38 protein-coding genes, 1 tRNA gene and 1 riboswitch (1 of these 40 only partly in view) are annotated in these 40,406 nt (G+C 58.7%); of the genes, 20 read left to right on the top strand and 19 right to left on the bottom strand.

Annotated elements, in window-relative coordinates; genetic code table 11:
• A protein-coding gene (locus tag AACQ95_RS18205) for an OmpA family protein (RefSeq protein ID WP_241279260.1) crosses the window boundary here: on the bottom strand, positions 1-920 show its 5' portion. Its footprint begins 103 nt before the window's first position; the window shows 920 of its 1,023 coding nt (coding positions 1-920); it begins with the start codon at positions 918-920; its stop codon lies beyond the left edge, outside the window.
• Between the two features lie 309 nt (positions 921-1,229).
• A complete protein-coding gene (locus tag AACQ95_RS18210) occupies positions 1,230-1,826 on the bottom strand; it encodes a hypothetical protein (RefSeq protein WP_043134611.1) in 597 nt (198 codons plus the stop codon).
• 259 nt (positions 1,827-2,085) lie between these two features.
• Here AACQ95_RS18210 and AACQ95_RS18215 point away from each other — a divergent pair, with 259 nt between their 5' ends.
• Together AACQ95_RS18215 and AACQ95_RS18220 are read left to right on the top strand one after the other, a co-directional pair.
• A complete protein-coding gene (locus tag AACQ95_RS18215) occupies positions 2,086-2,352 on the top strand; it encodes a helix-turn-helix domain-containing protein (RefSeq protein WP_005298604.1) in 267 nt (88 codons plus the stop codon).
• 204 nt (positions 2,353-2,556) lie between these two features.
• Complete coding sequence (locus AACQ95_RS18220; RefSeq protein WP_043134613.1) at positions 2,557-3,918, top strand: sodium-dependent transporter; 1,362 nt, start codon at positions 2,557-2,559, stop codon at positions 3,916-3,918.
• A gap of 79 nt (positions 3,919-3,997) precedes the next feature.
• On the opposite strand, the gene rssA is transcribed toward AACQ95_RS18220, so the two are convergent.
• Together rssA and AACQ95_RS18230 are read right to left on the bottom strand one after the other, a co-directional pair.
• Positions 3,998-4,864, bottom strand: coding sequence for a patatin-like phospholipase RssA (gene rssA, locus AACQ95_RS18225; RefSeq protein ID WP_043134615.1), 867 nt, complete (start codon positions 4,862-4,864; stop codon positions 3,998-4,000).
• Between the two features lie 33 nt (positions 4,865-4,897).
• Positions 4,898-6,454, bottom strand: coding sequence for a sensor domain-containing diguanylate cyclase (locus AACQ95_RS18230; protein WP_241279261.1), 1,557 nt, complete (start codon positions 6,452-6,454; stop codon positions 4,898-4,900).
• 209 nt (positions 6,455-6,663) lie between these two features.
• Between AACQ95_RS18230 and AACQ95_RS18235 the strand changes: the two genes are divergently transcribed.
• From AACQ95_RS18235 to AACQ95_RS18255, 5 genes are all read left to right on the top strand, one after another.
• The gene (locus AACQ95_RS18235; protein ID WP_241279262.1) at positions 6,664-7,713 is read left to right on the top strand and encodes an efflux RND transporter periplasmic adaptor subunit; all 1,050 of its coding nucleotides are present in this window, start codon (positions 6,664-6,666) and stop codon (positions 7,711-7,713) included.
• Entirely contained in the window at positions 7,713-10,832 is a 3,120-nt protein-coding gene (locus AACQ95_RS18240) for an efflux RND transporter permease subunit (protein WP_241279263.1), read from the top strand. Before AACQ95_RS18235 ends, AACQ95_RS18240 begins: the two co-directional genes overlap by 1 nt.
• A 94-nt stretch (positions 10,833-10,926) precedes the next feature.
• Positions 10,927-11,295 carry a hypothetical protein gene (locus AACQ95_RS18245; protein WP_241279264.1) on the top strand — a complete coding sequence of 123 codons (369 nt, stop codon included), beginning with the start codon at positions 10,927-10,929 and terminating at the stop codon, positions 11,293-11,295.
• A 137-nt stretch (positions 11,296-11,432) separates the two neighbouring features.
• On the top strand, positions 11,433-13,871 hold the full coding sequence (locus tag AACQ95_RS18250) for a YgiQ family radical SAM protein (RefSeq protein WP_241279265.1): 2,439 nt from the start codon (positions 11,433-11,435) through the stop codon (positions 13,869-13,871).
• A gap of 324 nt (positions 13,872-14,195) precedes the next feature.
• Positions 14,196-16,028: a retron Ec67 family RNA-directed DNA polymerase/endonuclease gene (locus AACQ95_RS18255; RefSeq protein WP_241279266.1), complete on the top strand. Its 1,833-nt coding sequence runs from the start codon at positions 14,196-14,198 to the stop codon at positions 16,026-16,028.
• Between the two features lie 59 nt (positions 16,029-16,087).
• On the opposite strand, the gene AACQ95_RS18260 is transcribed toward AACQ95_RS18255, so the two are convergent.
• A complete protein-coding gene (locus tag AACQ95_RS18260) occupies positions 16,088-16,654 on the bottom strand; it encodes a YkgJ family cysteine cluster protein (protein ID WP_241279267.1) in 567 nt (188 codons plus the stop codon).
• 327 nt (positions 16,655-16,981) lie between these two features.
• On the opposite strand from AACQ95_RS18260, the gene AACQ95_RS18265 reads away from it, so the two are divergent.
• Complete coding sequence (locus tag AACQ95_RS18265; RefSeq protein ID WP_042873670.1) at positions 16,982-17,197, top strand: hypothetical protein; 216 nt, start codon at positions 16,982-16,984, stop codon at positions 17,195-17,197.
• Between the two features lie 76 nt (positions 17,198-17,273).
• Here AACQ95_RS18265 and AACQ95_RS18270 read toward each other — a convergent pair whose 3' ends face one another.
• Together AACQ95_RS18270 and AACQ95_RS18275 are read right to left on the bottom strand one after the other, a co-directional pair.
• Positions 17,274-17,708, bottom strand: a complete 435-nt coding sequence (locus AACQ95_RS18270) for a hypothetical protein (protein WP_241279268.1) — start codon at positions 17,706-17,708, stop codon at positions 17,274-17,276.
• On the bottom strand, positions 17,705-18,238 hold the full coding sequence (locus AACQ95_RS18275) for a DinB family protein (protein WP_241279269.1): 534 nt from the start codon (positions 18,236-18,238) through the stop codon (positions 17,705-17,707). Before AACQ95_RS18275 ends, AACQ95_RS18270 begins: the two co-directional genes overlap by 4 nt.
• Positions 18,239-18,519: 281 nt before the next feature.
• On the opposite strand from AACQ95_RS18275, the gene AACQ95_RS18280 reads away from it, so the two are divergent.
• From AACQ95_RS18280 to aqpZ, 3 genes are all read left to right on the top strand, one after another.
• On the top strand, positions 18,520-19,443 hold the full coding sequence (locus AACQ95_RS18280) for a Gfo/Idh/MocA family protein (RefSeq protein WP_241279270.1): 924 nt from the start codon (positions 18,520-18,522) through the stop codon (positions 19,441-19,443).
• Positions 19,444-19,714: 271 nt separating this feature from the next.
• Positions 19,715-20,236: a crossover junction endodeoxyribonuclease RuvC gene (ruvC, locus tag AACQ95_RS18285; RefSeq protein ID WP_043134627.1), complete on the top strand. Its 522-nt coding sequence runs from the start codon at positions 19,715-19,717 to the stop codon at positions 20,234-20,236.
• Between the two features lie 338 nt (positions 20,237-20,574).
• Positions 20,575-21,261, top strand: a complete 687-nt coding sequence (gene aqpZ / locus AACQ95_RS18290; protein ID WP_098985203.1) for an aquaporin Z — start codon at positions 20,575-20,577, stop codon at positions 21,259-21,261.
• Between the two features lie 119 nt (positions 21,262-21,380).
• Here the strand turns inward: aqpZ and AACQ95_RS18295 are convergent, their stop codons facing one another.
• The 3 genes from AACQ95_RS18295 to AACQ95_RS18305 all read right to left on the bottom strand — a co-directional run bounded on the left by AACQ95_RS18295 (position 21,381) and on the right by AACQ95_RS18305 (position 25,047).
• The gene (locus tag AACQ95_RS18295) at positions 21,381-22,136 is read right to left on the bottom strand and encodes a lytic transglycosylase domain-containing protein (protein ID WP_241279285.1); all 756 of its coding nucleotides are present in this window, start codon (positions 22,134-22,136) and stop codon (positions 21,381-21,383) included.
• A gap of 156 nt (positions 22,137-22,292) precedes the next feature.
• The gene (locus AACQ95_RS18300) at positions 22,293-23,690 is read right to left on the bottom strand and encodes an alpha-amylase family protein (protein ID WP_241279271.1); all 1,398 of its coding nucleotides are present in this window, start codon (positions 23,688-23,690) and stop codon (positions 22,293-22,295) included.
• Between the two features lie 193 nt (positions 23,691-23,883).
• Positions 23,884-25,047, bottom strand: coding sequence for a M23 family metallopeptidase (locus AACQ95_RS18305; RefSeq protein ID WP_241279272.1), 1,164 nt, complete (start codon positions 25,045-25,047; stop codon positions 23,884-23,886).
• 476 nt (positions 25,048-25,523) lie between these two features.
• Between AACQ95_RS18305 and AACQ95_RS18310 the strand changes: the two genes are divergently transcribed.
• On the top strand, positions 25,524-25,964 hold the full coding sequence (locus AACQ95_RS18310) for a GNAT family N-acetyltransferase (RefSeq protein ID WP_052449139.1): 441 nt from the start codon (positions 25,524-25,526) through the stop codon (positions 25,962-25,964).
• 4 nt (positions 25,965-25,968) lie between these two features.
• Here AACQ95_RS18310 and AACQ95_RS18315 read toward each other — a convergent pair whose 3' ends face one another.
• Positions 25,969-26,511 carry a DUF1439 domain-containing protein gene (locus AACQ95_RS18315; RefSeq protein ID WP_241279273.1) on the bottom strand — a complete coding sequence of 181 codons (543 nt, stop codon included), beginning with the start codon at positions 26,509-26,511 and terminating at the stop codon, positions 25,969-25,971.
• Positions 26,512-26,608: 97 nt separating this feature from the next.
• On the opposite strand from AACQ95_RS18315, the gene cls reads away from it, so the two are divergent.
• Entirely contained in the window at positions 26,609-28,090 is a 1,482-nt protein-coding gene (gene cls / locus AACQ95_RS18320; RefSeq protein WP_098984681.1) for a cardiolipin synthase, read from the top strand.
• 95 nt (positions 28,091-28,185) lie between these two features.
• Entirely contained in the window at positions 28,186-29,448 is a 1,263-nt protein-coding gene (locus AACQ95_RS18325; protein ID WP_241279274.1) for a DUF945 family protein, read from the top strand.
• Positions 29,449-29,532: 84 nt separating this feature from the next.
• Here AACQ95_RS18325 and purU read toward each other — a convergent pair whose 3' ends face one another.
• Entirely contained in the window at positions 29,533-30,369 is an 837-nt protein-coding gene (purU, locus tag AACQ95_RS18330; protein WP_043134635.1) for a formyltetrahydrofolate deformylase, read from the bottom strand.
• A 209-nt stretch (positions 30,370-30,578) separates the two neighbouring features.
• Positions 30,579-30,732: riboswitch (FMN riboswitch) on the top strand.
• A 105-nt stretch (positions 30,733-30,837) separates the two neighbouring features.
• Between purU and ribB the strand changes: the two genes are divergently transcribed.
• Together ribB and AACQ95_RS18340 are read left to right on the top strand one after the other, a co-directional pair.
• Positions 30,838-31,491 (top strand): 3,4-dihydroxy-2-butanone-4-phosphate synthase, encoded by a 654-nt coding sequence (gene ribB / locus AACQ95_RS18335; protein WP_241279275.1) that lies wholly within the window; start codon positions 30,838-30,840, stop codon positions 31,489-31,491.
• A 225-nt stretch (positions 31,492-31,716) separates the two neighbouring features.
• The gene (locus AACQ95_RS18340; RefSeq protein ID WP_005334342.1) at positions 31,717-31,959 is read left to right on the top strand and encodes an Lpp/OprI family alanine-zipper lipoprotein; all 243 of its coding nucleotides are present in this window, start codon (positions 31,717-31,719) and stop codon (positions 31,957-31,959) included.
• Positions 31,960-32,100: 141 nt separating this feature from the next.
• Here the strand turns inward: AACQ95_RS18340 and AACQ95_RS18345 are convergent, their stop codons facing one another.
• Together AACQ95_RS18345 and AACQ95_RS18350 are read right to left on the bottom strand one after the other, a co-directional pair.
• Positions 32,101-32,949 (bottom strand): tetratricopeptide repeat protein, encoded by an 849-nt coding sequence (locus AACQ95_RS18345; protein ID WP_241279276.1) that lies wholly within the window; start codon positions 32,947-32,949, stop codon positions 32,101-32,103.
• Positions 32,946-33,668 (bottom strand): 4'-phosphopantetheinyl transferase family protein, encoded by a 723-nt coding sequence (locus AACQ95_RS18350; RefSeq protein WP_241279277.1) that lies wholly within the window; start codon positions 33,666-33,668, stop codon positions 32,946-32,948. The genes AACQ95_RS18345 and AACQ95_RS18350 overlap by 4 nt, the downstream gene beginning before the upstream one ends.
• Positions 33,669-33,943: 275 nt before the next feature.
• On the opposite strand from AACQ95_RS18350, the gene AACQ95_RS18355 reads away from it, so the two are divergent.
• The 3 genes from AACQ95_RS18355 to AACQ95_RS18365 all read left to right on the top strand — a co-directional run bounded on the left by AACQ95_RS18355 (position 33,944) and on the right by AACQ95_RS18365 (position 36,526).
• Positions 33,944-34,432 carry a C40 family peptidase gene (locus AACQ95_RS18355; protein ID WP_043554066.1) on the top strand — a complete coding sequence of 163 codons (489 nt, stop codon included), beginning with the start codon at positions 33,944-33,946 and terminating at the stop codon, positions 34,430-34,432.
• A gap of 150 nt (positions 34,433-34,582) precedes the next feature.
• A complete protein-coding gene (gene rlmF, locus AACQ95_RS18360; protein ID WP_241279278.1) occupies positions 34,583-35,539 on the top strand; it encodes a 23S rRNA (adenine(1618)-N(6))-methyltransferase RlmF in 957 nt (318 codons plus the stop codon).
• A 267-nt stretch (positions 35,540-35,806) separates the two neighbouring features.
• Positions 35,807-36,526, top strand: coding sequence for a MaoC family dehydratase (locus AACQ95_RS18365; RefSeq protein WP_241279279.1), 720 nt, complete (start codon positions 35,807-35,809; stop codon positions 36,524-36,526).
• A 138-nt stretch (positions 36,527-36,664) separates the two neighbouring features.
• Here the strand turns inward: AACQ95_RS18365 and AACQ95_RS18370 are convergent, their stop codons facing one another.
• Together AACQ95_RS18370 and AACQ95_RS18375 are read right to left on the bottom strand one after the other, a co-directional pair.
• Positions 36,665-37,663 carry a DUF481 domain-containing protein gene (locus tag AACQ95_RS18370; RefSeq protein WP_241279280.1) on the bottom strand — a complete coding sequence of 333 codons (999 nt, stop codon included), beginning with the start codon at positions 37,661-37,663 and terminating at the stop codon, positions 36,665-36,667.
• Positions 37,664-37,693: 30 nt separating this feature from the next.
• Complete coding sequence (locus AACQ95_RS18375; RefSeq protein ID WP_241279281.1) at positions 37,694-38,611, bottom strand: L,D-transpeptidase family protein; 918 nt, start codon at positions 38,609-38,611, stop codon at positions 37,694-37,696.
• A 429-nt stretch (positions 38,612-39,040) separates the two neighbouring features.
• On the opposite strand from AACQ95_RS18375, the gene AACQ95_RS18380 reads away from it, so the two are divergent.
• Positions 39,041-39,130: transfer RNA gene (locus AACQ95_RS18380), tRNA-Ser, on the top strand.
• 198 nt (positions 39,131-39,328) lie between these two features.
• Here AACQ95_RS18380 and AACQ95_RS22625 read toward each other — a convergent pair.
• The 3 genes from AACQ95_RS22625 to AACQ95_RS18390 all read right to left on the bottom strand — a co-directional run.
• Positions 39,329-39,397, bottom strand: coding sequence for an SEC-C metal-binding domain-containing protein (locus AACQ95_RS22625; protein WP_445290540.1), 69 nt, complete (start codon positions 39,395-39,397; stop codon positions 39,329-39,331).
• 33 nt (positions 39,398-39,430) lie between these two features.
• Complete coding sequence (locus AACQ95_RS18385; protein WP_339357914.1) at positions 39,431-40,066, bottom strand: hypothetical protein; 636 nt, start codon at positions 40,064-40,066, stop codon at positions 39,431-39,433.
• Positions 40,039-40,406, bottom strand: a 368-nt coding sequence (locus AACQ95_RS18390; protein ID WP_241279282.1) for an IS3 family transposase, incomplete at its 5' end; no start/stop codon positions are given. The genes AACQ95_RS18385 and AACQ95_RS18390, both read right to left, overlap by 28 nt.

Consider the following 40,406-nt stretch of genomic DNA (forward strand, 5'->3'; position numbering starts at 1 on the left):
GTGCCAGTAACCGGGTTGGCTTCGCCACGACCTTCTACTGCAACCTTGCTGGCAGCCATACCCTTGCTCACCAGGAAGTTGGCAACGGTACGGGCACGAGCTTCGGACAGCTTCTGGTTGTAAGCGTCGGAACCGATGCGGTCGGTGTAACCAACGACAACAGCGTTGCCATCTTTCGGCTGGAATTCAACGATTTGCTGATACAGACCGTTCAGGGCTGCAACGCCTTCCGGCTTCAGGCTGTCTTTGCCAAAGGCAAACAGCACGTCGGAGTTCAGCGCGAAGTTCTTCTCAACAACCTGCGGGGCAGGAGCCGGAGCTTCTTCAACAACAGGAGCCGGAGCCGGCGCTACGTAGGAAGAACGGAACGGGTGGTATACGGCTTCCAGGGTCGCAACGCTCTGGTTGGACTTGTAGCGGTCACCGTTGTCGGCGTGCAGGTCAGCCACGTCCCACATGTAGCGGTAGCGAGCTTGCAGATCCAGCGCGTCGTTGACCTTGTAGGTCACGCCCAGGCCAGCCAGCGGGGAAACTTTGGTGTCACTTACACCCAGACCGTCGGTGTGAGCCCAGTAGGCGCCGCCTTCAGCGAAGGCAGAGAAGTCGCCGCCCAGCGGCAGACGAGCGATACCGGACAGGGTGGCACCCTGGTTCTCGTAACGGTTGCCATCGGTGTTGCCACGGCCAGCGTACTGGTAACCGAATTCGGTACCGAAGTTCTCGGTGAAGTTGTAACCAACGAAGGCGTTGGCAGCAGCCGCGTCTTCTTCGCCAGTGTTCACGCTTTCGATCTTGTTCAGACCGTTGAAGTGGGCAGCACCGACACCGGCACCGAAGTAGATGTCGTCAGCGGCGTGAGCTGCAGTTGCACCCATGGCAGCCATAGCGATGGCGATCAGGGAAGGAGCCATTTTCATCATAAAAAAATCCTCGTTGAGATGGCACGTTGTTCACGTGCTTCGCACTTTTTAATTTATGTAAGCTGCAGGCTCTGCCGAACAACAGCGTTGAGTCTGGCAGGGATCCCGGTTCCATCCGGGAGGCACACATTCCTGGTGCACAAAGCGAGCGGGTGGCAGCGTAAGCAATGCCTTCAACCCTTCACGAACAGCCGATGTCATTCCGATGACGTGGCGCACTCTATGCCGATTTCAAAACATGATCAAGCTCACACATAAGCCATATGGCAAATTGTGTCGTGTGGATAACTGGCTGTTTATCCAAATTAATTAGTGATCCAAATAGGCTCTGTGCAGCTTCTTTTCGAGTTTCATATAGGCCTGAACCCAGTCAGATTGCGCCATGGAGGGAGATTCCCTCGTCTGGAACACCGCCAGATAATCGGCCTGGGTTGCTTCGCACAGTAAGGGTGTGAAGCTGAGCAAAAAATGACGGGCAAGGTAGGGATCGAGGGGCCAGATGTTGAGGATGGCCCGTGCCACAGGCTGAACCGCAGCTGAACAGCGAAAATGGCGGTGACCCGCTTCCAGCCAGAGTGCCATCTCGGCGAGCCCGCTTTCGGGTACCAGACCGCCGTCGCCCTGCTCGTTGGCAAGGGCAAGGCGGTGGCCATTGCCGAGCAGCAGATGTCCGTCTTGTTGCAAGACGCCATCGTGACTGCGCAGGGTCAGCCCTGCCACTGGCTGTTCGAGAAACAGGCTGCTTTTGTCATCGAGCGCAGTCAAAACCGCTGCCGCCTGCTCATGCATGGCGGCAGGCAACCAGAAGGCTTCGGCGCGTGTTTGCTGGCCTTGCATCAACTGGCGGGTGAGTTCTGCAGGTGTTGAAACTGGGTGTAAACAGGAGATTATGCCGGGGAGCGCCATGAGTTCCTACTCTTTAGGGATAGCTGGCGGATTATACGAGTTATTCCTGCAGCAACAATAAAGGTTTCTTTTCGAGACTGTTTACCTGAGGCGGTTGAGCGATTACCATCCCCGATGTTTGCAAGGGTTGTCGTCGAAAGACGCTGATTAAAGATAGAGGCTCGACCATAACGAGTCCGTTCAAAACTGATACACTTGACTACGAGTCGTCGCGAAAAATAAAGGTGGAGTCAATCCGCCGTACGGAGTATGGAACAATATGAATTCAAATATCGTAACTGTTGGTAAGAAGATCCGTCAGATCCGTGAAGCGGTCGGTTTGAGCCGTCCCAAGTTTGCCGATCTGCTGGGCGTTCCCCCGACCACCCTGAAGAACTATGAACTGGGTTATCGTGAAGTAGGTGGCGCCTTCCTGGTGGCACTGGCGCATCACCCTGAGCTGCACAAGTTCACCCTCTGGCTGCTGGCTGACAAGAAAGTCGCCGAAATTGGCCAGATCGGTCCGGACGATATTGCCAAGGCTTGATTTAATTGGGCTTTGATAAAAATGCCGCCATTGAGGCGGCATTTTTTTATCCATCAAATAACCACTTCATTTAATTAAATTTGGCTAAGTGTGCTCTCACCAAGGCTTTTCACGAAAATACCTTGGCAAGTCGGATTAATCCTCAGAAAATTCCTGCCCTAAAATCAGGGTTATCCTTCGCATGATGCGCACAGTGAGACAAGCATGAGTCAAATCCTTCCCCAGGCCAGAGATGGCTTTACCAGTAAATTCGGTGTCCTTGCCGCCACCCTGGGTTCAGCCGTCGGGCTGGGCAATATCTGGAAATTTCCCTACCTGACGGGTGAAAACGGCGGCGCCGGTTTTCTGCTGGTCTATGTGATTGCCACCCTGCTGGTGGGGCTGCCGGTGATGATTTCCGAGATCATGCTGGGTCGCAAGGGCAAGGCGGATGCGGTGACCACCCTGAGCAAGCTGGGTCCCAAGGGACAGCCCTGGTGGCTGATCGCCCTGATGGGAGTGGTCGCGGCCTTCCTCATCATGTCCTTCTATTCCGAAGTGGCGGCCTGGGTGTTCGCCTATATCTTCAAGGCCATCAGCGGCGAGATATTGTCGACCGACCCTGCGGTCACGGGCGCGGCCTTCAATGCGCTCATCACCAATCCGCTGCAGAGCCTGCTCTGGCAATGGCTGGTGCTGGCGCTGATGGGAGGCATACTGCTGATGGGGGTCTCCAAGGGGATCGAAGCGGTCACCAAGAAGCTGATGCCGGTGCTCTTCATCCTGCTGCTGGTGATCGGCATTCGCAGTCTGACCCTGCCGGGCGCTAGCCAGGGTCTGCATTTTCTGTTCTCGCCGGACTTTTCCAAGATCACCGCCGGTGTGGTGCTGACCGCCATGGGGCTGGCCTTCTTCAAGCTCTCCATCGGCATGGGTTGCATGATGACCTATGGCAGCTACTTCCGGGATGATCAGAACATTCCGCTTACCACCTTCCGGGTGATGTGCGCCGATCTGTTCGTCTCCATGCTGGCGGGGATCGCCATATTCCCAGCCGTGTTCGCCTTCGGGTTCGAGCCCTCCGCCGGCCCCTCCCTGCTGTTCATCACCATTCCGGCTGTGTTTGCCAGCATACCGTTCGGTCACCTGTTCATGGTGCTGTTCTTCGTGCTCTCCGCCATCGCGGCGACGGGTGCCATGCTCTCCATTCTGGAAGTGCCTGTCTCTGTGGTGTCCGAGCGTTTCCACATGAGCCGTCCCAAGGCGACCCTGCTCAACCTGCTGGTGCTGGGCGCGGTGGGTTCGACCTGTGCGCTCTCCAACAGCTCGCTGGCGGAGGTTCAGATCGCCGGCAAGACCTTCTTCGACCTGTTCGACTTCGTCTCCTCCAACGTATTGATGCCTCTTGGCGGTATCTTCCTCTGCCTGTTCGTGGGCTGGGTGTGGGGCTTCGAGCGGATGAAGGAGGCGCTGACCAACGGCGGTGAACTGGAGCTGGCCATCCTCAAGCCGCTGTTCTTCATCATTCGTTATGTGTCGCCGCTGCTGATCCTGATCGTCATGCTCAAGGGGCTGGGGCTGTTCTGATGGCTTGCCTGCCGCAAGAACGCAAAAAGAGCGCCGTTGGCGCTCTTTTTTTATGGGCTCGTCAGAGTGGCACCCGGCGTCAGATCAAGCCGAGGCGGGAGAGCTCCTCCTTGAGCTGCTCCACGTTGCGCTCGACGCAGGCCTCCCCCTCGTTGATGGCATCGCCCGCCCGGTGAAAGTCCATGATGGAGAAGCTGCCAAGGCGCGGGCAGAGCTGGATCTCGGGGGGATCCCCCGCCATCCGGGCGCGGGTGATGCGCTCCTGCATTATGTTGATGGAGCCGGTCATCACGCTCCACATGCCGGGGGTGTTGGGGCCCTCACCCCGGTTGAACCACTGGCTGAAGCGGTTGCCGCTGACGGGCTCGTCCGGCTCGTCGGTCCAGGGCTGGTGCATGTCGGCGTTGAGGTTGACGGCGATCACCACCTCGGCCCCCATGGCGCGGGCCAGCGAGATGGGCACAGGGTTGACCACGGCGCCATCCACCAGCCAGCGATCCTCGACCAGGGTGGGGGTCAGTATGCCGGGCATGCCACAGGAGGCGCGCACGCACTGGCGCAGCGGCCCCTGTTGCAGCCAGATCTCGCGACCGGTATCCAGCTCGGTGGCGACGCAGGCGAAGGGCAGCGGCAGGCTCTCGATGGCGGGATCGCCTAAGTGATTGGCGGCGATGCCGAACACCTTTTCACCGCGAAACAGACCGCCGGAGAGGGCGGGATCGAGCAGGCCGACCACCTGCAGCCGGCTGAAGCCGCGCACCCAGGACTCCAGTTTGTCCAGCTCGCCCGCAGCATAGGCGGCGCCGACGAAGCTGCCGATGGAGCAGCCTGCCACCAGATCCGGTTTGACGCCGAGCCGCTCCAGTGCCCGTATGATGCCGATGTGCGCCCATCCCCGGGCAGCGCCACTGCCCAGAGCCAATCCCACGCGGGGTTTTCGTGACACTTTGTCTCTCCTGAGGTGAGTGAGGCGTTCAGCTTACCCGGTGTTTTTTGCGCCGTCATCCTGCCAGCGTTCACTGCGATTGCGACCGTTGGCCTTGGCCCGATAGAGGGCCACGTCCGCCCGGCGGATCGCCTCCTGCAGCTGTGTCTCGGGGGCGCAGTGGTGATAACCCAGGCTGACGGTGACCGCCAGGGTGGGTGCAATATCGCCCCACGGATGGCGGGCTATCTGCAGGCGCAACCGCTCGGCCAGCTGATCCAGTGGCTCGGATCCCTTGGCAACCAGCAGCAAAAATTCCTCGCCACCCCAGCGGATCAGGGCATCCTCTTTTCTGGTCTGGCCCTGGCAGAGCCTGACCAGCTGGATAAGCACCCGATCGCCGACCTCGTGACCAAAGCGGTCGTTGACCAGCTTGAAGTGATCGCAATCGAACATGATCACCCCGACGCCGCGCGCCCTGGCATGGGCTCGGGCCTGTTCAACCTCGTCGAAGTAGTGGCGGTTGAAGGCGCCGGTCAGGGCATCGTGGTTGGAGAGATAGTCCAGCTGCCGGTTCAGGCGGTGGGACTTGAGGCTGGAGAGCGCCGCCAGCACCATGAAGAGGATGGCGATCAGGGTCGGGGCCGATTGCCAGAGCAGGGCCTGCAACAGGGAGAGCAGCGGGATGCGATGGATCAGGGTGAGCCCGGTATCGGGAATGGCGTGGACCAGTTGGAAGGCGCCCTGGCGCCATTGGTAGCTATCCCGTTCGGCCTGGAACTTTGGGACAAAGTCAGCTCCCTGATGGTTGCTGGCCAGGATCTGCTGATGCCGATTGACCAGAAACAGGCTGCCTATGCCGGGTGTGGACTCATCCAGCAGCTGTTCGAGCCGCGAGAGCAGCACATCTATGCTGATGACGCCCACCAGCACCTGATCCTTCACTATGGGTTGCGACAGTGAGATCATCTGTCCCTCCCCGGCAAAGTCCTCGTAGGGGCGCGATACGATGGCGCGCTGGCTGGGATTTTGCTGTTTCAGGGCATCCTGCCAGTAGGATTTCAGATAGATGGCGCGATGAAAGCGAAACTGGCTGGAGGGGACCCAGGGGTAGAGGTAGATGAAGTCATCCACCCCGGTGAAGTAGATCCAGGCAACCTTGTCCCCCAGCAGCTTGTTGGTGGTGGAGAGCAGGGGGGAGAGGCTCAGCGCCAGGTGCAGTCTGGCTTCCCGCTCGCTGCCCCGGGCGGGCAGCTGGCCCAGCCCGGTCAGATTGCCGCTGAGCCCCTCGGGCAGGTTGCCGGGCACCTTGTCCAGCGAGAACCCCCTCTCCGGCGAGGCTTGCAGGGCGCCATAGAGCTGGCGGGTCAGTGCCGACTGCGGATTGCTGCGCAGTCGCTCCTCGGCCTGGCCGCGCATGGCTTCGAGAAAGGTCTCCATCTGCTGAAACTGGGATCGCAAGCGGGCGGCCGTGTTGAGGGTGTCGCGCTCATAGAGTTCGGTGACATGTTTCAGGGTCTGATGAATCGTGAGGGTCAGCAGCAGTGTGACGACGGCGCCAAGCAGCCATTGCAGTTTGTGTGTGACGAGAGCGGGACTTGGTGCAGGCATAGGCGGTGGGGCTGGGTCTGGGCGGTTCGGTTCATCAGTGTAGGGCAGAACTGTCAGGAACGTCTCCTGTGGATCCGGTTTAGGTGATCTTCCACCGCTCCTGTTACGTTTTGTCACATTTATACATAGTCACGGCATAGTCAGGGGGTAACATTGTACCCATCATTGATGAAGTGCCCCCCTTTTCTCTTAATTTCATGGATTGCTTGATGAAAATGCGTATGTGGCTGTCGATAGCCTGTCTCTCCCTGCTGATGTCGGGTGTCTGGTATTACCGTAACAACGAACCTGCCAGCAAACCCCAGCCCCGCCAGGTCAATATCAGGGCGCAGACGGTCAAGCAGAGCCTGGCCGAACCCACCATCAAGCTGGTGAGCAAGCTGGCGGCCAATCGCTCCGTGGTGATAAGCCCCGAGGTGACAGGCCGCATCGTCAAGATAGCGGTGCGCTCCGGCCAGCAGGTCAAGCGGGGCGATACCCTGATCGCCCTGGATACGGGCAAGCAGCTGGCGGAGCTCGCGGAGCAGAACGCCAGCGTGCGCGACGAGGCCCGCAAGCTGCGGGACATGCGCCGGCTGGTGGCGCGCGGTGCCATCACCACCTCGGAGCTGGAAGGGCAGGAGGCCATAGTGGCCCAGGCCCAGGCCCGCGCCGATGCGGCCAAGTACGAGCTGTCGCTGCGCACCCTGCAGGCGCCGTTTGACGGCACCGTCAGCCTGATTGATCTGAGTGAAGGGGCCCTGGTCAACAGTGGCGATACCCTGCTCCATCTCGATGAGCTGGCCAAGCTGCGGCTCGATCTGGCGGTGCCAGAGCGCTATCTCTCCCTGCTGCGTCCCGGCATGGCGGTGACGGCGACCAGCTCGGCCTGGCCGGATCAAGCGTTCAGCGGCGTGTTGGAGACGCTCGACAGTCGGGTGTCCAACGATACCCAGAACATCAAGGCGCGCGTCATCATCCCCAATTCCGATGGTCAGCTGCGCCCCGGCATGCTGCTCAACGTCGAGCTCTCCCTGCCACCCCAGAAGATGACCCTGATCCCGGCCCAGTCGGTGGAGTATGCCGGTGCGCAACGCTTCGTCTATCGCCTGGAGGCGGACGGCAGGGTGACGCGGGTACCCGTGGTGCTGGGGGATACCCATGGGGAGGAGGTGTGGGTCACCGAGGGCCTGAAGGTCGGCGATCGCATCGCGGTCGAGGGGCTGGTCAATCTGCGTGACGGTGCCAGCGTGCACGATCTGGCGGAGGTAAAAGGCTGATGTGGCTCTCCGATATTTCTGTCCGCCGCCCGCTGGTGGCCGTGGTAGTGAGCGCCCTGCTGACCGTGTTCGGTCTGGTGGCCTTCAGCAAGCTGACGGTGCGGGAGATGCCGGACGTGCAGATCCCGTCCGTCTCCATCTCCACCACCTATGAGGGGGCGGCACCCGCCGTCATGGAGAGCCAGGTCACCAAGCCCATCGAGGATCAGCTCTCCGGCATCAGCGGCATCAAGAACATCAACTCTGTGACCCGCAAGGGGCGCTCCGTCATCACTGTGGAGTTCAAACTCGGCTGGAACATGGTGGAGGGCACCTCGGATGTGCGTGACGCTATCTCCCGCGCCCGCCCCAGGCTGCCGGATGACGTGGATGAACCCATGGTCACCAAGGACAACGGCAACGGCGATGTGGCTGTCTGGCTCAACTTCAGCAGCACCCAGATGGACCGTACCGCCATGACGGACTACGCCAACCGCGTGCTGGTCGATCCCCTGAGTCTGGTGGACGGGGTGAGCGAGGTAGCCCTCTCCGGCGATCTGACCCAGGTGATGTACGTGCGGCTGCGCCCCGCCGACATGGCGGCCCGTGGCATTACTGTGGCGGACGTGCAGGACGCCCTCAAGCGGGAGAACATAGAGCTGCCGGGCGGCGAAATTCGCAACAACAGCATGACGATGGCGGTGCAGATAGCCCGTCTCTACCACACGGCTGCCGATTTTCAGGCCTTGCAGGTGCGTACCGCCGACAACGGCCAGAGCATCTACCTGGCGGATATCGCCGACGTGGAGGTGGGCGCCAAGAACGAAGACAGCGCCTACCAGCGCAACGGCCGCGAGAGCCTGGGGATAGGCATAGTGGCCCAGTCCACCGCCAACCCGCTGGCGGTGGCGCAGGGGGTCGAGAAGAAGATGGCCGAGATGCAGCGCTTCCTGCCGGAGGGGGCCACCCTGGAGATTGACTACGACTCCACCATCTTCATCAAGCAGGCCATCGACGAGGTGTACGAGACGCTGGCCATCTGCGCCGTGCTGGTGGTGGCCGTGCTCTACCTGTTCCTGGGGCAGGGGCGTACCACTTTGATCCCGGCCATTACCGTGCCGGTGTCGCTCATCTCGGCCTTCATCGGGGCCTGGTATCTCGGTTTTTCCATCAACCTCATCACACTGCTCGCCCTTATTCTCGCCATCGGTCTGGTGGTGGATGACGCCATCGTCGTGGTGGAGAACATCCACCACCACCTGCAACGGGGCGAGCCACCGCTGCTGGCGGCCTGGCACGGCACCCGCGAGGTGGGTTTTGCCGTGGTGGCGACCACGGCCGTGCTGGTGATGGTGTTCGTGCCCATCGCCTTCATGGATGGCATGGTGGGGCGGCTCTTTACCGAGTTCGCCATCCTGCTCTCCCTGGCTGTGCTCTTCTCCTCCCTGGTGGCGCTGACCCTGACCCCGGCCATGGGCTCCTGGCTGATGCGCTCGGTCGACAAGCCCAACGTGCTGACGGCGGCGCTCGATCGCGGCCTCGGCTGGGTGGAGAAGCACTATCGCAATCTGCTGGGCTGGGTGCTGCGCCGCTCGGCCTGGACCCCGCTGGTGCTGCTGCTTTGCCTCGGCGGCATCGGCGCCCTGTTTGGCCAGCTGCCCACCAGTCTGACCCCGACCGAGGATCGGGGCGTGCTCTATGTGTTCGTGAAAGGGGCCGAGGGCACCAGCATAGAGCGGATGAAGCGCAACATGCAGCAGGTGGAGGCGGCCATCATGCCGCTGCTGGGCAAGGGGGTGGTGCAGGCCATGAGCTTCAGCACCCCGGCCTTCGGCCGTGGCGGCGATCAGACCGGGATGGCGATCATCCAGCTCACCGACTGGGCCGAGCGGGATGAAACCGCCACCGAGTTTGCCCAGTCCCTGAGCGGGCGGCTGGCCGGCATTCCCGACGTGATGATCCGCACCTTCCAGCCGGGCTTTCGCGGTGGCTCCACCGCCGCGGTGCAGTTCGTGCTGCAGGGCTCGGACTATGCCGAGCTCTATCAGCAGGGGCTGGCCCTGAAAGAGGCGGCGGCCCAGAGCGGCCTGATGGTGACGCCGGATCTCGACTACGCCGAGAAGACCCCCGAACTGCAGGTGACCATAGAGCGGGACAGAGCCAGCCAGCTCGGCATTCCGGTGTCGACCGTGGCCAGCTCGCTGCAGGCCCTGCTCGGTGGCGTCAGCCAGACCACCTATGTGGACAGGGGCGAGGAGTACGACGTCTATCTGCGCGCCAATCAGCGCGACTTCAACGGCGTGTCCGATCTCAGCCGCATCTATCTCAAGGCCGCCAGTGGCGAGATGGTGAGCCTCTCCACCCTGGCGACCGTCACCCAGGTGGCGAGCCCGCAGCGGCTCAACCACTACCAGCGGCAGAAGGCGGTGACCCTGACCGCCGATCTGGCGCCGGATCGCACCCTGGGCGAGGCGCTGGACTTCCTCGACGGCTGGGCCAGCGCCAATCTGCCGAGCGGCATGACGGTGGATTATGCCGGCGAGTCCAAGGACTATCGCGACAACCAGGGCGAGATGGTGATGGTGTTCGCGCTGGCCCTGCTGGTGGTCTATCTGGTGCTGGTGGCCCAGTTCGAGAGCATGCTGACCCCGGCTGTGGTGATGGTGACGGTACCGCTCGGCATCTTCGGCGGTCTGCTCGGCCTCTGGCTGACGGGGCAGGAGATGAGCATCTACAGCCAGATCGGCATGATCATGCTGATCGGCATGGTGACCAAGAACGGCATCTTGATCGTGGAGTTCATCAACCAGCTGCGCCAGCGTGGCGAGGCCTTCGACGAGGCCATCATAGCCGGCTCGGTGCGCCGTCTGCGCCCCATACTGATGACCTCGTTGACCGCCATCATAGGGGCCGTGCCGCTGATGGTCTCCATGGGGGCGGGTTATGAGAGCCGGATGGCTGTGGGGACAGTGGTCTTCTTCGGGCTCTCCTTGGCGACCCTGGTGACCCTGGTGATGGTGCCTGCCATCTATCATCTGCTGGCCAAACGGGCGGGCATGACGGGGGCGCGGGATCTGCTGGTGGATCAGGCGCTGGCGGCCCAGTCGGCAGCCAAGAGTCAGGACAAACCGGCGGCCTGATACCTACACCCATATAGGTGAAAGACGCAGAAAGCAGATGGCATCACCCCAGCGCGCGGTTAATATGTAGCCAGTTTTAACGCTGAGGTGAGCTATGTTGCCATCTGCTATCTATGAACCGCTGCCCTTCGCTTATATGGGCAGCGGTTTGCTGTTGTTGGGGGTTGCCGATCATCCGGGCCTGCTGTTGGCCGGACTGGCATTCTATCTGGCCGGATCCCTGGCCTGGTTCAGACGCAGTGCCTACCGTCGCCCCGACAAGCTCGTGGTGCGAAAGCAGGGCTGGCCGCTGTGGCTCTACGAGAGCCGCCCGTTCGCACTGATCCTGCTGGGTTTGCTGATGCTGCGCCTCGCGACCCACCCCATCTTCCTGGCGCCGGCCCTGGTCTGGTGCCTGCTCGGTGGTTATCAGCTGCTGCAGCGCCACTACAGCCGCATAGTGCTGGCCCGCGTCCTGGCCTGATCCCGCTGAACCCGCGTTATTGAGGCGAGTCCGTCACTGGCTCGCCTTTTCCTCGTGCTCTGTGGGGGCAAAAAGCCATCGCCCCCGCTTCGCTCTGCCGGTATAATGCGCGACCCGAATTGTTCCAGGTGTTCAAAATGCAGCCGGTTACCCACCTTTTCTCCTATCCCCGCTACTGGGCCGAGTGCTACGGCACTGCGCCCTTCCTGCCCATGTCTCGCAAGGAGATGGACAAGCTCGGCTGGGACAGCTGCGACATAGTCCTGGTGACCGGTGACGCCTACGTGGATCACCCGAGTTTCGGCATGGCGGTGATAGGCCGCATGCTGGAATCCCAGGGCTTTCGGGTCGGCATCATAGCTCAGCCGGACTGGTCATCTAAGGATGACTTCATGCGCCTGGGCAAGCCGAACCTGTTTTATGGCGTCACAGCGGGCAACATGGATTCCATGATCAACCGCTACACCTCCGACAAGAAGCTGCGCCACGACGACGCCTACACCCCGGGGGATGTGGGCGGCAAGCGGCCGGATCGCGCGACCCTGGTCTACACCCAGCGCTGCAAGGAGGCCTTCAAGGAGGTCCCAGTGGTCATAGGCGGCATAGAGGCGTCGCTGCGCCGCATCGCCCACTACGACTACTGGTCCGAGACCATACGTCGCTCCATCCTGCTCGACGCCAAGGCCGACATCCTCATCTATGGCAACGCCGAGCGGCCGCTGATCGAGGTGGCACACCGCATCGCCAACGGCGAGACCATGGAGACCATGCAGGACATTCGCGGCACCGCCGTGATCCGCAAGGAGCCGCTGCCCGAGTGGCGCGGGGTGGATTCCAGCAAGCTGGATCAGATCGGCCGCATCGACCCCATCATGAACCCCTATATGGAAGGGGCGCCCTGCTCGGACGACGAGGGCACTGCGCCGGTGGAGCAAGAAGCCAAGCCGGTATTGGTGCAGCCGCCCAAGCAGAAGCCGTGGGAGAAGACCTACGTCAAGTTACCGGCGTTCGAGCGGGTGAAAGAAGACAAGGTGCTCTACGCCCATGCGTCGCGCATCCTGCACCACGAGACCAACCCGGGCTGCGCCCGCGCGCTCTCCCAGGCTCACGGCGATCGCATCGTCTGGGTCAACCCGCCCGCCTTCCCGCTGGAAACCGACGAGATGGACGGCGTGTTCGGCCTGCCTTATCAGCGGGTGCCGCACCCGGCCTATGGCAAGGAGAAGATCCCGGCCTACGAGATGATCAAGACCTCGGTCAACATCATGCGCGGCTGCTTCGGCGGCTGCTCCTTCTGTTCCATCACCGAGCACGAGGGGCGCATCATCCAGAGTCGCTCGGAAGAGTCGATCATCAAAGAGATCGAAGAGATCCGCGACAAGGTGCCGGGCTTTACCGGCGTCATCTCGGATCTCGGCGGCCCCACAGCCAACATGTACAAGCTGCGCTGCAAGAGCCCCAAGGCCGAGCAGACCTGCCGCCGCGCCTCCTGTGTCTGGCCGACCATATGCCCGCACATGGACACCGACCATACCCCGACCATCGACCTCTATCGCAAGGCACGGGATGTGAAGGGCATCAAGAAAATCCTGATCGCCTCCGGGGTGCGTTACGACATAGCGGTGGAAGATCCGCGCTACATCAAGGAGCTGGCCAAGTACCACGTCGGCGGTTACCTCAAGATCGCGCCGGAACACACCGAAGAGGGCCCGCTCTCCAAGATGATGAAGCCGGGCATGGGCAGCTACTACAGCTTCAAGGAGCTGTTCGACAAGTATTCGAAAGAGGCGGGCAAGCAGCAGTACCTGATCCCCTACTTCATCTCGGCCCACCCGGGCACCACGGATGAAGACATGGTGAACATGGCGCTCTGGGTCAAGACCAACAGCTTCAAGCTGGATCAGGTGCAGAACTTCTACCCGTCGCCGCTCGCCAACGCCACCACCATGTATTACACCGAGAAAAACCCCCTCAACAAGGTGAGCCGCCAGGGTGGGGATGTGTTCGTGGTGAAAGGGGAGCGCCGTCGCCGCCTGCACAAGGCGCTGCTGCGCTACCACGATCCGGCCGGCTGGCCCATGATCCGCGAGGCCCTGCTGGAAATGGGCAAGGGTCACCTGATCGGCAACGGCCCCAACTGCCTGGTGCCGCCGGAAGGACGCGGCGAGGCGGTGGCCTCGCGCAGCATCAACAAGGGGCTGAAACCGGCCCTGACCCGCCACAGTGCCATCACTCACCAGCGCAGCAATGGGGCTGGCAACAAGGCTGCTGGCGGTAAAGGCGCAGTGGCTGCCGCCTCACAAGGCAAGGCTCGCAACGACACCCCTGCCGCCAGCAAGGGCGGCAAGGCGGGCAATGGCAAGCCAGTAGGCTCCCAGCTCAGCAAAGGTGCTGGCGCCAACGGCAAGCCTGCCGCGCAGGGCGCAGGTCAGGGCAAGCCCGCAGGGCAGGGGAAACCCGCCCATAAGGGTAAGGCCCCGACCCGCGCCGGCTCTTCCAATCCGAGTGTCAAACCCGCTACTCAGGGTGGCAAACCTGCGGCCAAAGGGAGTGGTGCCAAGCGACCGGCTCGGTGATATTCCTGATTTGGGAAGTGTCAGAAAAAAAGGGCGACCGTATGGTCGCCTTTTTGTTGATTTATGGTCGGTTCTGAACCTGTGAACCAAAACATATAAATAAACGATATATAGCTCACATTTCGATTGTGTACTATTTGATAGATAAATTTAAAATAGGTAGGGTGAAAAAGGTTTATGGGCAGATATTGGATCGCGCTTCGCGATCAGTGAAAAAAACGTCCGAAAGGATTGCCCGAAGGTATCACGTTGTCAGACGCTCTCCGTAGTTCTTGTCACGTTTGCGTAGGAGTGCCCATAAACCACTTCTAAAGGTGATATCCTATGTCAAAGTTACAAGATCTGAAAAAAGCGACCACGAAACCTGACTTAGCTCATGTATTGGGCGTTAAGCCATCGGTTCTCACATATTGTTTATATGTATTAAAAACTGAGAATCAGTACACACAATTTAAAATACCTAAAAAAACTGGTGGTGAGCGAGTAATAAATGCACCAACGGGTAAATTAAAAACAATACAATCTTTATTATCTAACCTATTGCTTGATTGTTTAGATGAAATAAATCACAAAGCGTTTCCAAAATCGCAGTTAGCAAAGGAGACGGTAAAAAATGCTGAAGTGCTAAAAATTAAGTGTTCAACCGCATTAGTTAAGCAACCTGCTCTTTCTCATGGATTTGAAAGAAAACGCTCGATTATAACAAATGCGATGATGCACTTGGGGAAAAAGCAGGTATTTAATATTGATTTGGAAGATTTTTTTGGAAGTTTTAATTTCGGACGGGTTAGGGGGTTTTTCATAAAAAATAGAAATTTTGAACTACACCCTGAAATTGCAACCGTTATAGCTAAAATAGCTTGTCATAATGATGAATTACCTCAGGGGAGCCCTTGTTCCCCAGTAATAACTAATCTTATAACTCATGCTTTAGATATAAAACTGGCACGAATGGCATCAAAAAATTCTTGTATATACACAAGGTATGCTGATGATATGACTTTTTCTAGTAGAGAAAGTACATTATCAAAAAATATTGCTTATGAAGATGATAATATTTTTGTTGTGAGTAAAAAACTTAGAGCTGAGATAACTCGGTCTGGCTTTACTATTAATGATAAAAAAACACGAAATCAATATAAAGACTCAAGGCAAGAGGTAACTGGTTTAGTTGTAAATAAAAAGCCGAATACAAAAAATGAGTACTGGCGTACAGCCAGATCTCAATGTGATAGATTATTTAAAACAGGGGGGTTCACTGAACTAGTTAATGGTGAAGTGGTTCCAGGGAATATAAATAGACTTGAGGGGAGGCTAAATTTTATTGACCAAGTAGATCATTATAATAGGCTGCGGCAAAAGCTACCGTTGAATCCTATATACCAGACAAAAAAAGAAGTTTTAAAAAAAACTAATCAAGCTAAGTTGAGACGTTACCTCCATAGTGGAAGAGAAGATACGTTCAGTAAATTTTTGTTTTATCGCTTGTTTTATGCGAATGAGCTGCCAACTATTCTGACGGAGGGAAAGACAGACAACATATACTTAAAAGCAGCAATACAAATGCTAGCGAAAAACTTTCCTCGTCTAGCTACCGAAAAAACAGCTGTCTCACCATATAAACTATTACTACGTTTTGTCGAATATACAGAGCGAACCAAGTTTTTGTTAGAACTCCATGGTGGTGCTGACTATCTAAGAGATTTTGTTATCAATTATAAAAAACACTTTGAATACTATAAGGCCCCTAGGCCAGAAAATCCGGTGATCATTTTTGTAGATAATGATACAGGTCCAAATGATTTGATTAACTATGTAAATAAAATAGAAGGGATAACTATTTATCCCTCGTCTCAAAATGAAGTCAGAAAATCAGACTTCGTTCATGTCTTTTGCAATCTATATTTAGTTCTAACACCCAGAGATTCTAATGGTAATACAGATATAGAGCATTTCTTTACTAATAAAGATAGACTTAGGCAATATAAAGGAAGATGTTTCAATGTGGAGTCTAAAAGAGATGTCAAGAATGATTTAAGTAAGGATGCATTTGCAAACCATGTTGTACATGCTAATAAAGCCAGCATTGATTTTGATGGTTTTTCTGGAATGTTGGGGCAGATAGCGAAGGTAATAGAGCATTATGATTCGATTTAATAACTATTAAAGATGGTTAGTATTTAATATTTTTTAGTGCATCATTTCTCATTGTATTTTTATAGATTTCGGCTGAAAACTTGACGAATATCGTAGCTATCAAATGACAGGCTTTCCATTTTTATTAAATGAAATGCATTTTCGATCTCAGAGAAATTTAATAGTGGAAATGTTTCTGTATTACTTAATGTTGGTTCGCACCATTTATTTGTGCTTGTAAGTACGACATGTCGTCTACATACAAATGGTCTTGCTTCGTATATGGAGCAACAGCCATCATATAAAAAAGGACATGGTGTCCCATGAAAATTCTCTGCAGATGAAAATAATTTTTTCTTTCTTTTCTTAGTTTTTTTCTCAATGTATTCAATTTCAATATCCGATATTGAAACGGAATAATGGCAGCAAGCGGAGCATCCCTTCTTACATGGCGTATAGATTGACGCATATTCATAAATCTCCTTCATGAACATATATAGAGTTTCAAGTTTTTTTATTGGGCTTGTTTTGGCCTTATGAATTTGTTCTGCAATATTTTCTTCTTTTTTAGATAACCTACATGGTATGTTTTTAACTAATAATTTAAAATTATGCTTAGCAGCATTTTTTTCTGATTCTATGTCCATAGTTAGCCTTTTATGTGCCTGAATTTATATATCTCTAATGTGCAGAAAGTCAGCTGGACGTAGATACATACAGCTTCCAATATGCTCCCTTGACCAGTAACCCATCGCAGCTCAACAGGTTCTGGATGGCTATGGTAAGCCAAGCGAAGCAGGACCAGCGAGCACAAAACGGAGGTAACCATCAGAAAATCATCGTTTTTTGAACTGCGTCATCAAAGCGCTTAAGCAGGTGCGATAAAGGCGGGCAAGCAGGCGCGGCTTTGCTATCTTGTTTGGCCTATGGATAAGGGGGGCTGAATGGCCGGCTCCCTTGCACAGGAGCAATGAATAGCGGTGAAAGCCAAATCCAGAAGAGAGAAGGTGGGTAGCGGGCTGGGTCTGCTGCTCGGGATCCTTATTTTCAATCTGATTGCCTACCAGTTTGTTGAGACAAAAGCGCTCTCCGAGACAAACCGGATGATAGGGGCCATTGTCAGCGCCCTGCTCTGCTCAGAGCTGGGTGCCAGAGTGGGCAAGTGGCTGGATCGCAGAGAGCAATCTTAGCGGGATTTCCCGAGTCACCCGGCAAACGGCTGTCAACCTGGCCATGGGGCAGCAAAGCGTTCCGCTTTATCGCCCCTTATTGCCACACTTCCTGTCCTTTGCCATTGAGCAGGGTGTGAAACAGATAGTGATCGTCCCGGTCGTAATAGACGGTAAGGGTGTGCTGCTGGGTGTAATCCGCCGCCACGCCTGCTACCGTCATCGGTATCAGGATCAGCTCCCCCAGCCCCATTGTCACGGCGCTCGCCGTGGCCTGGCCATTGCCGTCAGCGCGCTTGTGGATCTTGCCGAGCACGGTAAAGCGATCGCAACCCTGCACATTATCCTCGGTCAGAAAGGTGGCCTGCTGGCAAAGCTGGGGCTCGCCCAGCTCGGCGCGAATGGTCGCGCGTGTCTCCCCCGGTGCCAGGGTGTTGCGAAAGCGCCCCGAGTAGTGATCGATGGCGGCGGCGCAGCCGCTTAGCAGCCCGATCAGCAGCAGCGGTGTTAGTCGTAAACAGGCGGGCATCATGGACGAGCCTCGTTATTCGCCGAGGGGGCATCACCCCGCCGCCCGGGTTCACTGCGATGCAGGAAGGTGGTCAGGGTATCGCGTGGCGGCGTGATGCCGCATTGCACCAGAATGCGCCCGATAGCCCCCCTGTGATAACCGCCGTGGGTCACCAGATGCAGCAGCATTTCCTCGCGGCTCATCTGCCCCCTGTCGCCATCGACAAAGCGAAACGAAAGCGAGGTTTCACCCTCTTGCGGGCTCAGCGCAGCGACGTAATCCACCAGCCAGTTATCCAGTGCCGTGACCGAGCTGCGCAGCGCCGCCAGGGTCGGCGTCTCCGGGGTATTGGTGGCACTGAAGCCGTGGGACTCCCCAAGCAGATTGGCCTTGAAGATGGCATCGACCACATGGATATGGTTGAAGATGCGCAGGGCCGTGTGGTGAGTCTCGCCATATTGCGCGGCATCCAGCGTGGCGATCGCATCCAGCAGCTCGCCATCGGCCCAACGCTTGTAGTGAAAGAGGGATTGCAGCGTCTTGTTGCTCATCGGTTCCTTGCCCCTATGTCTCCTTGAAGTGGGGCATGTTAGCCAAAATGGGTGCAATACGAAACCCGTTTTGCTGGCGATACATATGTGCCCACCTTGGCTATTGGCAGGGGGGAGTAAAGCCACTTCCGCCTGCTCCTCGCCCTTGCGAAAGGGGAGGCTGAGAGGGGGTGGGGCAGCCCGGGTTGCGGCAAGGCTGGATCTGCGGGGAAAATCCTGAGATGGTGCGGGCACTTAGCCGGTTATCCGCTTATCCAGTGATCGAGTGACAAGGAGTTCCCATGCGCATTGCCCTGATTGGCCTAGGTGATATCGCCCAGAAGGCCTATCTGCCGCTGCTCGCCAGCGACGAGCGGGTCACCCCGCTGCTCTGCACCCGGAGCCCATCTGTGCTGGGCAAGCTGGCCCGCCAGTACCGGATTGCCGAGTGCTTTACCGAGGTGGATGCGCTGCTCGCGAGCCGCCCGGACGCCGTGATGATCCACGCCGCCACTGCAGTGCACTTCGAACTGGCCCGCCAATGCCTGCAAGCGGGTATCCCCACCTTTGTGGACAAGCCGCTTTGCTTTGATTACGCCGAGGTGGAGGCGCTCGCCAATCTGGCCATGGCGCAGGATTGCCCGCTGTTTGTGGGCTTCAACCGCCGCTATCTGCCCGCCATGAGCGCTGCCCGGGCGCAGCCGCTTTCAGATAATCAGCCGCTTACCGAGATCCACTGGCAGAAACACAGACACGCACTGCCGGGGCTGCCGCGCCAATTCCTGTTCGACGACTGTATCCATGTGCTCGACAGCCTCTGCTTCTATGGCGGCGCTCCTACTGGGGATCTGCATGCTGTACTGAGGCGCAGTGCCCAGCAGCCTGAGCTGCTGGCCGGGGTGAGCGTCGCCTGGCAAAGCGGGCAGACGGCGGTGAGCGGCAGCATGAACCGCAGCGCCGGCATCACGGAGGAGCGCATCGACGCCTATGGCGACAACCTCTCTCTGCACCTTGAGAACTGCACCCGGGGCACGATTGCCCGAGACAAGACATTGCAGACCCTGGCACCGGACGACTGGCAGCCGGTGCTGGCCCAGCGGGGCTTCGTGGCTATGCTCGATCACTGGTTTTGGCAGATCGAGCTGGGCAAGGCCGATGGGGCACTCATCGAGAGCTATCTGCAGAGCCACCGACTGGCCGAGCGGCTGGTGGCGCTGGCGACCTGATCTTTTTCCTGCGCCTGTGGCGCCTGATTGGGCAGCCCGCACGGGTGAGGAAACAGGCAGACCACTGTACAAGATGGCGGATCCCTGCGCAGTCAGCCGGCGAGGGCGCCGCCGCGCGAGCCAAGCGGACGCTTGTTTGCTATCTTGGCGGCCATGAACTGCCTTCAGAGCAACAGAGTGTCATGAGCATTGTTTTGGGAATGGAGCCGGGCCACCGGCTCACGGGTGATGAGGCTGTGAGCCGCCCCCAGGCCAGCATGGCGAAGCGGCCATGAGCATTATTCTGGGGATAGACCCAGGTTCGCGCATCACAGGCTACGGCGTCATCCGCATAGTCGCAGGCAAGGCGGAGTATCTGGGGTCGGGCTGCATCCGCACCGATTTGGGCGAGCTGCCGTCACGCCTCAAGCAGGTGTATGACGGGGTGAGCGAGATCATCACCCAGTTCAAGCCGGACGAGTTCGCCATAGAGCGGGTCTTTATGGCGCGCAATGCCGATTCGGCCTTGAAGCTGGGTCAGGCTCGCGGCAGCGCCATAGTCGCGGCGGTCAATGCCCTGCTGCCGGTGAGCGAATACTCGGCAACCCAGATCAAGCAGGCTGTGGTGGGCACGGGCGGCGCGGCCAAGGAGCAGGTGCAGCACATGGTGACCCATCTGCTCAAGCTGTCGGCCACGCCCCAGGCGGATGCGGCGGATGCGCTTGGGGTGGCACTCTGCCACTTCCATACCCGCCAGAGCCTGATCAAGATGGCGGGGCGGGCCACCAGCTCGGTGCGCGGCCGCTATCGCTGAACCCTGCCGACGCTGACTGCGTCTGAGGAGCAGTGTGAGAGGAGGGCGCCCGGGCGCCCTCCTCGTTTATTCGTTGCGGCTGGGTCCTCAGGTGCTCGCCATCCTGTTGTTAAAAGCCTCAACAGAGTCACAAGTTGTCGTACCAGATGGCGGGACGCCATTCGGGACTGACGACAATCCTCTTGATGAATCAATCACTTGTGACCTTGATCACACTTTCCTGGCAAGACAGGTTCACTTCGCCTCGTCATGTCACGCTCCCATAATGTGGCGCCGTTTAAGAACGGCGACCTCATGAGCCCAGGCTCATGTTCCATCCATCATTGGGAGAGTTGAGAGTGAAACCTTTTGCAGCTGAGTTTATGGGCACCTTCTGGCTGGTGCTGGGGGGTTGTGGCAGCGCAGTGCTGGCCGCCGCCTTCCCGAACGTGGGAATCGGCCTGCTGGGCGTGGCGCTGGCGTTCGGTCTGACTGTGCTGACCATGGCCTATGCCATAGGCCATATTTCGGGCTGTCACCTGAACCCGGCCGTGACCGTCGGGCTTTGGGCCGGTGGCCGTTTCCCGGCGTCCGGTGTGCTGCCCTACATAGTCGCTCAGGTATTGGGCGGGATTGCGGCAGCGGCCGTGCTCTATGTGATCGCCAGCGGTCAGGCCGGGTTTGACTTAAGCGCCGGTTTTGCCTCCAACGGCTATGGCGAGCACTCGCCGGGCGGTTACAGCCTGCTGGCAGCCCTGGTGTGTGAAGTGGTGATGACCGGTTTCTTCCTGTTCGTCATCATGGGCGCCACCGACAGCCGGGCCCCGGCCGGTTTTGCCCCCATCGCCATCGGTCTGTGCCTGACGCTCATTCACCTCATCAGCATTCCGGTGACCAATACCTCGGTCAACCCGGCGCGCAGCACTGGGGTTGCCCTGTTCGTGGGTGACTGGGCCCTCGGCCAGCTGTGGCTGTTCTGGGTTGCTCCGATCGTCGGTGCCATTCTGGGTGCATTGGCCTATCGCGCGATCGCCCCTAAAGCGTGATCCGTGACGAAAAAGTGTGGTATCGACACGCCCCCGGGCGTGTTTTTTCGTTTCAGGGGGCGCAAAAACGGGCCACGAGGGCCCGGCTGGTTGCGTTGCTGGGTGAAAGAGGGAAGGTCTTACAACCCTTTGGCGCTCAACATGTCCTTGTAGCGCTGGCGCAACAGCTGCACCCGCTCCACATAGGCGCGGGTCTCGGCATAGGGGGGTATGCCCCCATGTTTTTGCACCGCACCGGCTCCGGCGTTGTAGGCCGCGGTCGCCAGCGCCACGTTGCCGCCATATTGCTTGAGCAGGCCTGCCAGGTATTTCACCCCGCCAAAGATATTCTGCTCGGCCATCAGGGCATCGCCGACCCCCAGCTCGCGCGCCGTGGCCGGCATCAGCTGGGTCAGCCCCATGGCCCCCTTGCGGGAGACCGCCAGCGGGTTGAAAGCGGATTCGGCGTGGATCAGCGCCCGGATGAGCGCGGGCTCCACCTGATAGGCCTTGGCCGCCGCCTGTATCGTGCTGGCGTAGTCGTAGAGGAAGAGGTCGGTGGTGCGCCAGTTGACCTTGGAAGCCGGGTCGCAGGCGTAGCAGTCGTTGAACAGCAGCAGCTCGTAGTGGCCCTGCTCCGGCATCATGTCGGAGTAGCGGATCACGCCGTTTTTCTGTACCGATTTGTAGACCTGGATCTGGCGCGTGCCGGGCGGCAGGCTGGCGGTCAGCCGGGTGGGTTCGGGCAGTGCGCTGGGCGCGGGCATTGGCTTGGGCGCCGCAAGAGGAACTGAGAGGGGGGCCTGCGCCTCTGTGGTCAGGATCACCACCTCGGCCGGCGGGGGAGTCTGGCTCCAGCCGGGCGGGGAAAACAGCGGGATCAATCCCATCAACATCCATGCTTTCAACGGCTTGCTCCCTTAGCCTCGTTAGCCTTGTTGAGTAAAGCATCATGGCGCTGGCAGAACAAGCTGCCGATGAGCGCAGCGCCCGAAATAAGCCGGCAAATAAAGAGGGGCCGCACTGTGGCGGCCCCGTCCGGTGTCTCTTCCTTATTCCTGCAGCCAGAGCCGGGCACTGCGGGCGGGGATGGCGACCCGTACCCACTGGCTCTGCACATTGATCAGGGCGTTGCTGTCGAGCACGTCCCGGTAGTTGCGATACCAGTTCATCTCGAATTTGGCGGTATCGAGCCAGTACTCCTGCTCGTAGTCACACTTGTTGATGCCGACCAGCCCCAGCTTGCCGCGTTTGAACAGCACGAAGCAGTCGCCGCTGCCGACCAGCTGCATCGGCTGGCCCTGCACCGTATTGTGGAAGCGGATCATCCCCTTGAGGTCGCTGCGCTGGTAATAATCCTGCCAGCGCAGCCCGTCCTTGGCCTGGGTCTCGCCGTGATCGGAATAGACCAGGGGCGAGCCGCCATCGCGGCCGAGCAGATAGGCATAGGCCAGCTTCTCGTCGGTCTGGTTCAGGATCTGGTAGCGAAAGCCGTCGTTGGTGGGAATGTCGTGGGTGATGGCGAAGGTGACAGCCCGGCTGCCCGGCAGGGCCTGACCGTAGGCACCCGGATCCGCCAGCAGGTTCATGCTGCCGCCATAACCCAACGCCCCGCGCAGGGAGGCAAACAGCGGGAAGTCATAGGCCCCCTGACCGCTGCTGTCGAGATAGGGTTTGAGGAAGCGTTCGTAATCCGTGCTGCCGGCGCCCCCCGTGGTGATCACCTCGCCAAACACCTGCACGCCCTGTTTGATCTCGGGGGTGAACACGGCATTGATCTGGTAATCGCTCATGTGCTTGACCGCATCGACCCGAAAGCCCTTGATCCCCATCCCCTTGAGCGCCTTGAGATAGGCCTGTTGCTGGCTCACCACCCAGTTGTTGGGGTCGAGATCCGGCAGCCCCTTGTCACCGGCGCCGCCGCACAGGCGCCAGTACTGGACGTGGCCCGGATCGCTCCAGTCGGTGATGCAGCCTTCGGGGTGAAAATCCGATCCCGCCAGCAAGTTCTGGCCCAGATCGCCGAACAGCTTCTGGCGCTCGAAGTAGGCGGGGTTGGCCGCATACTGGCCGAGCAGTTCGCTGCCGGGGTAGTTGAGATCGCTGCGCTTCCAGCTCTCGTTGGCCATGTGGTTGAGCACCACGTCCGCATAGACGGCTATGCCCCGCGCCTGCATGGCGGCGATCAGCTGCTCGAGATCCTGCTTGTTGCCAAGGGGGGTATCGATGAGACGCAGATCCTGCGGTTGATAGCGTGCCCACCACTCGTTGCCCGACGACTTGAGGGGCGGCGAGATGAGCACCTGTTTGTAGCCGGCGGCCTTGATGAGATCGGCCTTGGCGGTGACTTCACTGTATTTCCAGTTGAAGGCGTGCAGTATGACGTCGGCTTGCGCCAGAGGGGCGATCAGCATGCCTGCGATCACCCAGATTCCCGCTGTTTTTTTCATTATTGTCAGTCCTTGTTTGGGTGCCCATGTGGGCACCCAGAGCCTCACATCCGCCCGCCGGGCCGGCAATCTCCTTTTGACTGTTTTGTGAGCATTTTCAAAGGGGAGTATGCGGATCTGTGACGGCTTGCATAAAACCGTCTAGCCCCCGTCATTACTGACTTTTCCATCACTTCAGCGGCTGACCGGCAACTCAGTCGAGGCCGTTGTTGTAGAGCGGCTGCCAGGCACAGAAACGCTGGCCGTTGCGGCTGTTTTGCAGCCAGAAACGGTTGCAGTTGTCGTCGTAGTTGCTGGCGCCGACGTTGACGGCATAGCTGCTCAGGCGCTGCCCCTGCAGGGACTGGAACACCCCGTTGTAGAGCAGGGAGAAGTGCAGGTGCGGACCTGTGGAGGCGCCGCCCTCGCACAGCGCCTCGTTGCGGTTGCTGGCATAGGTGCCTATGGGGGTGTCGGCGGCCACGTAGTCGCCGCTGCGTACCGAGATGCCGCTCATGTGGTAGTAGTTGGTGGCCCAGCCGTTGGGGGCTGTGACTCGTACCTGGCAGCGGGAGAAGACGGTGACTGTGCCGCTGTTGGCGGCGGTGACCGTGTAGGTGGCGCCGCCCCAGCCTGGCCAGTCGTAGGAGACGTCGATGGAGGAGTAGGGGTAGCCCGAGCCGCTATGGGAGTGGGCGCCGTTCACCTTCCAGCTGTAGCCCTGGCGCCAGGGCAGCTGAAACTGGCCACCGACCAGCCGGGCTGGCGGCCTTGCAGCAGGGGGCTTGGGCGAGATCATGGCCTCCTTGCCAAACAGGGTCTGCCACTGCTCGCTCAACTGCTGCCGCTCGTGCGGGCCAAGCAGGCTGGCCAGGGCGGCCTGGTGCGCGGCAAGCGGGGGCAGGGCGGGGGCGCTGCGCTGGCTCAGCCGCAACTGGGCCTGGGCCTGATAGAAGCGCTCGGAGAGCTGGCGCGCCATCAGCTCGATCTGGTTGTCAAAGCCCCTGGCCTTGACCAGCTTGGTGAACGGCGCCGCCATGGCCTGTTCCGAGGGAGCCGAGATGAGCTGGCTGCTCGCCTCCATCAGGGCCAGCAGCAGCTGGGGGTTGAGGCTGGTGATGCCGCTCCAGTGCAGGATCACCTCCTCCTTGGGCAGCAGGTGGGGCGCCTGTTGCAGCAGGAAGTCGTGCAGATCGAACGCCATAGCCGCCTCGCCAAACACGAAGTGGGCCTCATCCAGCGGCACAGTGACGGCGTCGCTGGCGATGAGCTGCTGCCGGCTGAAGTGGTAGGGAGCAAGCGGAGTGTGGATGTCGCCGGCCCAGCTGGCGGTGGGGAGCAAGGCCAGCATCAGCAGTGAAGGTATGGGTCTGAACATGGTATCTCCTTGGCAAAGTGGTGAAGGTGTCAGCGTGGGAGTGATCCCGCTCAGGCAACGACAGCGCGATGCTATGCCAAGGTTTCACCATAGGGTGACAGGCCGGAATTGCTATTCGAATGAGGCTTTTTGTTGCAGTGGATGACCCGTGTCAATTGTTAACAAATGTTTACATAAATAATTTCTGATGCTAAATCAGCCACTTGTTAACGAGTGAGTGAGGCCTGGTCGTAAAATCCGGCGGATCGAGCAAGCAGTGCCCGTGCGGGGGATAGCGTGATAGGATTGCCCCTGGTTTCTGCGGCCGGTTGCCTGTTGAAAAGTGAACAAGCAGGGGCTGTTATTGGCTTTTTTGTTACTAAAAGGCGTGATATCTTGCTGGTTAATCTGGTCGGATCTCTTGCCGATCTGCAACTGAATATTGAGGGCTGGGCCGAGTGGCCAAGGATGGAACGGGTGTGATTAGCAAGCGGGCGATGGAGCTCACCTTCGAAGAGTACTGTGATGCGGATCTTTCCCTGATCAGGGACTACTACGAAACCACTTTCTCCCATTACGTGCCGGATCTGGCCGAGCGTATCTTCGTGGTGCGCGACGCTCACTGGCTGGTGGGCGCCGTGCGTCTACGCGACGAACAGGATTATTACCACCTGTGCGGCTTTCGCCTGCTGCCCCATTACCAGTCGCTGGGACTGGGCTCCCGTCTGTTGCAGCACGCCTGCAACGATCTGCTGGACAAGCCGGTGGTGTGCCAGGCATTGCCGTTCGAGAAGCCGTTTTACCTCAAGGCCGGTTTTGCCGACCTGCCCCTGCACGAGCTGGATGGCCCGCTCTTCTCCCTCTATGACCAGCAGCGCGAACAGGGTTACCAGATCGAGCTGCTGGTGCGTCAGACCAAGGCCCCCGTCTACAACTGACGGTTCACTGGGGCTTGGTCAGCAGGTGGATCTTGCCCGGTGACAGCTCAAGCCCCAGCAGATTTTCTTTCAGCCAGGCCTGGTTCGGATCCTTGTCGTTGAGGCGATAGATAGGCTGGGTTTCCAGCCGTTTCTCCATGCTCTGCAGCAGCATGCCGAGCATGAAGCCGAACTTCTGCTGCGCCGCTTCCGGCTCCAGCTTGTACTCAATCAATTTCATGTTGTCGAGGAAGAGGGCGCTCTGGGCCTTGTCATAGCGCGGCCTAGCCTCGTAGGTCATGTTCAGGCGCGCGTCGTATTCGGTCTGATCCGGCAGGGCGATTTTCAGCTTGCCCTTGCCATAGACGCGGGCGGTATCCGGGCTCTGGCGCCCGATCTGGACGTCGCTCTGCTCGAGCTGCACATGGGCCTTGATGATGCCGGGCAGCTCCAGCTGTTTGTTCACTTGTACCTGGGATTGCAGGTACTGGTTTATCTGTTGCTCATTGATGTCATATGAGCCTTGGCCTAGCATGGCCAGACTCAGCAGCATAGATTGCAGGATCATGCTAACGACCTGATAGAATGGGTGTGTTTTACAGCATACCATCCTGGCCCCGTGGGATCTGCCCACCGCATGTCACTCTGGTGTACAAGGAGTTCTCTTGATCAATGGCTTGGAGCACGACATCCAGCTGCTGTTTTCCCAGTTCCTCGGCTGGTTGCTGCTGCTATTTCACACCGTGATCGTGACGGGGGTCTCCCTGCGGGTGGTGATGAAACGGCGTCCCATTGGCGTCTCGCTGGCCTGGCTGGCCCTCATCTATGCCATCCCGTTTGCCGGGGTCGGTTTCTACGTGCTGTTTGGCGAGATCCGGCTCGGCCGGCGTCGCGCCGAACGGGCCCAGGCCATGTACCGCCCTTACGCCATCTGGATCCGCCAGCTGGCCCGCCTCTTCCCCCAGCACTGCTGCGAGGTGGGGGAGAAGGCCCAGCCGCTGCACGATCTGATCCAGAGCCGGCTGGCCATGCCCATGCTCTCCGGCAACCGGATGACGCTGCTGAGCAGGCCGGAATCCATCTTGCGCGAGATAGTGCGCGACATCCGCCAATCCTCCCAGTCCTGCTATCTGGAGTTCTACATCTGGCACCCGGGTGGCGATGCCGACGAGGTGTGCGAAGCGCTGATGGAGGTAGCGGCGCGCGGCGTGGATTGTCGTCTGCTGCTCGATTCCATGGGCAGCAAGGCCTTCTTCCGCTCGTCCTGGCCGAAGCAGTTGCGCAAGGCTGGGGTCAAGCTGGTGGAGGTGCTGCCGGTCGGCGCCTGGCGCATCCCGTTCCAGCGCCAGGACTTGCGCATGCACCGCAAGCTGGTGGTGATCGACGACAGGGTCGGTTACACCGGCTCCATGAACATGGTGGATCCCCGCTTCTTCAAGCAGAACGCCGGGGTCGGCCAGTGGGTCGACATCATGATCCGGGTACAGGGGCCCATGGTGCCGCTGATGTGGTCCATCTTCGTCTGGGATTGGGAGATGGAGACCGGCGAGCGGCTGCTCGACAGCCTGCAGCACGAGCCTGAGGCCTGGCCCCAGAGCAACTATCGGGCCCAGCTCATTCCGTCCGGCCCCTTCGTCGGCGGTGACTGCATCCAGCAGAGCCTGCTGCTGGCCATCTATCAGGCCCGTCACCATCTGGTGCTGACCACCCCCTATTTCGTGCCGGACGATCCGCTGGCTGCGGCGCTCTCCTCGGCGGCGGCGCGCGGGGTGCAGGTGCAACTGGTGTTGCCGGCGCGCAACGACTCCCTGATGGCCAATCATGCCTGCAACGCCTTCATGGAGGAGCTGCTGGAGGCCGGGGTCGAGGTCTACCGCTACGATGCCGGTCTGCTGCACACCAAGAGCGTGCTGGTGGATGACGACTTTGCGCTGGTGGGCACGGTGAACCTGGACAGACGCAGCCTATGGCTCAACTTCGAGGTGACCCTGCTCATCGACAACCCGGTGTTTGTCGCCGAGATGACCCAGCTGGTGCAGGGCTACATGATAGAGGCGACCCCCATGTCGCTGGCCAAGTGGCGCGCCCGCCCCTGGTACAAGAAGGTGACGGAGAACATCTTCTATCTGTTCAGCCCCTTGCTGTGACATCACTTAATTGCGGCCGACGCCGAATTGGACTTGCCTAGCCCCGATATGGCCCCGTAGAGTGCGGCAATGAGCCTTTGGAGAATCATATAAAGATGAAGAAGCGAGTAGCGCTGGCCGTCGGTGCGGCCCTGGTAGTGGGTGGACTGGGTGCCTGCTGGCACACGGGCAATACGTTCGATCGCATCATGGCCGAGCAGATTGCCAAGGTGAAGCAGGAGAGCGGCGTCGAGCTGACCTGGCTGCCGGGTGCCAGCAACCTGTTCACCCGCGATGGCGTGCTGAAGGTGGTGGTCACGCCGCAGACCCTGGCCAGCCTGGATGGTCAGCTGGAAGGGAGTGAGCCGGTCGAGGCGCAGTTCATCGTCAACAGCCGCATCCTGCCGCTCTATATCAAGAGCAACATGCTGCTCGACACCAAACAGGGTTCGCTGGCCCCTGTGTTCAGCGCGCTCAAGCTGGAGCAGTGGCAATTTGGCATAGAGTCGGTCAGCAGCCTCTGGACCGCCAGCAACAGCAGCCGCTTCTGGGCCAACGAATTCAAGGTCAACCAGGGGCTCAACGAGTTCAGCTTCCTGCCGATGAAGGGCGACTATCACGGCGATCTGGAAGGCAATGGTCACGTCACCTTCCATTGGCAGGGCATGACGCTGCACGAAGAGCAGAGCAAGATGGACATGGTGCTGGCCGAACTCAAGGGGAGCGCCGACATGGCCGAGATCAGCGGTATCTGGCTCTCGCCTCGCAGCGACATGACCCTCTCGGCGCTGTCGGTGCAACTGCCTGACAGCGTCAAGGTGTCACTGCAGGGGCTGACCACGGAAACCCAGCTGGCAGGGGACGATGCCCAGACCCTCTCCAGCAGCTATCAGATGAAGGTGAACACCCTCAATCTGGAGAACGAGACCGACAACCTGGCGCTGACCCAGAGCAAGCTGGCCCTGAATCTCAAAGGACTGGATCTGGAAGGCTATCAGGCGCTGCAGGCCGCCGGCGGGCAAGGGGTGGAAGATCAAGCCATCCAGCAGGCACTGGACAAGCTGCTCCAGCGCGGCGCGACCCTGGAGCTGGTGGACTTGAGCGCCCAGCTCAATGGCGAGCCCGTCTCCATGAAGGGAGACGTCAAGCTGGCGGCCACCTCGCTCGAGCAGCTGTTCAACAGTGAAGAGGGGATGCACGCCCTGTCCGGCCTGCTGCACGCCAACCTCAGCGGCAAGCTGGGCAAGGCAGTGCCGCAACTGGCCCCCATGCTGGAGCAGTTTGCCGCCATGGGCTACCTCAAGGCGGACAAGGCCCAGCTGACCGCCGAGCTCAAGCTCGACAAGGGTGCCATGACCATCAATGGTCTGCCGCTGTAAGCCGAGTGCAACAACAGGCAGTGCAGAAACAACAAAGGCTCCCGTGGGAGCCTTTGTTGTTTCTGGCGTGGCGCCAGAGGCAGGTTACTTGAACACCACAGTCTTGTTGCCGTAGACGAACACCCGCTCGTTGAGCACCAGCTCCAGCGCGCGGCTCAGCACGGATTTCTCCACGTCGCGACCGGCCCTGGCCATGTCGTCGGCACTGAAGGCGTGGCCGACATGGATCACGTCCTGCTCGACGATGGGGCCCTCATCCAGATCGTCGGTGACGAAGTGGGCGGTGGCGCCGATCAGCTTGACCCCGCGATCGAACGCCTGGCGGTAGGGACGGGCACCGATGAAGGCCGGCAGGAAGGAGTGGTGTATGTTGAGGATCTTGCGCGGATAGGCCTCGACGAAGCTCGGCGTCAGCACCCGCATGTACTTGGCCAGGATCACGTAGTCGGGCTGATAGCCGTCTATGATGGCGCGTACCTGCTCTTCGTGCTCGGTGCGGCTCAGATCCTCGTGGCTGACGGTGTGGAACGGGATGTCGAACTTGCCCGTCAATTCTGCGAGCGTGTCGTAGTTGCCGATCACCGCCACTATGTCCATGTCCAGCGCGCCGGCGTAGTTCTTCATCAGGATGTCGCCGAGGCAGTGAGTCTCCTTGGTCACCAGGATGACGATGCGCTTCTTGCCGGCCTTGACCAGACGGCGCTGGGCACCGGCGGGCAGGGCATCATCCAGATCCGCCAGCAGGGTCTCGTCGTTGAAACGTCCCTCCAGCTCGGTGCGCATGAAGAAGCGGCCGTTTTCGTGATCCACGAACTCGTCGTTCTTGTTGATGTTGAGCTGGTGCTTGTAGCAGATGTTGGTGATCTTGGCGATGAGGCCCTTGGCGTCCGGACAGTCCGTCAGCAGTATTTTCTTTTCCATCTCTGTCATGATTCCGTTTGTGGTGTTGGCGCCTGAGTCTGCGCAGGCTGCGCGTTTTTTCAGGCACTATGCCATAAACAAAATCAGAAAAGACAGTGCGCCGTGCGTGCGTGAGCCAAGTTGCTGGCGGCGGGTACCGGTCGGTTCCATATTCATCTTTGATGGGTTTTGGGCTGGTATCCTGCGTTTTTTTTCTTTAGGCTGTCTGCGCTTATTCTCAGGGCGGGGTGAAATTCCCCACCGGCGGTATCCCGATCTGACTCGGGGAGCCCGCGAGCGCCCGACCTTGCAACCAGGTCGGGGTCAGCAGATCCGGTGAGATGCCGGAGCCGACGGTCACAGTCCGGATGAAAGAGGATAAGACAGATATTGCAGGCATGGCCCCCCTTGGGCTGGCCGCTGCATACCTATCTCTGTCTGCCTTTCCATGCCCTGATTCTGGTCCTTGTCTTGTTTAGGAGTCTTACCATGAATCAGTCTCTACTCAGTGAATTCGGTGATCCCCTTGCGCGCGTCGAAGCGGCGTTGGCGGCCCTGCGGGCCGGTCGTGGCGTATTGGTGGCCGACGATGAAGATCGGGAAAACGAAGGCGACCTCATCTTCGCCGCCGAGTCCATGACCAATGAACAGATGGCCATGATGATCCGCGAGTGCTCCGGCATCGTCTGCCTCTGTCTGACCGACGAGCGGGTGCGCCAGCTGGCGTTGCCCATGATGGTGGAGGCGAACTCCAGCCACTATCAGACCGCCTTCACCGTCACCATAGAGGCGGCGCAAGGGGTGACCACGGGCGTGTCGGCGGCCGATCGCGTCACCACTATTCGTGCGGCCATCGCCAATGGTGCCAAACCGTCCGATCTGCATCGCCCCGGCCATGTCTTTCCGTTGCGGGCTCGTACCGGCGGTGTGCTGACGCGCCGCGGCCATACCGAAGCCACGGTCGATCTGATGCAGCTGGCTGGCCTCAAACCGTTTGGGGTCTTGTGTGAACTGACCAAGGAAGATGGCTCCATGGCTCGTCTGCCGGACCTGATTGCCTTCGGTCGCCTGCATCAGATGCCTGTGCTGACCATCGAAGATCTGGTGCAATATCGTCAATTGCTGTCAGAACGTTCAGCCTGAGCCTCATACGAAATTGTAATAAGCCCAAAATTTGGTTACGCTCTGTGCGAACCTCATCCAGAGGCACTCATTTTTGCTTAAAGTTTGCACATAAAGTGTGCAACTAAAAAAAAATGAGGGTTTTAATGCATTTATCTGTGATGGGGCCTATCCAAAGTATGATTCTTTTGTGCCATAATCACGCCGCTTGCTAAACGTCTGGCGAGTTAAAGGGAGCTTTTAAAAATGAAAAAATTGTTGTTGGTAGGTGTTGTTGGTCTGTCCGCTCTGCTGGGCGGTTGTGCAAACACCAGCGAACTGGAAACCTCCGTTCAGAATCTGTCTAACAAAGTTGACCAACTGGCTCAAGATGTTAGCGCAGTTCGTGCTGATCAATCCAAGATCGCTGCTGATGTTGCAGAAGCCAAGCAAGAAGCTATGCGTGCTAACCAGCGCATCGACAACATGGCTACTTCCTACAAGAAGTAATCCATGCGAAAAAATGGCGCATTCATGCGCCATTTTTTTTTGCCTGAAATTCGTCAATTCCCCGCTTTCCGCCCCTGAAATCCACCTCGGCAAGGCAATGCCGATCCCTCGGCATCACCCCGTCTTTCATTCCCGCATCGATCAGTAGAGCAGGCTGTAGAGCTTGCGACGGTAGCTCTGTGCCGCCGGGTTGCTTCCCATTGTGGTCAGAATGTCCAGATAGGTCTTCTTGGCATCGCCAAAAGCCAGGTCGCGCTTGAGGATGGTGAACAGCAAGGCCAGCGCCTCTTCCTGTCGACCCGCCTGGTTGTATTGCACCGCCAGCTCCTGGGTCAGGGTGAAATTGTCAGGATCCTGCTCGTGACGCGCTTCCAGCGCCCGCAGTTCCGGGCTGTCTGCGGCCTGCAGTGCCAGCGCCAGCCGGGAGCTCAGGGTCTGATAGTGGTCATCCTGCGCGATCATGGGGATCTTGCCGAGCCGCTCCTGCGCTTCGTCCAGCAGATTGAGATCCAGCGCCGCCTGAATGAGCCACAGGCTGATGTCGTGGCGCTCCGGAGCCAGCTGGTGAGCCTTGGTGAGATGGGCATAGGCCACATCCGCCTGACCGTCTGCCAGCGCCTGCTGCGCCTGCTCGAACAGCAGTTCCTCCTCCTTGGGAGCGAAGGCGGCAAAATAGTGGCGCAGGGTGGCTTCGTCCTGCGGCCCTTCCAGAATGGCCTGCTCGTCCGGGCGACCCTGATGGAAGAGTACCAGGGCGGGCAGGGCACGCAGGCCGAGCTGGCTGGCCAGCGGTTGCAGCTGCGGATCGTTCATGTCGACCCTGGCCAGGGTCACCTGGGGGTTGGCCGGGCCAACCAGTGACTCCACCAGCGGGGTCATGCCCTGACACTCTGGCATCTGGGGGGCGTGGAAATAGATGACGACCGGCTTTTTCATGGAAGCATCGATCAGTGCGGCTTGGAAATTCTGGGGATTGATGTCGACGATCATGAGGCTGACTCTTGGAAAATGGTGTGAGTTAACATGGGGTTGATGGGGGCGGATTTCAAGTTGTCATCCAGCAGCCAGCCGTTGACGGCCAGGGTCGGGGCGGCGAGGCTGAGCCAGCCGCTGCCCAGGGGCCAGTCCTGCACCCGGTAATCGTGCTCATCGAGCCGGTTGTCGAGCCGCCACGCCTGCTGCGGCACAAAGCATACCTTGTCGAGCCCGGCGGCAATGCCGGCACCGTGGGCTTTCAACACCGCCTCCTTGCGTGACCAGAGCCGATAGAAGGCGCTTTCCTGCTCTTCTGCGGGCAGGGCGGCGAGCCACTCGTACTCGCTGGTTGCATAGAAGCGTCTCGCCAGCGGCAGGGTCTGGCGGCGACGCTGGCCCAGCTCTATATCCACCCCAAGCGGCCCCTTGGCACAGAGTGCGATCACCAGCCAGTCGCCGCTGTGGCTGAGGTTGAACTGCCAGCGCTGGTCGCTCAGCTCGGGTTTGCCGTGGGGATTGGTGCAAAACAGCAGCTCGCTGGCCTGGCATTGCAGGCGATCGGCCAGCAGGCGCCTGAGCAGCACACGGCTGATCAGGAACTCCTGGCGGCGTCCCGGATGGTGGATCTCCTGCCACTGTTGCCGCTCTGTCGGGGAGAGTGCGTCCGGCAGCAGAGCCAACTGGTCGGCGCTGATATTTGCCGGTTTTAACAAATAGAGATCCACGGAGATCATAATTTTTCACTTTAAAAGAGGGATGAAACAGCGATAAAAGTCAGTTTGATCGAGCAAGGACGGTCGCTTTCGAGATTGTATATTGTTTGGGCATGATCACATTAATCATGAAAAATACTGCATTTCCTTGCAAAAATGTGATGTCGATAGGGATTTTCGCTTGCCTCGATAGAATTCTTGGATATAGTCGGGTGCTGTTGCCTTATAAATTGCCCTTCTGGGCCGTATTTTAACAAGTTTTACTATTTTGCGGGGATAAAGGATTGCGCCACCTGATGCTACTGCTGGTCGCGCTCGGAATGGTGGGTTGTGCCTCGGCACCCCAGCCCGAGGTCGCGAGCAAGATTGAAGTTTCCATGATGGAACCCATTATTGAACCGGAAGCTTCGCAAACACCCGATGTGAATGAAATCCTGACAGTATATAAAGAGTGGCGTGGCGTCCCGTACCGCATGGGAGGCAGCAGCCAGCGAGGCATAGATTGTTCCGCCTTTGCCCGTGAAGTGTTCCGCAATGCCGTCGGTGTCGAGTTACCCCGTGACACCCGCTCCCAAGTCCATGAAGGCACTCGTGTTTCCAAGCAAGATCTGGTCGAGGGTGACCTGGTGTTCTTCAAGATCAATCGTCGTCTCAATCATGTCGGTATCTACGTGGGCAATGGTGAATTTATCCACGCCTCGACCCGTGCCGGGGTGACGCGCTCCAAGCTGGATAGCTCCTATTGGCGCAGCAAGTTCTGGCAAGCACGCCGGATCGACATCTGAGTCAGGCTGGACAAACGGCTCGCAGTACGGACTGTTTTTCCAACCTCACTTGAACCGGGCTCCTGAAGCCCGGTTTTTTGTGCCCGCAATTTAGACTTTCCGAGGCCAAATCACTATAGTGTGGGCCCGTTTTCCCTCGGCAGGCCCAGCATGAAGACCCACTCCGACCGCAAATCCGGATTGCATCCACGCAATCGCCATCAGGCCCCCTATGATTTCGATGCGCTCTGCCAGCGCACCCCCGAGCTGCGGCCCTTGGTATTCGTCAACGAGCACGGTACCCAGACCCTGGATTTTGCCGATCCTGCCGCCGTCAAGGCGCTGAACAAGGCCTTGCTGGCACTGCACTACGGCATTGCGCACTGGGATCTGCCGGCGGGTTATCTCTGCCCGCCTATCCCGGGACGGGTGGACTACCTGCACAGGGTGGCGGATCTGCTGGCCGAGAGTGCGGGACGCGTACCGACCGGCAAGGGGGTACGAGTGCTGGACATAGGCGTGGGGGCGAACTGCATCTACCCGCTGCTGGGCGCGCGCGAATATGGCTGGCGCTTCGTCGGATCCGATATCGATCCTGTCTCGGTCAAGGCGGCGAACCTGCTGGCCAGGAGCAACGGGCTGGGCGGACAGGTCGAGTGCCGCCATCAGGGCAATGCCAAGCACATCTTTCGCGGCATCATAAGCCCGCAGGAGCGCTTTGCCCTGACGCTGTGCAACCCCCCGTTCCATGGCTCGCTCGAAGAGGCGAGCAAGGGCAGCGAGCGCAAGCTGCGCAATCTCGGCAAAGCCGTGAAGGGGGCGCCCGTGCTCAATTTCGGCGGCCAGAAGGCCGAGCTCTGGTGTGAGGGGGGTGAGGCCGCGTTTCTCGCCGCCATGATCGTCCAGAGCAAGGAGTTCGCCAGCCAGTGCCTCTGGTTCAGTTCGCTGGTCTCAAAAAAAGAGAACCTGCCGGCCGCGAAGAAGGCGTTGACCCAGGTCGGGGCCCGTCAGGTGCGGGTGATCGACATGGCGCAGGGCAACAAGACAAGCCGGATCCTGGCCTGGTGTTTTCTGGATGAGATCGCCTGCGGGCAGTGGTGGCAACCGGCGCAGCGTGACGACGTCTGACGGGCCAGGCAGGGTATAGACAGAGGCACTCGGATGGCATTCCCCCCGTTTCGGCCCCTGTCTGTGCTGCGCCCATGGCCGCCTGCCGCTGGCCACGGCAATCGTTTTTCCCCTTGTGCCATCAGGCTTGCAGCCGACAGGTTAGTGACCACTTCTACCCGTGGTACAGCTGTACGCTGAGATTTTTTTGCACTTGCAGTTGAAACTTTCATAAAATAGGACTGGTTAGACCTCTTTACAGGCTTTGAATCGAATAGGGATCGGTAGATGAAAGTTGTCGATTTTCTGAAGCGCAAGCGCGAAATTCTGGCGCAGCACCCCTTTGAGCTCAAGGATTGGCTCTCTCCGGCGATCCGCGACTACTGGCGTGAGTTTCAGCAAAAGGCACACCTCCACCCTCTGCTGGGTCGTGTGCTGGACCTGCAAGCTGACAGCCAGTCCGTGCAGCGGCAAGCGGGCTCGGCACAGGTTGCCAACGGCCAGCCTCTGCAGGCTGATGAGCCGGCGGTTGAGCTCAATGGTGAGGCTGCGGCCCTGTTTGCCACTCTGCAGCCCAGCATAGGCGCCGAGACCCACGTGGGTGAATGGCTGCTGGTGAGCCAGCAGATGATCAATGAGTTTGCCGCCGTGACCGGCGACAACCAGTGGATCCACACCAACCCTGAGCGTGCCACTGCCGAGTCGCCGTTCAAGACCACCATAGCCCATGGTTTTCTGACCCTGGCGCTGCTGCCACGGCTGACGGGCAGCATCAACGAGGCGACGCCCGAGTTTCCGAACGCCCGCATGGTGGTGAACTTCGGGCTGGACCAGGTGCGTTTCCCGTATCCCATCAAGGTGGACAGCAACATTCGCGCGCGCACCAAGCTGCTGCGGGTGACCCCCATCAAGGGCGGTCTTGAGCTGCTCAAGGAGATCAAGGTCGAGATCGAAGGCATTCGTCGTCCCGGCTGCGTCATTGAATCGGTCACCCGGATCTACTTCTGATGTCGTGACGGCCGTCACCCTGTGGCATGAATCGCATTGAAACAAAACAGGCTCACCTCGGTGAGCCTGTTTTGTTTATGGCGTTATGGTGCTTGTTTGTGGCTCAGTCATTCGCCCGTGCATGGCTTGCCCTGCTGACTAGAAGCTGGCCCCCAGGCTTATCAGATGACGCCACTCTTTGTCTGATAAGGGGGTCTGAACGCCTTGATAGTCCAATCTGGAGTCTTCCCAATCGAGCTCGCTCGACCAGGAGAGGCGCAGGTGATCGTTGAAGTAGTAGCGCATCCCTAGGCTACCTTTTACGGCCTGCTCCCGGGTGATGTAGGGTGAGGGCTGGTCCAGATAGCGCTTGTAGGTGCCTTTGCTGAACAGCTCCAGTTGCTCCGACCAGAGCGCAACGGGTTGGCGGTAGTCCCAACCAAGGCCCATCAGGGGATAGTTGATGATCCTGTCGTTGAAAATATCGGGGATGATGAAGTCGTCCCAATAACCCGGCCGGAAGTAGGAACGCTCCAGTCCGGCCTGGCTGATCAGCTCCAGCCGTCGCCGCTTGTCGTTCCAGAACCGGTAACCAGGTCCGGTCACATAGCCCATATCCATGTATTCGGGGTCCAGCATCTGGTATTCATAGTCGATGGAGGAGCGCACGAACCAGTTCTGGTCGAAGAAGAAGTCCAGCATGGGCTTGAGCCGATACTCATGGCTGTTGGTGACGTTGTTGGCCGTCTCGTAGATGTACTCCCCATCCAGCGTATAGCGCCAGTCGAGGTTGGCCACTTCGGTAGAGGCCTTCAGATTGACGTTGTTGGTCTGCTTGTCGTTGTGTTTCAGCTTCACGTTCAGGTCGCTGCTGCCGGTCCACAGCCAGGCTTTCTTGTCATCCGGCGTGAGGGCGAGCAGGGTAATGCCGGTCTTCACCGTCGGTCTTGGCTTGTCCTGCTTCTCGATACGCCAGCGTTTGACCGCCTTGCGCTTGACCGTCACCGGCGAGCTGTAGGGCAGTGCTATGCGTACCTGTTCATTCGTGATCTCCTCTATGGTGCCGGTCAGCCGGTCACCGTTGTCCATCCAGAGGATGTCGGCCAGCGCCATCGGGCTGAGCAACAGGGAGAGCAAGCACCAGAAGCGGTATCTCATGGAAAGTCCTTCATGAACACAGGGTTGCCGTTAGCCGCTGACGGGGTGTGGAATGCCGTTCTTATTGTTCAGCACGGCAGCGACCTTGTCACCGTGGATCTCGGGCATGGCGATAAAGGTTTCCACCTCGGGTGAGAGGATCAGGGGGGCGCCCTGCTCCAGCTCCAGTTCGGTGCGAGAGAGGGGGGAGTGGACCTCCAGCCAGTGGCGGCCATCGGGCTCGCTGGCGGTCTTGACCGGCTGGTTGATCACCCGTACCTGAGTGCCGAGGGGAACTATGTTGAACAGGGCCTCGATATCATCGGGGCGCAGGCGAATACAGCCAGCGCTGACCCGCAGGCCGACGCCAAACTCCTTGTTGGTGCCGTGAATGAGGTAGTCCTGCTTGCCGTAACCGAGGCGCATGGCGAACTTGCCGAGGGGATTGTCCGGGCCTGGCGGTACCACCGCGGGCAGGGTGATCCCCTTCTGCTCCAGCCAGGATTTGCGCACCATGGGGCCGGGTACCCAGGTCGGGTTGGGGTTCTTGGCGATCACGGTCGTGGTCATCTCAGGGGTTTCCCGCCCTATGTCGCCAATGCCGATAGGCAAGACGATCACCTCATTTTTTCCCTTGGGGAAGTAGTAGAGACGCAGTTCGGGCAGGTTGATGACAATGCCTTCTCTTGGCACATCCGGCAGCAGCATCTGGGTCGGCAGGGTCAAGCGGGTGCCCGGTTTTGGTAAATAGGGGTCAACCCCGGGATTTGCCTCGAGCAGTGCCAAAAAACCAATCTGGGTGTGCTTGCCGATCAGTTCAAGGTGTTCGTCCGGCTGGACTATGTAGTCCTCCAGCTCGCCAATCAAACGGCTGCCTGCCGGTGGCAGGGGATAGGTCGTGGCCCAGGTTGGCGCGCTCCAGAGGCTGGCTGTCATCAGCAGCAGTGAGACGATTCGTGCATTGAACATGGTACTTCCTGTCAAATGGCGTGAGGGCCGGTCACTGCCCGCCCTGAAAAAAGAGGTGAAATTGTTAACCAATCCACTCCTGATTACCAGCCCGCCCCACAAGGGCTACAGAGGAGTCTCGCTTCGAAGAAAGCCCCTTTTGACGACTTCCCACACCTTTTTAGTACAGTACCGGATAACCTTGGATGAACGCTGCCCGTGATGGGACATACCGCAACCCGCAGGCAGGCCTGTTGCAGGGGGGGTATCACAGTCGCCAGGCTGCCTATGGGGCTGGATCTTGGACTCTGCGCCAAAGGGTCGTCGACGTGCCATGTGCAGGCCCACGGTAAAAACTGTGTTCCCTGCCTGTTTTATAGGCAGTCGTTTGATCTTTAAAGAGATTCAGGTTGATTTACCAGACCGGGTTCGGTAAGAATGAAGCCCCGTGGAGAGATGCCGGAGTGGCCGAACGGGATTGACTCGAAATCAATTGTGGTAGCAATACCACCCAGGGTTCGAATCCCTGTCTCTCCGCCACATACCAGGCTCAACCTATTGATTAGGTTGGGTTTTTTCATTTTGTTATTTTCTTGGTATGCCATCCAGTATGCCATTAGGTGTTGGCTGCCCTACTTCTTGATAGCACTCCTTTGGACAGGTCATTGCCACGGCTCCCTTCAAGTTACCCATAGCAAGAGAGGGCCATTAGCCCTCTCTTGCTATCTATTTTGTTGGTCAGTGCAAACAGCATTGTTTGTATTTCTTGCCGCTGCCACAGGGGCCTAAGTGAGCCAACTTGGTCACTTCCTAGACCACTGAATTGCTACACCGCAGTCATTACGGCGCTTCTTTTGCCAAGCGTTGCATGTTGAGCGAGCTCGTCGTCAATCCCGCCCGGTTAAAGCGGTATCGCATATAAGCCGATATATCTTCCTCGTGTGACGACACGATGAGCTGGCAATGGTTGAGCTCACAGCGGAGTAGGTCGGTCAGTGAAGCGATATTAACCTCGTCCAGAGATTGTGACGGGTCATCAATGAGGATGAGCGGGATGTCTGCATAGACCTTGTTGAGTGACAAGAAGAAGGCAAGGCTAAGGGCTGATACCTGGCCCGTGCTCATGGACATCACCGCGTCATGGTCGGACTTTTCTGCCGTCAGGAACCGCAGTTGCTTACCGTCCCGGCTATCTAGAAATAGCCCAAGACCGCGCTGGTAGTTCTGGATGAGTCGTCCACTGTAGATGTGGAAAATGAGTTCAATTTCCGAGATGGTTTGGTCAGCATACCTTTGTTCTGCTTTCTTCAAAGTCGTATGCAGCTTGTTGACCTTATCTTTAGCTTTGCCAGCAGCATCGTTCTCGCGTTGGATTTTTTGGAGGTCTTCTAGGCATTTTTGAAGCCTGATGCTCTGCGCTTCATTGGCCTTGAATCGCCCCGGCTTCTCTAGACACTTTTGAGCCGTTCGAAATATTGCTTTTCACACTCTACTGGCGATAGCCCATTGTTGAAACTGTGCCGGCGCTTGGGGTTGTAAAACATTTCAATGTAATCGAACACATCCTGTCGGGCTTCCTCGCGATCCGCATAGGTTCTACGTCGGATCCGCTCGCGTTTGAGGAGCTGGAAGAAACTCTCCGCCACCGCGTTATCATGGCAATTGCCGCGCCTGCTCATGCTGGCCTTAAGCTGGTTTTCCCGCAAAAAATCCTGCCAGTCATAGCTGCTAAACTGGCTCCCTTGGTCGGAATGAACCAGCACTTCTTGTTCGGGTCGCCGTCGCCACACCGCCATCAGTAACGCACTGATGGCCA

This window comes from Aeromonas sp. MR19 (assembly GCF_963899305.1).
Taxonomy (GTDB): Bacteria; Pseudomonadota; Gammaproteobacteria; order Enterobacterales; family Aeromonadaceae; genus Aeromonas; species Aeromonas bestiarum.

Coding starts and splice junctions, on each gene's coding strand:
- AACQ95_RS18210 (WP_043134611.1), bottom strand. CDS start 1,826: ATGGCGCTCCCCGGCATAATCTCCTGTTTACACCCAGTTTCAACACCT.
- AACQ95_RS18215 (WP_005298604.1), top strand. CDS start 2,086: ATGAATTCAAATATCGTAACTGTTGGTAAGAAGATCCGTCAGATCCGT.
- AACQ95_RS18220 (WP_043134613.1), top strand. CDS start 2,557: ATGAGTCAAATCCTTCCCCAGGCCAGAGATGGCTTTACCAGTAAATTC.
- AACQ95_RS18230 (WP_241279261.1), bottom strand. CDS start 6,454: ATGCCTGCACCAAGTCCCGCTCTCGTCACACACAAACTGCAATGGCTG.
- AACQ95_RS18235 (WP_241279262.1), top strand. CDS start 6,664: ATGAAAATGCGTATGTGGCTGTCGATAGCCTGTCTCTCCCTGCTGATG.
- AACQ95_RS18240 (WP_241279263.1), top strand. CDS start 7,713: ATGTGGCTCTCCGATATTTCTGTCCGCCGCCCGCTGGTGGCCGTGGTA.
- AACQ95_RS18245 (WP_241279264.1), top strand. CDS start 10,927: ATGTTGCCATCTGCTATCTATGAACCGCTGCCCTTCGCTTATATGGGC.
- AACQ95_RS18250 (WP_241279265.1), top strand. CDS start 11,433: ATGCAGCCGGTTACCCACCTTTTCTCCTATCCCCGCTACTGGGCCGAG.
- AACQ95_RS18255 (WP_241279266.1), top strand. CDS start 14,196: ATGTCAAAGTTACAAGATCTGAAAAAAGCGACCACGAAACCTGACTTA.
- AACQ95_RS18260 (WP_241279267.1), bottom strand. CDS start 16,654: ATGGACATAGAATCAGAAAAAAATGCTGCTAAGCATAATTTTAAATTA.
- AACQ95_RS18270 (WP_241279268.1), bottom strand. CDS start 17,708: ATGATGCCCGCCTGTTTACGACTAACACCGCTGCTGCTGATCGGGCTG.
- AACQ95_RS18275 (WP_241279269.1), bottom strand. CDS start 18,238: ATGAGCAACAAGACGCTGCAATCCCTCTTTCACTACAAGCGTTGGGCC.
- AACQ95_RS18280 (WP_241279270.1), top strand. CDS start 18,520: ATGCGCATTGCCCTGATTGGCCTAGGTGATATCGCCCAGAAGGCCTAT.
- ruvC (WP_043134627.1), top strand. CDS start 19,715: ATGAGCATTATTCTGGGGATAGACCCAGGTTCGCGCATCACAGGCTAC.
- AACQ95_RS18295 (WP_241279285.1), bottom strand. CDS start 22,136: ATGTTGATGGGATTGATCCCGCTGTTTTCCCCGCCCGGCTGGAGCCAG.
- AACQ95_RS18300 (WP_241279271.1), bottom strand. CDS start 23,690: ATGAAAAAAACAGCGGGAATCTGGGTGATCGCAGGCATGCTGATCGCC.
- AACQ95_RS18305 (WP_241279272.1), bottom strand. CDS start 25,047: ATGTTCAGACCCATACCTTCACTGCTGATGCTGGCCTTGCTCCCCACC.
- AACQ95_RS18310 (WP_052449139.1), top strand. CDS start 25,524: ATGGAGCTCACCTTCGAAGAGTACTGTGATGCGGATCTTTCCCTGATC.
- AACQ95_RS18315 (WP_241279273.1), bottom strand. CDS start 26,511: ATGATCCTGCAATCTATGCTGCTGAGTCTGGCCATGCTAGGCCAAGGC.
- AACQ95_RS18325 (WP_241279274.1), top strand. CDS start 28,186: ATGAAGAAGCGAGTAGCGCTGGCCGTCGGTGCGGCCCTGGTAGTGGGT.
- purU (WP_043134635.1), bottom strand. CDS start 30,369: ATGGAAAAGAAAATACTGCTGACGGACTGTCCGGACGCCAAGGGCCTC.
- ribB (WP_241279275.1), top strand. CDS start 30,838: ATGAATCAGTCTCTACTCAGTGAATTCGGTGATCCCCTTGCGCGCGTC.
- AACQ95_RS18340 (WP_005334342.1), top strand. CDS start 31,717: ATGAAAAAATTGTTGTTGGTAGGTGTTGTTGGTCTGTCCGCTCTGCTG.
- AACQ95_RS18345 (WP_241279276.1), bottom strand. CDS start 32,949: ATGATCGTCGACATCAATCCCCAGAATTTCCAAGCCGCACTGATCGAT.
- AACQ95_RS18350 (WP_241279277.1), bottom strand. CDS start 33,668: ATGATCTCCGTGGATCTCTATTTGTTAAAACCGGCAAATATCAGCGCC.
- AACQ95_RS18355 (WP_043554066.1), top strand. CDS start 33,944: ATGCTACTGCTGGTCGCGCTCGGAATGGTGGGTTGTGCCTCGGCACCC.
- rlmF (WP_241279278.1), top strand. CDS start 34,583: ATGAAGACCCACTCCGACCGCAAATCCGGATTGCATCCACGCAATCGC.
- AACQ95_RS18365 (WP_241279279.1), top strand. CDS start 35,807: ATGAAAGTTGTCGATTTTCTGAAGCGCAAGCGCGAAATTCTGGCGCAG.
- AACQ95_RS18370 (WP_241279280.1), bottom strand. CDS start 37,663: ATGAGATACCGCTTCTGGTGCTTGCTCTCCCTGTTGCTCAGCCCGATG.
- AACQ95_RS18375 (WP_241279281.1), bottom strand. CDS start 38,611: ATGTTCAATGCACGAATCGTCTCACTGCTGCTGATGACAGCCAGCCTC.